Source organism: Paradesertivirga mongoliensis (assembly GCF_024436395.1).
In the GTDB taxonomy this organism is placed as follows: domain Bacteria; phylum Bacteroidota; class Bacteroidia; order Sphingobacteriales; family Sphingobacteriaceae; genus Paradesertivirga; species Paradesertivirga mongoliensis.
The window spans coordinates 634,386-692,056 of record NZ_JAFMZO010000003.1; the positions used below are offsets into that span (position 1 = coordinate 634,386).

The 57,671-nt window shown below is 42.3% G+C and carries 60 protein-coding genes and 1 pseudogene (2 of these 61 cut by a window edge); 21 read left to right on the forward strand and 40 right to left on the reverse strand.

The features are described 5' to 3' along the window. The 4 genes from J3P43_RS13995 to J3P43_RS14010 all read left to right on the forward strand — a co-directional run. Nucleotides 1-2,274, forward strand: partial view of a lamin tail domain-containing protein gene (locus tag J3P43_RS13995; protein ID WP_255903443.1) — the end only. 3,534 nt of this gene lie to the left of the window's left edge; the window shows 2,274 of its 5,808 coding nt (coding positions 3,535-5,808); the start codon falls outside the window, past its left edge; its stop codon occupies nt 2,272-2,274. Between the two features lie 76 nt (nt 2,275-2,350). Further along, a complete protein-coding gene (locus J3P43_RS14000; RefSeq protein WP_255903445.1) occupies nt 2,351-3,079 on the forward strand; it encodes a YebC/PmpR family DNA-binding transcriptional regulator in 729 nt (242 codons plus the stop codon). Nucleotides 3,080-3,117: 38 nt separating this feature from the next. After that, nucleotides 3,118-3,351 (forward strand): hypothetical protein, encoded by a 234-nt coding sequence (locus J3P43_RS14005; RefSeq protein WP_255903447.1) that lies wholly within the window; start codon nt 3,118-3,120, stop codon nt 3,349-3,351. Next, nucleotides 3,351-4,370, forward strand: coding sequence for a hypothetical protein (locus J3P43_RS14010; protein ID WP_255903449.1), 1,020 nt, complete (start codon nt 3,351-3,353; stop codon nt 4,368-4,370). Before J3P43_RS14005 ends, J3P43_RS14010 begins: the two co-directional genes overlap by 1 nt. 299 nt (nt 4,371-4,669) lie before the next feature. Here the strand turns inward: J3P43_RS14010 and ahcY are convergent, their stop codons facing one another. After that, nucleotides 4,670-5,986 carry an adenosylhomocysteinase gene (ahcY, locus tag J3P43_RS14015; RefSeq protein WP_255903451.1) on the reverse strand — a complete coding sequence of 439 codons (1,317 nt, stop codon included), beginning with the start codon at nt 5,984-5,986 and terminating at the stop codon, nt 4,670-4,672. A 169-nt stretch (nt 5,987-6,155) separates the two neighbouring features. Here ahcY and J3P43_RS14020 point away from each other — a divergent pair, with 169 nt between their 5' ends. After that, nucleotides 6,156-6,566, forward strand: coding sequence for a BrxA/BrxB family bacilliredoxin (locus J3P43_RS14020; protein ID WP_255903453.1), 411 nt, complete (start codon nt 6,156-6,158; stop codon nt 6,564-6,566). 96 nt (nt 6,567-6,662) lie between these two features. Here the strand turns inward: J3P43_RS14020 and cdaA are convergent, their stop codons facing one another. Further along, nucleotides 6,663-7,454, reverse strand: a complete 792-nt coding sequence (gene cdaA / locus J3P43_RS14025) for a diadenylate cyclase CdaA (RefSeq protein ID WP_255903455.1) — start codon at nt 7,452-7,454, stop codon at nt 6,663-6,665. A 42-nt stretch (nt 7,455-7,496) separates the two neighbouring features. Further along, nucleotides 7,497-8,393, reverse strand: coding sequence for a dihydropteroate synthase (folP, locus tag J3P43_RS14030; protein WP_255903457.1), 897 nt, complete (start codon nt 8,391-8,393; stop codon nt 7,497-7,499). 49 nt (nt 8,394-8,442) lie between these two features. Here folP and J3P43_RS14035 point away from each other — a divergent pair, with 49 nt between their 5' ends. The 4 genes from J3P43_RS14035 to J3P43_RS14050 are packed head-to-tail and all read left to right on the forward strand — an operon-like array spanning nt 8,443 to nt 11,099. After that, nucleotides 8,443-8,985: a DUF1599 domain-containing protein gene (locus J3P43_RS14035; RefSeq protein WP_255903458.1), complete on the forward strand. Its 543-nt coding sequence runs from the start codon at nt 8,443-8,445 to the stop codon at nt 8,983-8,985. Nucleotide 8,986: 1 nt separating this feature from the next. Further along, on the forward strand, nt 8,987-10,144 hold the full coding sequence (locus J3P43_RS14040) for a BT_3928 family protein (RefSeq protein ID WP_255903460.1): 1,158 nt from the start codon (nt 8,987-8,989) through the stop codon (nt 10,142-10,144). Beyond that, a complete protein-coding gene (locus J3P43_RS14045) occupies nt 10,144-10,587 on the forward strand; it encodes a DinB family protein (RefSeq protein ID WP_255903462.1) in 444 nt (147 codons plus the stop codon). Before J3P43_RS14040 ends, J3P43_RS14045 begins: the two co-directional genes overlap by 1 nt. Continuing rightward, nucleotides 10,584-11,099 (forward strand): shikimate kinase, encoded by a 516-nt coding sequence (locus J3P43_RS14050; RefSeq protein ID WP_255903464.1) that lies wholly within the window; start codon nt 10,584-10,586, stop codon nt 11,097-11,099. The genes J3P43_RS14045 and J3P43_RS14050 overlap by 4 nt, the downstream gene beginning before the upstream one ends. Here J3P43_RS14050 and J3P43_RS14055 read toward each other — a convergent pair. The 6 genes from J3P43_RS14055 to pheS all read right to left on the reverse strand — a co-directional run bounded on the left by J3P43_RS14055 (nt 11,087) and on the right by pheS (nt 15,606). Then, nucleotides 11,087-11,590, reverse strand: a complete 504-nt coding sequence (locus J3P43_RS14055; RefSeq protein ID WP_255903466.1) for a phosphoribosyltransferase family protein — start codon at nt 11,588-11,590, stop codon at nt 11,087-11,089. The two genes, J3P43_RS14050 and J3P43_RS14055, sit on opposite strands and share 13 nt — an antisense overlap. Before the next feature lie 39 nt (nt 11,591-11,629). Continuing rightward, nucleotides 11,630-12,025: a hypothetical protein gene (locus J3P43_RS14060; RefSeq protein ID WP_255903469.1), complete on the reverse strand. Its 396-nt coding sequence runs from the start codon at nt 12,023-12,025 to the stop codon at nt 11,630-11,632. Beyond that, nucleotides 12,026-13,459 carry a 23S rRNA (uracil(1939)-C(5))-methyltransferase RlmD gene (gene rlmD / locus J3P43_RS14065; RefSeq protein ID WP_255903471.1) on the reverse strand — a complete coding sequence of 478 codons (1,434 nt, stop codon included), beginning with the start codon at nt 13,457-13,459 and terminating at the stop codon, nt 12,026-12,028. A 118-nt stretch (nt 13,460-13,577) separates the two neighbouring features. Continuing rightward, nucleotides 13,578-14,153: a TetR/AcrR family transcriptional regulator gene (locus J3P43_RS14070; protein WP_255903473.1), complete on the reverse strand. Its 576-nt coding sequence runs from the start codon at nt 14,151-14,153 to the stop codon at nt 13,578-13,580. Between the two features lie 5 nt (nt 14,154-14,158). After that, nucleotides 14,159-14,572: a Rieske (2Fe-2S) protein gene (locus tag J3P43_RS14075; protein WP_255903475.1), complete on the reverse strand. Its 414-nt coding sequence runs from the start codon at nt 14,570-14,572 to the stop codon at nt 14,159-14,161. Next, entirely contained in the window at nt 14,572-15,606 is a 1,035-nt protein-coding gene (gene pheS, locus J3P43_RS14080; protein ID WP_255903477.1) for a phenylalanine--tRNA ligase subunit alpha, read from the reverse strand. The genes J3P43_RS14075 and pheS overlap by 1 nt, the downstream gene beginning before the upstream one ends. Nucleotides 15,607-15,890: 284 nt before the next feature. On the opposite strand from pheS, the gene J3P43_RS14085 reads away from it, so the two are divergent. The 3 genes from J3P43_RS14085 to J3P43_RS14095 all read left to right on the forward strand — a co-directional run bounded on the left by J3P43_RS14085 (nt 15,891) and on the right by J3P43_RS14095 (nt 20,260). Then, on the forward strand, nt 15,891-18,335 hold the full coding sequence (locus tag J3P43_RS14085) for a DUF5686 and carboxypeptidase regulatory-like domain-containing protein (RefSeq protein ID WP_255903479.1): 2,445 nt from the start codon (nt 15,891-15,893) through the stop codon (nt 18,333-18,335). Between the two features lie 142 nt (nt 18,336-18,477). Beyond that, entirely contained in the window at nt 18,478-19,470 is a 993-nt protein-coding gene (trhO, locus tag J3P43_RS14090; RefSeq protein ID WP_255903481.1) for an oxygen-dependent tRNA uridine(34) hydroxylase TrhO, read from the forward strand. Between the two features lie 43 nt (nt 19,471-19,513). Next, nucleotides 19,514-20,260 carry a pyridoxine 5'-phosphate synthase gene (locus J3P43_RS14095; protein WP_255903483.1) on the forward strand — a complete coding sequence of 249 codons (747 nt, stop codon included), beginning with the start codon at nt 19,514-19,516 and terminating at the stop codon, nt 20,258-20,260. On the opposite strand, the gene J3P43_RS14100 is transcribed toward J3P43_RS14095, so the two are convergent. Then, entirely contained in the window at nt 20,257-20,742 is a 486-nt protein-coding gene (locus tag J3P43_RS14100) for a hypothetical protein (RefSeq protein WP_255903485.1), read from the reverse strand. The genes J3P43_RS14095 and J3P43_RS14100 overlap by 4 nt on opposite strands. Before the next feature lie 107 nt (nt 20,743-20,849). Between J3P43_RS14100 and gcvP the strand changes: the two genes are divergently transcribed. After that, nucleotides 20,850-23,735 carry an aminomethyl-transferring glycine dehydrogenase gene (gcvP, locus tag J3P43_RS14105; RefSeq protein WP_255903487.1) on the forward strand — a complete coding sequence of 962 codons (2,886 nt, stop codon included), beginning with the start codon at nt 20,850-20,852 and terminating at the stop codon, nt 23,733-23,735. 105 nt (nt 23,736-23,840) lie between these two features. Here gcvP and can read toward each other — a convergent pair whose 3' ends face one another. The 3 genes from can to J3P43_RS14120 all read right to left on the reverse strand — a co-directional run bounded on the left by can (nt 23,841) and on the right by J3P43_RS14120 (nt 26,562). Beyond that, entirely contained in the window at nt 23,841-24,533 is a 693-nt protein-coding gene (can, locus tag J3P43_RS14110; RefSeq protein WP_255903489.1) for a carbonate dehydratase, read from the reverse strand. A gap of 6 nt (nt 24,534-24,539) precedes the next feature. After that, nucleotides 24,540-26,144 (reverse strand): SulP family inorganic anion transporter, encoded by a 1,605-nt coding sequence (locus J3P43_RS14115; RefSeq protein ID WP_255903491.1) that lies wholly within the window; start codon nt 26,142-26,144, stop codon nt 24,540-24,542. Between the two features lie 88 nt (nt 26,145-26,232). Further along, nucleotides 26,233-26,562, reverse strand: coding sequence for a hypothetical protein (locus J3P43_RS14120; protein ID WP_255903493.1), 330 nt, complete (start codon nt 26,560-26,562; stop codon nt 26,233-26,235). A gap of 155 nt (nt 26,563-26,717) precedes the next feature. Here J3P43_RS14120 and J3P43_RS14125 point away from each other — a divergent pair, with 155 nt between their 5' ends. The 4 genes from J3P43_RS14125 to J3P43_RS14140 all read left to right on the forward strand — a co-directional run bounded on the left by J3P43_RS14125 (nt 26,718) and on the right by J3P43_RS14140 (nt 31,738). After that, entirely contained in the window at nt 26,718-28,259 is a 1,542-nt protein-coding gene (locus J3P43_RS14125) for an acyl-CoA carboxylase subunit beta (protein WP_255903495.1), read from the forward strand. Between the two features lie 15 nt (nt 28,260-28,274). Next, a complete protein-coding gene (locus J3P43_RS14130) occupies nt 28,275-30,071 on the forward strand; it encodes an ABC transporter ATP-binding protein (protein ID WP_255903497.1) in 1,797 nt (598 codons plus the stop codon). 223 nt (nt 30,072-30,294) lie between these two features. Then, nucleotides 30,295-31,176, forward strand: a complete 882-nt coding sequence (gene sucD, locus J3P43_RS14135; RefSeq protein ID WP_255903499.1) for a succinate--CoA ligase subunit alpha — start codon at nt 30,295-30,297, stop codon at nt 31,174-31,176. 85 nt (nt 31,177-31,261) lie between these two features. Continuing rightward, the gene (locus J3P43_RS14140) at nt 31,262-31,738 is read left to right on the forward strand and encodes a hypothetical protein (RefSeq protein WP_255903501.1); all 477 of its coding nucleotides are present in this window, start codon (nt 31,262-31,264) and stop codon (nt 31,736-31,738) included. Between the two features lie 64 nt (nt 31,739-31,802). Here J3P43_RS14140 and J3P43_RS14145 read toward each other — a convergent pair whose 3' ends face one another. From J3P43_RS14145 to J3P43_RS14185, 9 genes and pseudogenes are all read right to left on the reverse strand, one after another. After that, nucleotides 31,803-32,372, reverse strand: coding sequence for a sugar O-acetyltransferase (locus J3P43_RS14145; protein WP_255903503.1), 570 nt, complete (start codon nt 32,370-32,372; stop codon nt 31,803-31,805). Between the two features lie 121 nt (nt 32,373-32,493). Continuing rightward, on the reverse strand, nt 32,494-33,258 hold the full coding sequence (map, locus tag J3P43_RS14150; RefSeq protein WP_255903505.1) for a type I methionyl aminopeptidase: 765 nt from the start codon (nt 33,256-33,258) through the stop codon (nt 32,494-32,496). Nucleotides 33,259-33,405: 147 nt separating this feature from the next. Next, on the reverse strand, nt 33,406-33,978 hold the full coding sequence (locus J3P43_RS14155) for a dihydrofolate reductase family protein (protein WP_255903507.1): 573 nt from the start codon (nt 33,976-33,978) through the stop codon (nt 33,406-33,408). A 34-nt stretch (nt 33,979-34,012) separates the two neighbouring features. Beyond that, nucleotides 34,013-34,390: pseudogene (arr, locus tag J3P43_RS19710) on the reverse strand (NAD(+)--rifampin ADP-ribosyltransferase); the annotation flags it as partial. A gap of 491 nt (nt 34,391-34,881) precedes the next feature. Next, entirely contained in the window at nt 34,882-35,523 is a 642-nt protein-coding gene (locus J3P43_RS14165) for a DNA alkylation repair protein (protein WP_255903511.1), read from the reverse strand. A gap of 18 nt (nt 35,524-35,541) precedes the next feature. After that, nucleotides 35,542-35,934, reverse strand: coding sequence for a DUF1801 domain-containing protein (locus J3P43_RS14170; RefSeq protein WP_255903513.1), 393 nt, complete (start codon nt 35,932-35,934; stop codon nt 35,542-35,544). Between the two features lie 200 nt (nt 35,935-36,134). Beyond that, a complete protein-coding gene (locus J3P43_RS14175) occupies nt 36,135-36,671 on the reverse strand; it encodes a hypothetical protein (RefSeq protein ID WP_255903515.1) in 537 nt (178 codons plus the stop codon). A gap of 161 nt (nt 36,672-36,832) precedes the next feature. Next, nucleotides 36,833-37,519, reverse strand: coding sequence for a tetratricopeptide repeat protein (locus J3P43_RS14180; RefSeq protein ID WP_255903518.1), 687 nt, complete (start codon nt 37,517-37,519; stop codon nt 36,833-36,835). 26 nt (nt 37,520-37,545) lie between these two features. Then, a complete protein-coding gene (locus J3P43_RS14185; RefSeq protein ID WP_255903520.1) occupies nt 37,546-37,674 on the reverse strand; it encodes a hypothetical protein in 129 nt (42 codons plus the stop codon). Nucleotides 37,675-38,266: 592 nt separating this feature from the next. Between J3P43_RS14185 and J3P43_RS14190 the strand changes: the two genes are divergently transcribed. Next, nucleotides 38,267-38,785, forward strand: a complete 519-nt coding sequence (locus J3P43_RS14190) for a hypothetical protein (RefSeq protein ID WP_255903522.1) — start codon at nt 38,267-38,269, stop codon at nt 38,783-38,785. A gap of 177 nt (nt 38,786-38,962) precedes the next feature. Here the strand turns inward: J3P43_RS14190 and J3P43_RS14195 are convergent, their stop codons facing one another. The 13 genes from J3P43_RS14195 to J3P43_RS14255 all read right to left on the reverse strand — a co-directional run bounded on the left by J3P43_RS14195 (nt 38,963) and on the right by J3P43_RS14255 (nt 47,247). Continuing rightward, nucleotides 38,963-39,322, reverse strand: a complete 360-nt coding sequence (locus J3P43_RS14195) for a hypothetical protein (protein WP_255903524.1) — start codon at nt 39,320-39,322, stop codon at nt 38,963-38,965. Between the two features lie 258 nt (nt 39,323-39,580). Continuing rightward, complete coding sequence (locus J3P43_RS14200; RefSeq protein ID WP_255903526.1) at nt 39,581-39,844, reverse strand: hypothetical protein; 264 nt, start codon at nt 39,842-39,844, stop codon at nt 39,581-39,583. A 179-nt stretch (nt 39,845-40,023) separates the two neighbouring features. Beyond that, nucleotides 40,024-40,329, reverse strand: a complete 306-nt coding sequence (locus J3P43_RS14205) for a hypothetical protein (protein WP_255903528.1) — start codon at nt 40,327-40,329, stop codon at nt 40,024-40,026. A 248-nt stretch (nt 40,330-40,577) separates the two neighbouring features. Continuing rightward, nucleotides 40,578-41,240, reverse strand: coding sequence for an SMI1/KNR4 family protein (locus tag J3P43_RS14210; RefSeq protein ID WP_255903530.1), 663 nt, complete (start codon nt 41,238-41,240; stop codon nt 40,578-40,580). 147 nt (nt 41,241-41,387) lie between these two features. After that, nucleotides 41,388-41,804: a DUF4279 domain-containing protein gene (locus J3P43_RS14215; RefSeq protein ID WP_255903532.1), complete on the reverse strand. Its 417-nt coding sequence runs from the start codon at nt 41,802-41,804 to the stop codon at nt 41,388-41,390. Between the two features lie 239 nt (nt 41,805-42,043). After that, nucleotides 42,044-42,619, reverse strand: a complete 576-nt coding sequence (locus J3P43_RS14220; RefSeq protein WP_255903534.1) for a hypothetical protein — start codon at nt 42,617-42,619, stop codon at nt 42,044-42,046. 159 nt (nt 42,620-42,778) lie between these two features. Beyond that, nucleotides 42,779-43,276, reverse strand: coding sequence for a hypothetical protein (locus tag J3P43_RS14225; RefSeq protein WP_255903536.1), 498 nt, complete (start codon nt 43,274-43,276; stop codon nt 42,779-42,781). 192 nt (nt 43,277-43,468) lie between these two features. Next, entirely contained in the window at nt 43,469-43,891 is a 423-nt protein-coding gene (locus J3P43_RS14230) for a hypothetical protein (protein ID WP_255903538.1), read from the reverse strand. Nucleotides 43,892-44,147: 256 nt separating this feature from the next. Further along, complete coding sequence (locus J3P43_RS14235; protein WP_255903540.1) at nt 44,148-44,600, reverse strand: carboxymuconolactone decarboxylase family protein; 453 nt, start codon at nt 44,598-44,600, stop codon at nt 44,148-44,150. Nucleotides 44,601-44,666: 66 nt separating this feature from the next. Beyond that, nucleotides 44,667-45,242, reverse strand: a complete 576-nt coding sequence (locus tag J3P43_RS14240; RefSeq protein WP_255903542.1) for a Crp/Fnr family transcriptional regulator — start codon at nt 45,240-45,242, stop codon at nt 44,667-44,669. Between the two features lie 174 nt (nt 45,243-45,416). Then, nucleotides 45,417-45,983: a hypothetical protein gene (locus J3P43_RS14245; RefSeq protein WP_255903544.1), complete on the reverse strand. Its 567-nt coding sequence runs from the start codon at nt 45,981-45,983 to the stop codon at nt 45,417-45,419. Nucleotides 45,984-46,127: 144 nt separating this feature from the next. Beyond that, nucleotides 46,128-46,664 carry a hypothetical protein gene (locus tag J3P43_RS14250; protein WP_255903546.1) on the reverse strand — a complete coding sequence of 179 codons (537 nt, stop codon included), beginning with the start codon at nt 46,662-46,664 and terminating at the stop codon, nt 46,128-46,130. A gap of 148 nt (nt 46,665-46,812) precedes the next feature. Beyond that, a complete protein-coding gene (locus tag J3P43_RS14255) occupies nt 46,813-47,247 on the reverse strand; it encodes a DUF3805 domain-containing protein (protein WP_255903548.1) in 435 nt (144 codons plus the stop codon). Between the two features lie 577 nt (nt 47,248-47,824). On the opposite strand from J3P43_RS14255, the gene J3P43_RS14260 reads away from it, so the two are divergent. Then, nucleotides 47,825-48,550 (forward strand): hypothetical protein, encoded by a 726-nt coding sequence (locus J3P43_RS14260; protein ID WP_255903550.1) that lies wholly within the window; start codon nt 47,825-47,827, stop codon nt 48,548-48,550. A 77-nt stretch (nt 48,551-48,627) separates the two neighbouring features. Here the strand turns inward: J3P43_RS14260 and J3P43_RS14265 are convergent, their stop codons facing one another. Continuing rightward, nucleotides 48,628-48,957, reverse strand: a complete 330-nt coding sequence (locus tag J3P43_RS14265) for a hypothetical protein (RefSeq protein ID WP_255903552.1) — start codon at nt 48,955-48,957, stop codon at nt 48,628-48,630. Nucleotides 48,958-49,049: 92 nt separating this feature from the next. Here J3P43_RS14265 and J3P43_RS14270 point away from each other — a divergent pair, with 92 nt between their 5' ends. Continuing rightward, nucleotides 49,050-51,539, forward strand: a complete 2,490-nt coding sequence (locus tag J3P43_RS14270) for a pectinesterase (protein WP_255903554.1) — start codon at nt 49,050-49,052, stop codon at nt 51,537-51,539. 128 nt (nt 51,540-51,667) lie between these two features. Further along, on the forward strand, nt 51,668-53,797 hold the full coding sequence (gene recQ / locus J3P43_RS14275) for a DNA helicase RecQ (protein ID WP_255903556.1): 2,130 nt from the start codon (nt 51,668-51,670) through the stop codon (nt 53,795-53,797). A 53-nt stretch (nt 53,798-53,850) separates the two neighbouring features. On the opposite strand, the gene J3P43_RS14280 is transcribed toward recQ, so the two are convergent. From J3P43_RS14280 to J3P43_RS14295, 4 genes are all read right to left on the reverse strand, one after another. Further along, complete coding sequence (locus tag J3P43_RS14280; RefSeq protein ID WP_255903558.1) at nt 53,851-54,189, reverse strand: HepT-like ribonuclease domain-containing protein; 339 nt, start codon at nt 54,187-54,189, stop codon at nt 53,851-53,853. Then, complete coding sequence (locus J3P43_RS14285) at nt 54,179-54,481, reverse strand: nucleotidyltransferase family protein (protein WP_255903560.1); 303 nt, start codon at nt 54,479-54,481, stop codon at nt 54,179-54,181. The genes J3P43_RS14280 and J3P43_RS14285 overlap by 11 nt, the downstream gene beginning before the upstream one ends. Nucleotides 54,482-54,597: 116 nt before the next feature. Continuing rightward, complete coding sequence (locus J3P43_RS14290) at nt 54,598-56,865, reverse strand: aconitate hydratase (protein ID WP_255903562.1); 2,268 nt, start codon at nt 56,863-56,865, stop codon at nt 54,598-54,600. Nucleotides 56,866-57,068: 203 nt separating this feature from the next. Then, nucleotides 57,069-57,671 carry the 3' portion of a bifunctional aconitate hydratase 2/2-methylisocitrate dehydratase gene (locus J3P43_RS14295; RefSeq protein ID WP_255903564.1) on the reverse strand. The gene runs 2,169 nt beyond the window's last position, so only the last 603 of its 2,772 coding nucleotides appear in the window; its start codon lies off the right edge, out of view; the stop codon is at nt 57,069-57,071.

Consider the following 57,671-nt stretch of genomic DNA (forward strand, 5'->3'; position numbering starts at 1 on the left):
CAGTACTTGATTCTTTGTCCCACGGCAGACACATCTCAATATAAAAACTTTGGGCAAGTGAAAGGGGTATCACCATGGCCGTCTCTGGTCAATTATGCCGATCAGCTTACACTGAAAAGCTTCACGGGGCGACTGGTTGATACGATCGCCTATTTTGATACATGGCACATAAATTCCGTTAAAAAGCAAGGGGGCTGGTCGCTTGAACGGAGCGACTATCGGTCGCTTTGCGGTGGAGGTTTTAATTGGACATCATCTCTTGATACCGATGGAGGAACTCCTGGCAGGAAAAACTCTGTAAATGTTGACCATTACGATAAACTGCCATTTAAAGTCGACAGCATTAAACAAACATCTGATCTGACCGTCGAAGTTACATTTAATAAACACGCTGATATCGCAACTTCTGAGGGAGCGTTTTTATTGACTCCTTTGCTTAATATGAAATCGCTAAGCTTCGACGCAAAGGCGACAAAGGTTATCATCACATATGCCGAGAAGTTTGCTGCCAACACAACCTATCAGCTCGCGGTAAATAATGGACTGAGGGATTGTGCAGGCAACCCCATCGCTTCTGGCACCAAACTCGCTTTTCATACCCCAAAACGCCCACCAGGGCGGCTCGATACTGCGAAGCTCTATATCACCGAAATCTTTGCAGATCCATCACCGGAAGTAAAATTACCTTTGGCTGAGTTTGTGGAGATCTTCAATCCTGGTAAGGATACCATAGATGTGGCGGACTGGACATTCCACGATTCTTCTTCGAAATCAACATTCGGAAATGCGGTGATCTTGCCTCAGCAATATGCAATTCTTTGTCCCGCTGCAGACACGCTTCAATACAGCGCTTACGGTAAAGTAATCGGCCTGGCTCCATGGCCGGCGCTCAACAATAGTTCTGAACAAATAACGATCAAAAGCTTTAAAGGAAGATCAGTAGACTCGGTTTCGTACAAAGACAGCTGGTACAAAAACGATGTAAAGAAAAATGGTGGTTGGTCGCTTGAGCTGATCGACAAGGAATCCGTTTGTACAGGAATTCAAAACTGGACGGCAAGTATTGACGCTACAGGCGGTACTCCGGGCAGGCAGAATTCAGTGTATAACTTATTCAGCACTTCAGAACAGCTTAAAGTAATGCAAGCAAGATTAAAAGACAGTGCAACTATCGTCGTCTCCTTCAACAGGCCAGCCGACAGCCTATTTCTGTCAAAGTCGCACAATTACAAGGTAAACAACGGATTGGGCCAACCTTCAGCAGTATCCCTGAACTCAGCGTTCACTGAGGTGGAGCTCGCGTTTTCTCAAGCGATTAAAAGAGGGACTTCTTATAAAGTTAGCTGCGCTGACATTACCGACTGCATGGGTAGAAAGATATCTTCTCAAAATAACTCTTCCGAATTCTTCTATCCCTATAAGATCTCCAAAGGCGATATCCTGATTAGCGAGATACTTTTTAATCCGCGTGACGGCGGAGCGGATTTTGTTGAGATTTACAACAACTCTGATAAGATTTTAGACCTGCAAGAACTGGCCGTTGCCGGGATTAAAAGCCCGGATAGCATCGTCAATAAAAAGCAAATCTCAACATCTCCCCGATTTTTTAAACCTAAAGAATACCTCGTTCTATCGACAAACCCGGATCAAATTAGAAAAGATTACCACACAGAAAATCCAGATGCTTTTTTAACGATGCCTTCCATGCCGCCTTTCAACAACGATGCGGGTGCGGTGGTGCTGGTTAGCAAAGAGGGACGTATTGACCAATTTTCTTACACCGAAAAAGTGCACCACTACCTGATAAAGGAACCTAAGGGCGTATCTTTAGAACGAACCAGCTTTAAAATTCCGACTCAGAATCCAGGAAATTTCCGGTCGGCTGCCGCCTCTGTTGGCTTCGCAACCCCAGGTTATAAAAACTCTCAATCTGTCGAGATTGCCGCAATTGGGGCGAGCGAGATCGAATTAATCTCAAAAACATTCTCACCGGATAACGACGGCTTTGAAGACGCCCTGATTATAAACTATCGCTTTAAGGATGCGGGCATGGTTGCGAACGTGAGTATTTATAATGACAGCGGCGTTCTGATAAAGAAATTATCAAGGAATACTACCCTGGCGAGCGAAGGCACATTGGTTTGGGACGGAACGACCGAAAATGAGCAAAGAGCTTCGGTGGGTATTTATATAATTTATTTTGATCTCTTTAATCTTAACGGTCAAACCAAAAAGTATAAAAAGGCCTGCGTGCTGGCATCGAAACTTAATTAGGGATTTTGAATTTATATTCGCCTAAAATCACCCTTAAATTTTTACTTTTGGCTTTTGATTTTTTACTTTTTTATTAATGGGAAGAGCATTCGAATTCCGTAAAGAAAGAAAATTTAAACGCTGGGCCAAGATGGCCGTTCAGTTTACCCGTTTGGGAAAAGAGATTGTAATGGCGGTTAAATCGGGCGGACCAAACCCCGAAACTAACTCACGCTTGCGTACCGCGATTCAAAACTCTAAGGCAGTAAATATGCCGAAAGACCGGGTTGACGCTGCTATTAAAAGAGCATCAAACAAAGACGACTCCAACTACGAAGAGCTTGTTTACGAAGGATATGCCCAACATGGCGTAGCTATTCTGATCGAAACGGCTACGGATAATACTAACCGTACTGTTGCTAACGTGCGCAGTTATTTCAATAAAACAGGAGGCACTTTAGGTAAAACAGGTTCACTGGATTTTATCTTTAACCGTAAAGCGGTTTTCAGATTTGTTCCGCCGGAAGATTTAGACTTAGAAGAACTGGAATTTGAATTAATTGATGCCGGCCTGGAGGATCTGTACATCGAAGCAGACGAAGAAGGAAATGATATTGGAGTAATTCACACGGCATTTGAGGACTTCGGTAAAATGCAAAAAGCATTGGAAGAAAAAGGATTTGAGATGAAGAGTGCGAAACTGGAGCGTATCGCGCTTTCACATACTGATGTAACCGAAGAACAAGCTGTTGATGTTTTCAAATTGATTGATAAACTGGAAGAGGACGATGATGTTCAGGCAGTCTACCATAATATGGCGGAGTAAATAAACAAATCCGTAAATTAGTACGTATCTTATTTACAATGAAAGACAAAGACCTACTAGTTGTTATTGCCGAAATGCTTAGAAAGCAGGATCAGCATACTGAAATTCTTACAAATCAGTCCAGACTTCTTGAGAAAACTCATGAAACCTTAACTGCTTTTATGGAAGTGTCTATTAAGCAATTTGATGAACAACATAAGTTTAATGAACGGTTTCTCGAATTAAATGAAAAAGTTGTTGACCGCTTAGAGAAAATTGAGAAAAAGCTTTAATGACTTTTGAAGAGTTCTTTACCAAGAAAAAGATAGACCTTGTTCAGCTTGAAAAAGTTGAACCGGCGCTTTATAGCGAGTTCAAAAAACACTTTGCTGCCATGGGCGAAAAAAGTTTCGACCATACCAAAAAATTTTGGTTCAATAAGCTTAGAAGACTTTATCATTTAACCCCACCAGACAAAGCGGTAACTCAGGTTGAAACTGCTATCGCTTCTCAGGCCGAGCCTCTCAGCTCTCCTACCATCGAACAGAAGCCGGCATTTACTCCGCGATTTAAAAGTGCTAATATTAACAAGGCTGAACCCGCTCCGGCGGAACAAGCAGAAGCAAAACCTGTTGCCAAACCAGCCTTTAAGCCGAGAAATATTCCGGCAAAACCAGTTGAACCTGCAGCAGGAGAAAAACAGGCAGAAACTATAAATACTCCACCTGCTAAAGCTCCTGAATTCAAGCCGAGAAATATCAAGCCAGCGGACGAAAGTCCAAAGGCAGCAGAACCTGGAGCGGAAGAGAATGGGCCCGAAACTCCTGGAAATTCCTTGCCGCCTAAATCCCCTGGATTCAGGCCGAGAAATATCAAGTCGGTTGCCTCAGAAAATGCAGAAGATGCTAACCGCGCGGACAGTCGGCCCGGGCAACCAGCCGTTTCAGAGACACCGATTACAAATCCGGCGAAACAGGAAGAGGCTGCCAAAGGAGGCTACAAACCCAAGTTTAAGCTGAAGAATATCCCAAGAAACCCTGCGGCGGGCGAAGAACAAACAGGGCAGCCGGTTAAGCCGGAGTTAATGCCTGAATCGTTGCCTGAAATACAGACGGATGCTCCTGTGGAATCGGAGATTGAGAGAAAGATCTCTTCTTCTACCCACGACAAAACACCCGAACAGGAGATTCAGGATAATGATCAGGATTCAAGGGGGAGTGATGATGAAATTAAAGAGGAGAAACCTAAACCTGCTTACAAGCCGAAGTTTAATTTGAAGAATATTAAGCCGCGGGATGATAAAAATCTATAAGGTTTTGGAAACCTTATAGGTTCCAAATGGAACTCGAGGCGTTTCCCCCCCACCAAGGAACTTAAACGCAGACAGCGTTCAGAACGCTGTCTGCGTTATTCAAGCGGTATTCCCCTACGAAGTGCTGCCCTGTCAACTTAAACCTGATTGAACGGAAAGCCCGAAGCGCGGAGAAACGAGGGCGAGGCGGACTTGGAGGGAAAGCAGGGCTCAACTTCCAATGAAACCGCCAGCACCTTTCACAAAAAAGCCACTCGTTATAATAAAACGAATGGCTTTCTACTGAGGCAAAAAAACTCTTAGTATCTGTAAGCTTCTGGCTTAAACGGACCTTCAACATTTACGCCGATGTAGTCAGCCTGATGTTGATCAAGTATGTCAAGTTCAACACCAATTTTAGCCAGGTGTAAACGGGCAACTTTTTCGTCTAAATGCTTAGGAAGCGTATATACTTTGTTCTCGTATTTACCAGGGTTCATCCAAAGCTCTAACTGAGCTAAAGTTTGGTTGGTAAATGAGTTAGACATTACAAATGATGGGTGACCGGTTGCGCAACCAAGGTTTACCAGACGACCTTCCGCCAATACAATGATATCTTTTCCGTCAATTGTATATTTATCTACCTGAGGTTTGATCTCAATTTTAGTATGACCATAGTTTTGGTTTAACCAGGCCATATCGATTTCATTATCAAAGTGACCGATGTTACAAACAATCGCCTTATCTTTCATTACTTTGAAGTGCTCGCCGCGAACGATATCGCAGTTACCAGTTGTAGTAACGATGATATCAGCTTCGAGAACCGCTGTAGCGAATTTCTTCACTTCATAACCTTCCATAGCTGCCTGTAATGCGCAGATAGGATCGATTTCAGTAACGATTACACGTACACCTTGTGAGCTTAGAGACTCTGCTGAACCTTTACCAACATCACCATATCCGCAAACAACAGCTACTTTACCAGCCATCATAATATCTGTAGCACGACGAATTGCGTCTACTAATGACTCACGGCAACCGTATTTATTATCGAATTTTGATTTTGTAACCGAATCGTTTACGTTGATCGCAGGTAAGTGCAATGTTCCGTTTTTCATACGCTCGTACAAACGGTGAACTCCTGTCGTAGTTTCTTCTGATAATCCTTTGATACCTGCAATAAGCTCAGGATATCTGTCGAATACCATGTTCGTTAAGTCACCACCATCATCTAAAATCATGTTTAGTGGCTGGCGGCTTTCGCCGAAGAATAATGTTTGCTCGATACACCAGTCAAACTCTTCTTCGTTCAGACCTTTCCAGGCGTAAACCTGAATACCTGCAGCAGCGATTGCAGCAGCAGCGTGATCCTGAGTTGAGAAAATGTTACAAGAAGACCAGGTAACTTCAGCACCTAAAGCAACAAGAGTTTCGATAAGTACAGCTGTTTGGATGGTCATGTGCAAACATCCTGCGATGCGTGCACCTTTTAGTGGCTGAGATGCGCCGAATTCTTCGCGAAGGGACATTAATCCCGGCATCTCTGCCTCCGCTAACTGAATTTCTTTGCGTCCCCATTCTGAAAGGGAGATGTCCTTAACTTTGTAAGGAATGTAAGTTGTCTCTACTGATGACATAGTTTGTTTTTTAAAATGAATTACAAAAGTAAGGCATTGCCTTATGAATATCAACTTCTTACGGGTAGTATCTATTCAATGTTCAGAAATTGTGACAAAGCCTTGATACGCATATTTTTACCTTTCATACGATAACATTATTTTTGCTTAATATTTAGTAATAAAAGTTATGTATCCAGAATATTTAGTTGCCCCTATGCGGGAAGATTTAACAAAAGTAGGTTTTCAGGATCTAAAAACTGCAGAAGAAGTGGAGTCTGCAATTGCCGGAGAAGGAACTGTTTTTGTAGTAGTGAACTCTGTTTGCGGTTGTGCAGCCGCTAACGCTCGCCCTGCGGCTAAAATCGCTTCTCAGCATGAGAAGCATCCTGCTAAGTTAGTTACAGTATTTGCGGGAGTGGAAAAAGAAGCAGTTGATAAAGCCAGAAGTTATATGTTGCCTTATCCTCCGTCTTCGCCGTCAATGGCATTATTTAAAGATGGTAAACTGGTTCATATTATTGAGCGTCATCAGATTGAAGGTCGCCCTGCGCAAATGATTGCTGATAATTTGATTGGCGCCTTTGAGCAATACTGCTAAGAACCAACTTAGGCAATCATAAAAAACAATAAATCCGGCCCAGCCGGATTTATTGTTTACTCCCTTTTATCTTTGTGCTTTAATCTCTTTGCCTTATTATATATCTTTATTCAGCAGCCTCTCTAAATCTGCCAGCGAGATATTCATCTTTACTCTCCCCTGTTTTGCATACGATATTTCACCGGTTTCTTCTGAAATAATCACGGCTACTGCATCGCTCATCTCCGAAATACCGATGCCTGCTCTGTGCCGTAAACCAAATTGAGGTGGCAACTTCTCATTATCCGTTAACGGTAAAATAGAACTGGCGGATTTTATGCGCCCTTCGGATATTACTACCGCTCCATCGTGCAAAGGACTATATTTTTGAAAAATGCTTTCTAACAGGCGTTTCGAGATAGCCGAATTCAGATTCTCGCCGCTATTTTGAAAGTATTGCTCATCGAAATACTTCGCAAACACGATCAAGGCGCCCGTTTTACTATTCTGCATACTCTTACAGGCCTCAATAACCGGACGAATAAAAATAAAATTTGCCTTCTCAAGTTCCTTTTTGCCGATAAAGTAATTTTTCCAGAGCTTAGTTTGCTGCAGAGACGCATTTTTACCAATCAGGAGTAAAAACCTCCGGATCTCTTGTTGAAACACAATAATCAGCGCCAGCACACCTACACTTACAAATCCACCCAATATTTCGGAGAGTAAGCGCATTTGAAGTTGAGAAACCAGCACAAAAACCAGGTAAATGATCAACAGGCCTAACAAAATATTTAAAGCAATGGTTCCGCGTAAAAGGTTGTAGATGTAATAGATAATTATCGCCACGCAGATGATATCTATCAGGTCCAGAAACCTTAGATGCAGGAAACTTATATCAAAACCCTCCATGCGCTGAAATTAATAATTTTGATTGGTTTTCCGTTCTCCCATCTATCCAAGCTTTTGAATTAGCGTTACCGCCTCTACTGCAGGCCTAACATCATGAACCCTCAAAATGTCAGCACCCTTCATTAATGCAACCGTGTTTAAAACTGTAGTTCCGTTAAGCGCGTCGCTATTATCAATATCCAGCACTTTCCAGATCATTGATTTTCGTGAGAGGCCTGCCAGCAGCGGTACACCTAACATCTTAAATAACTCCAGGCGATGCAGCAATTGATAATTATGTTCAATGGTTTTAGCAAAGCCAAAACCAGGATCAATGATATAATCTGTAATACCCATTTCTTTTAGTTGTGCCACTTTCGAAAAGCAGGCTTTCAACACCTCAGTTACAACATCTTCGTATTGAGCAAGGTGCTTCATCGTTTGGGGTGTTCCTTTCATGTGCATCAAAATATAGGGCACTTTAAGTCGGGCCACCGTCTCTATCATTTTAGGGTCTAAGTCGCCACCCGAAATATCATTTATGATGTGCGCTCCCTGCTTAACCGCTGCTTCGGCTACTTCGGCCCTAAACGTATCTACGGAAATTATCAGATGTGGATAATTTTTAGCTAAAGCGCTTATTACAGGAATCAGGCGATTCAACTCTTCAGGGGCTGAGACATCCGCGGCACCTGGGCGTGACGAATATGCGCCAACATCAATAAAGTCTGCCCCTTCCTCCATCATTGTTCCGGCGGCTGCTACTGCGGTATCAACCGAACCCATCCGGCTGCCTTTAAAAAACGAGTCGGGAGTAATATTTAAAATACCCATAACCTTTGGCCTGTTAAAGTCTATCAGCTGCCCTCTAACATTAATACTTTTCCTGATAAACTGTACAGAAGCATCCAGGTCAAAAAGCTTACTATTCTGATGAAAATCTGTATTTTTATCCGCCATTAAAGGCAAAATACAGCTTTATTAATCTTACAATCAAATAAATTATACTTTGATAAACAATACAGCAGAAGAATACGATGCAGTGATCAGAGTCTGCCGCGCTCTTTTTATAAAGAAAACAAAGGATTACGGAACAGCCTGGCGCATTCTTCGACCGAGTTCAATTACCGACCAGATCTTTATCAAGGCTCAGCGGATTCGCACACTCGAAGAAAAGAAAATTTCGAAGGTTGGCGAGGATATTATATCCGAGTATATCGGCATTATTAACTATTGTATTATTGCGATGATGCAACTTGAACTGGATCAAAACGCGCCGGCGGAACTTCCTTTGGACCTGGTAGAAATTGAATTTGATAAAAAAGTCAACGAAACGAAGGAACTGATGTTTGCCAAAAACCATGATTATGGCGAAGCGTGGAGAGACATGAGGATAAGTTCGTTAACCGATTTAATCCTGATGAAAATCTTTAGGGTGAAACAGATCGAAGACAATGCCGGCCAAACACTTGCGTCCGAAGGTGTAAAAGCCAATTATCAGGATATGTTAAACTATTCAGTATTCGCACTTATAAAACTCGATCTCAAATAAAATGAAAAAGGTTCTTGTAAATTTTTCAAGGTTTTTTGTTGGGATCCTCTTTATATTCTCAGGATTAATTAAAGCAAACGATCCGCTCGGCTTTGGTTACAAGCTTCAGGAATATTTCGAAGTATTTCACATCTCATTTCTACACGATTTTGCTGCTGGCTTTGCTATCCTGATCTGTGCAGTCGAAATTATACTCGGAGCTGCACTCCTGCTCGGTATCAGAGCCAGACAGGTAAGTGTTGGCCTGCTGATCCTGATCATCTTTTTCACCTTCCTTACTTTCTACTCGGCCGCATTCGATGTGGTGCGAAGCTGTGGTTGCTTTGGTGATGCCATCCCCCTTACACCATGGCAATCATTCGGCAAGGATTTAATTCTGCTGGTTTTTATCATCATAATTTATCTTAACCGCGACCAAATACAGCCCGTATTCAGCTCCGAAAAGGCACAGAGCCGGTCGCTTTGGATAGTCAGTATCCTCGCCTTCGGTTTCGGACTTTACACTTATAATTATCTTCCGGTCAAAGATTTTCTGCCCTATCATATAGGTGCAAATCTTCCCGAGAACATGAAAATCCCCGAGGGTGCACCTGCCGATGTTTATGAGATAAACTACACTCTCAAAAACAAAAAGACAGGCGAAAACAAAAAAATGACCGATAAAGAATATCTCAAAACCGAGATATGGAAAGACAGTAACTGGGAAATAACCGGCGACCCGGAAAGCAAGCTCATCAAAAAAGGTTATGAACCCAAAATAAAAGACCTGAAGATAAGCGATGCAATGGGCACCGATTATACGGCCGAGATCATCGAGAATCCTTATTATAACCTTGTAGTGGTAGCTCACGATCTCAACAAGGCAAATAAAAAAGCTTTGGGTGATTTAAATGCCCTGGCGATTACCAGTGTCGAAAATTACAACATCCGGACGGTGTTGCTTACAACCACTTCTCCTTCAAACACGGAAGCGTTTCAGAAGCAAAACAAGCTGGCGATCGAAACATTTTTTGCCGATGGCGTTCCGTTGAAAAGTATGGTTAGAGCGAACCCCGGCTTACTGCTTTTAAAAGATGGTGAGGTGATCAACAAATGGCATTATCGTAATTTGCCTTCTTATAAACATCTCGAAGAGACCTATTTCAAAAAAAACAATTGATGATTGCAGATTTTATTCGCTATACCGAGGTAGCCGACGGGATCATTATTAAAATTTTTCTGGAGGCGAAAAGGAGCCTTCCCGAGGCTGAAACATTGTTTAGCCACGTTCTAAACGCACAGCATATTTGGGCAAGCCGAATCAATGGTCTAAAACCAAGCTTTCTGACATGGGATCTCCAGCCGGTTTCTGTTTTTGAAGAAATGCATGTCAGCAACATTGCTCAGCTTAAAGAAATTTTAGCGAAGGATGACCTTGGACGAACGGTATCTTATACTACACAGGCAGGCGACAGTCTTGTAAATACAGTCGGAGACATCATTTTGCACGCGGCAAACCATTCTATTTATCATAGAGCACAAGTAGTATCGCTGTTTAAACAAAACAACATAAAACCGCCGGTAACTGATCTAATTGCACTGAAGCGGCAGGGACTATTATGAGAATCTTTCTGATAGGATTTATGGGAAGTGGTAAAACCACTTTGGGGAGAAGACTAGCCACAAAACTGGCGTATCCTTTTATTGATATGGACAAGGAAATAGAATCCCACATCAATATGTCTATTGCCGAATATTTTAAGGAATACGGAGAAGAAGCCTTTCGAAAGATTGAAAATGAAGTCCTGAAAACAAGTACATATCCTGAAAGCGCCATAATTGCCACAGGCGGTGGCGCTCCTTGTTTCTACGATAATCTGGACTGGATGAACAAAAATGGCTTAACCGTTTACCTCTCATTATCGCCAAAGGCGCTTGCGAAACGGCTCGTCAATGCAACAGACGAACGACCCGTATTAAAGAACCTAAAAGGTGATGAACTGGAGTGCTTTATTACAGAAAAACTAAAATTAAGAGAAGCGTTTTACACTCAGGCAAAATTAACCATTAAAGGAGCAGATCAAACTCCTGAAAGGTTCTCGGCTATATTGAAAGAAGGGAACTATCTCAAATAAACGGCATCTTCATCACCATCAAGAATAACGTCTACGTGTTCTTTGATGATGGTGGCCAGGTCTAATCCTGTAAAGTCGGCTGAAATTGGGAATTTACGGTGGCTGCGGTTCACCAAAACTGCCGTACGAAGCTTTTTCAGGGGGGTATTTAAAAACACTCCAAGTCCGTAAGCCAGGGTTCTGCCACTATTCAACACATCGTCAGCCAATATCACCACCTTATTTGTACAATTCTCAACAGGTATATCAGTATCGGCTTTAAGGTGTGAGCTGTCTTTATCTAACGAAATTTTCATCAGGGTAACTTTGATCCCAGATACACGCTGAAGTTCTTTTTGCAAACGCTTTGCCAATGTATAACCCGAGTCGATGATCCCCGCGATGATCAACTCTGACTCTTCCAGGTTATCTTCCCATATCTGGTAAGACATGCGGGTGATCTTTTGACGGATTTGTTTCTTATCCAGAATCAGAATTTTCTTATCGGGCATCTTTAAAATATTAGGACTCCAAAATAGCTATAATTAGCTTTAAATGTATGGATAAAAGACAAAGTTAGCTCCCTCGGGCACGATTACAAACAAGCACATATATTCATTGGGGTTCTTATACTGCTTGATAAAGCGCTCTTTTTTCTCTGTATGAATAATTCCTTTCTGCACAAATTCTTCCAGCATAGACGCCTGGATGGACCACTGTGTATTTAAGTCGTTTTTATCCAGAATCAGCTCTCCAAGTGATACCTCGTGCTGATGAGCCACGAAGATGGGATATTCTGATAAGCCTTCATTCAAAATCTCTGTGGCTATCTCCTGAATAGATTCGCTGTAAAGCTTTAAATCCGCTTCGAGGCTTTTTAATGGGCTTTCTTTCTGAGGAGTCGCCCCCTCTCCATCGGGTTGGTTGATTAGATCGCTGATTTCCATTTATAATGAATGCTTTAATTCCAATAAAACAACATTTTCAACGTGTTGTGTGTGCGGGAACATATCTACCGGGCGAATTCTCGTAACTTCATATTTCTCTCCCAGCAATGCTATATCACGAGCCTGCGTTGCTGCATTGCAACTTACGTAAACCACTTTAGGAGCTTCAATTTCTAAGATCCGGGCCACAACATCGGCATGCATACCTGCACGTGGCGGGTCGGTAATGATCACATCCGGCTTACCGTGTTCGAGTACAAACTCGGGAGTAAGAACATCCTTCATATCCCCCGCAAAGAATTTCGTATTGGATATATTGTTGATCCCCGAGTTGATAACCGCATCTTCGATCGCTGTGGGCACATATTCTACACCGACAACTTCTTTTACATGCCTGGCAATAAAGTTTGCTATCGTCCCCGCGCCCGTGTATAAATCGTATACCAATTCATTACCTTTAAAGCCGGCAAATTCGCGGGTGATGAGATAAAGCTGATGTGCCTGTAAAGAATTCGTTTGATAAAATGATTTCGGGCCAATTTTAAATCTAAGATCCTCCGCACCTGCCACATCACCCATTTGCTCAAATATAAAATCGCGACCTGAAAAGAGATGTATGTCCTGGTCAAAAATAGTATCGTTCCGCTTTTGATTTAGGATGTATAATAGAGAGGTTATCTGCGGAAAGCTGGCCTGTACATGTGTCATCGTTTTTTGCACTTCTTCGTCGGAAGCATAAGCAAAAACTACAATTACCATCAATTCTCCCGTAGTTGATGTACGGATGATCAGATTTCTAAGCGCCCCTTCGTGATTGCGCAGATCATAAAAACTGATATTTTCGCTCAAGGCGAAATCTCTGATCGAATTTCTGATTTCGTTTGATGGAGACGATTGCAGATAGCAAACCTCAATGTTCAGGATTTTGTCAAACCGGAGAGGAACGTGAAATCCGAGTGCATTCATATCCTGGTTTTCAAGACCGACCATGTCTCCGTCGGTTAGCCAGCGCTTATTCGAAAATGTGAACTCCAGCTTATTGCGGTAATAACGCGTTTCATAGGAGGCGAGAATAGGTTCTGCGATCGAAACATCCACCTTTCCCATCCGCTCTAAAGCGTCTAAAACACTTTTCTGTTTAAACTGAAGCTGCGACTCATAAGTCATATGCTGCCATTTGCAACCGCCACAAACGCCAAAATGCGGACAAAATGGTTCAGTTCTGTATTCTGAGGGCTTCAACAGCCGGGATACTTTTGCTTCGGCGAAGTTTTTCTTTTTCCTGAAAAGTTCTACGTCTACCAAATCCCCGGGAACCGCTTTTTCGATAAAAAGCACCAGCTCGTCAACTTTACCAACACCCTTCCCTCCTTCTGCAGTATCTGTTACCAGGATGTTTTCGATGTATTTCTTGTCTGCGGGGATTTTTTTCATGCGCGGGCAAAATTAAATAAATTTTGACTGGAAATTTTAAGATTGTCTAAAAGGAATACGGGCCTCTGCGCTAAGCGGAAGTGAGGTTGGCGGGCGGAACATTTTGAACTTAACGAGCCTAAATAGCTGCTTTAACCAGGTAAGGAAGGATTTCTTTTTGAAAACTCACAAAATTCTTCCGCACGTCAGAGTCGCTCACCGATGTGAAAGCAAACGAAAATACAATGGCTTTGCTCGATTTGATTAAAAACCGTAACCGATCGGCATAGTTAGTATCGCCTTTAAATAAATGCGTTTCTCGGTATGATTGGATCAGAAACACTTCCAGATCATCAGATAACAACTTCAAAAACCCCTGTGCATTAGTCGATTCACGGATAAAATCCCATCCGATAAATTCATTACATATGGTGTACGACAATCGGCTGGTCTTCAATATCAGATTACTTAAATAAACCTCCTTATTGGTTTCTTCAGAAGCATTTTCAATGATCTCGTTTACACTGATGCGGATATAATCCATCAAAATGGAATGTAAAAGCACTTCCTTACTGTCGAAGTATTTATATATGGTGGCCTTAGCTATTTTCGCTCTTTTGGCTATTTCGTTGACACTGGTTTTATGATAGCCGTATTTTCTGAATAGTTCCTGAGCGGCCTTAACAATACTTTCCTTTATCTTATCAATTTCCATTCCGACTAATTAATAATATAAATTGTATTGTTCTGGATGGATACATTATACTTTTTCAAAGGAATCTCTGCTGGCGGCCCCTGAGGCATTCCATCCTCCAAAGAAAAGATTGCCTTGCTGCACGGATCCGTCGCAGTTAGCCCATGGTCATCCACTACAACTGCGCATTTTTTTTCCGGGTCCACCGTGCTGCAGCGATCAAATGCCATATACGCATCGCCAAAAGCACTTCTATGGATAATTATTCCCGCAACGCCGTAGCCGTTTACCACCACCGAACCACCCGGGGTATTCAGAGGATGCATCGAGGGATTGTCCAGACGGATATGAAAGTTTACCGGAACATCCGGAATACCCGAACGGTCTTTTCCGCATGAAATTAATAATGAGGCCAATACGATCAGAAAAATATTCTTCATCAGGTTAATTCAGACTGAAACTGTTTAAGAAAACGAACATCGTTTTCAGAGAATAAACGTAAATCTCGTATCTGATATTTCAGATTAGTAATACGTTCAATTCCCATGCCGAACGCAAATCCGGTGAATTTTGTTCCATCGATGCCACAGTTTTCCAAAACGTTCGGGTCTACCATTCCGCAACCTAAAATTTCTACCCAGCCACTTTGCTTACACATCTGGCACCCGCTGCCCTTACAAATACTGCAGGAAATATCCATTTCGGCAGATGGTTCTGTAAAGGGGAAATACGAAGGCCTGAAACGCACCTTGGTTCCTTCGCCAAACAATTCCTGAACAAAATAAAATAAGGTTTGCTTCAGATCGGCAAACGACACATTTTCATCTACATACAATCCTTCAACCTGATGGAAGAAGCAATGCGCACGGGCAGAGATGGCTTCATTGCGATAAACCCGACCTGGCATTAAAGCCCTGAAAGGCGGCTTACCGTTCTCCATCATTCTAACTTGAACAGAAGAGGTATGGGTACGCAAAGCGATGTCACCATTTTCAGCGTCTTTTTTTATGAAAAATGTATCCTGCATATCCCTGGCAGGATGCTCTGGGGGGAAATTTAATGCAGAAAAGTTATGCCAGTCGTCTTCAATCTCAGGTCCCTCGGCCACAGAAAAGCCTAGTTTCTTAAAAATTTCGACAATCTCTTTCCTGACCAGCGACAGAGGATGACGGGATCCTATTTCAATGCCTTCACCGGGAAGTGTCGCATCGATCTGCGTTTCAGCCCCCGATGCTTGCGACTCCAGGCTTTCTTTAAAAGACTGATAAGTTTGCTCAGCAAGAACCTTAAATTCGTTCAGCACTTTTCCAAGAGTTCTCTTCTCTTCCGGAGAAACCGATTTAAACTCGTCAAATATATCTTTGATAATACCCTTTGAGCCCAGAAACTTTATTCTGAATGTCTCTAACTCATCGGCATTTGTGGGGGAAAAGGATTTTATTTCAGCTGTATATAAATTGATTTTTTCCTGCATTACTTAATCAATATCAAATTATCGGGTCTTATAATTCGCAAATCTACGCATAAACTTACAAAGCTTTCGAAATCTTCTATTTCATTATGCAACGGTACGCGGACACCAACGAGGCCGGAGATTTTCCGCGTTGTATTGCAACATTCAAACTCTAAGAAGGCATTCTAAAACCAGAAGGCTGAAATGTCGTATATGTTATATATACTTGTTATTATTAAATTCGTTATATTAAGTATAAAAACAACCCAATCCTGTAGGGTGCTTTGTACTGATGTTTTGCTCTGATGTTTAAGAAAGCGTTATTAATTCTCTTCCTTCTTATTTCCAAAGGTTTTTCACAGGAACTCATTGAGATCAGCGGGAAAATTATTGACACGCAGGGCCATCCTATCGCCTTCACATCGGTTTTCATTAAAGATCTTATCACCAGCACCATGGCTAACCAGAATGGTGAATACAAAATCAATCTGCCCAAAGGCCGTCAAACCATTATTTTCAGATTTGTGGGTTATAAACAGGAACAAATTGCCTTCGATGTGAAGGCGGGGACCAAAGTAAATGCGGTACTCGAAAAAGAAAGTTTTACACTCGAAGAAGTCGTAATTGCCGGTCGTCAGAAAGAAGATCCTGCTAATAAATTTATCAGGAAGGTAATAGCTCATAGAAAAGCGCTCCGATCCACGCCTTCATACTCTTGCGACGTGTACACCAAAGGGGTTCAAAAACTGGTTGGGGCGCCTAAAAAGATACTGGGACAAGACGTTGCGCAGGCCCTTAACCTCGACTCTAACCGCCATGGAATATTATACCAGTCGGAAACAAAGTCGAAGTTCTATTATAAATATCCCGATGTAAAAGAAATCATGGAGGCTTCTAAAGTGGCCGGCGACAGAGAAGGATTTAGCTTTAACAGGGCGCTCGACCTGCAAATCAACCTGTACGATAATTTATTACAATGGGGGCCCTTAGGCAATCAAAGCTATGTATCTCCGGTCGCAGACAACGCTTTCGATTATTACCGATACCAGCTGGAAGGCACCAGCATACAAAACGAGCATATTATTCACAAAATAAAAATCATTCCCAAAAACCGCTTCGACCCGGTTTTTAGCGGGCACATTTATCTTGTTGATGGCGATTGGCGACTATACAGTGTAAATCTGATGATTACGGAAGAAGCCCGGATAAATTTCGTCGACACGCTAAAAATCAGTCAGAATTTTATCGAAGTTGGAAAAACCTTCTGGCTTCCGTCTGATATCACCTTCAACTTTAAGGGCAAGGTATTGGGCTTCAAATTTGCCGGCTATTTTACGGGTCTGTACAGTAACTACCATGTCAATCCCGAGTTTCCGGATAACTTTTTCAAGGATGAGATCATGAGAATTCCGGCCGATGCTAATACCCGCGACAACGAATATTGGGTTAAGAATCGGCCGGTACCGTTAACCTTCGAAGAAGACATCAATTATCGACTGAAAGACACTGCTGCTGCACAAGCCGAATCGCAGCATGTGCTTGACTCGTTACAAAAAGAGCGCAATAAATTCAAGCCGCTCAAATTTCTTTTTAGCGGTTATACGCTTCACAACTATGGAAACAAAAGCTTCTGGCATTTTAACTCCCTGAACAGAACCGTATTTTACAATACAGTTGAGGGCTGGGCCGTAGATTTTAAACCTCATTACAGAAAACAATTCTCGCTGCGCAGATCGATCGATGTGAGGCCAAGTTTTAGATATGGTTTCAGCAGTAATACGCTAAATGCCAACATTCAGGTAAATTACCTGAGCGATACGCTGCACCACGAAAGCTTCAGCCTTAACATGGGAAGCGATTTTTTGGATCTGAATAACAAGGGTACAATTAATCTTTTTTACAACACCTTAACCACATTATTCGACGGAAAAAACTTCCTTAAACTCTATAAAGCAAACTTCTTTGCCCTTAGCGCACAACGCGAAATATCTGACGGCCTATTAATTACCGGCGGAACCGAAATTTCAAGAAGGTTTCCGCTCAGAAATGCATCCTATAAACCCATATTCGACAACGCAGCAAAGATCTTAACATCCAATAACCCGCTCGATCCGCAAAGGGATATAAACTTGTTCCCTGTCAACAATGCTTTTAGTATCGACGCGAAGCTGTCTTATACCTATGGTCAGCGTTATACCACCCGTCCAGATGGGAAAATCTATGAAAATGCCAGATATCCAACCATCAAATTAAACTACAGAAAAGGAATCCCAAAAGTATTTAACTCTGCGGTCGATTACGACTTTATAGCGCTAGACCTGTATCAGGACAAAGTGAAGACCGGGCTTTTTGGTTACAGCTCCTTCTACTTTTCGGCGGGACAATTTATAAACACAAAATCGTTGTTTTACCCCGATATCAAGCACTTTACCGGTAATCAGACAGCGATTTACAACCCCATATTCCCAAACTTCCACTTCCTGGATTATTATGCGTATGCAACCAATTCCAAATATTTTGAAGGGCATTATGAGCATAATTTTTTAGGCCTGTTTTTAAAAAAAATTCCGCTTATCAGAAAATTAAAACTGGAAGAGATTGTGGGAGGCGCCATACTTTCACAACCATACAATTCCTACCGGGAAGTTTATTTCGGACTACAACGGCTCATCGTTCGTGCAGATTACGGTTTCGCATGGACACAAAACGGGCAGCGATACCGGGCCTTCCGGCTTTTTTATGGGTTTTAAGCTCTACCCCGGCCCGCAAGTTATTGGCTTCTGCTAATTTCAGGTAAATATTTGCCTGATCGCTCCACATCATTTTCTATTACATACAATAAGCTTATCTTTGCAGCACATTTAACGCTGTTTGCAACAGTATCAGTGCATTATGAATAGATACCACACCTTACTTTACTATTGTTATACTACAATAGAGAATGCAGAGCAATTTGCCGCAGATCACCTTAAATTTTGTAAATCCCTGGGCCTTGTGGGCCGGATCATTGTTGCCGAAGAAGGATTAAACGGCACCGTATCAGGAACTGTGGATGCATGTAAAACCTATATGGAAAGCATTCATAGCGACCCAAGGTTTGCGGCAACAGAATTTAAAATCGATGAAGTTGAAGAACCTTCCTTCATCAAAATGCACTGCCGCTACAAATCGGAAATTGTTCATTCGGGCCTTCGCGATCCAAACATTATCGACCCGAAAAAGAAAACCGGCATCCACCTCGAGCCAAAAGATTTCATGGAAATGAAAGATAGGGATGATGTAGTGGTACTTGATGTGCGTTCCAACTACGAACATTCTCTGGGGAAATTTAAAAATGCGGTTACACTTGACATTGAAAACTTTCGTGATTTTCCTGCGAAAATTAACGAGCTGGCTCAATACAAAGACAAAAAAATACTCACCTATTGTACCGGAGGCATAAAATGTGAAAAAGCATCGGCATTGCTACTGCACGAAGGGTTCCAGGAAGTATATCAGCTGCATGGGGGCATTATAAAGTATGGAAAAGAAGCCGGCGGAAAAGACTTTGAAGGAAAGTGTTATGTATTTGACAACAGGGTAGCCGTCGACGTGAATTCTGTAAACCCGGTAGTTATTTCGAGATGTTATAATTGTGAAAAGATAACTGCGAAGATGATTAACTGCGCAAATCCCGAGTGTAATGAACATTTCACTCAATGCGATGACTGCGGATGGCAACGGGATGGTTGCTGCTCCGACAGCTGTAAAGAACATCCGCGAAAGCGACCTTATGACGGCACAGGCTATTATGTAAAAGTTCCGCAGCAGGTGAATTTGAATAAAAAAGGGAGAACCGACTTTTTAAACGACTTAAAAGAAACAGGGAATCTGCAACTGAGCTAATAGGATATCGCTCTTCCAACTTAACACCGGTAATTCTTTTTGTATGACAAGGCTTTCTGTTAATATCAATAAAATTGCGACACTTCGAAATTCCAGGGGTGGGAACAACCCCAACCTGGTCGAGACAGCACTTGATTGCGAACGCTTTGGGGCCCAGGGAATTACTGTCCACCCTCGCCCGGATGAGAGACATATCAGATACCAGGATGTATTTGATTTAAAATCAGCAATACAATCCGAATTTAACATAGAAGGCAACTGCCAGGAACAGAAGTTCGTTGATCTGGTACTGGCCAATAAACCAGCTCAGGTAACACTGGTACCCGACGCCCTAAATCAAATCACGTCCAATCACGGCTGGGACACCATAAAACATCAGCAATATTTACGGGATATCATCCCTTTGTTTAAAGAAGCAGGGATACGAGTCTCAATTTTTGTGGATCCCGATCCAAAAATGGTAGAAGCGGCGGCGAAAACCGGTACAGACAGGATAGAATTATACACCGAAGGATATGCACATGCTTATCATAAAAATCGGGAAACAGCAATTGCGCCATATGTTCAAGCAGCCAGAATAGCTGCAGAAACTGGTCTGGGCTTAAATGCCGGCCATGATCTGGACCTGCACAACTTAAAATATTTTGCGGTTAACGTTCCAAATCTTCTGGAAGTAAGCATTGGTCACGCCCTGATATGCGATGCTCTCTATTATGGACTGGAGCATACCATAAAGCTCTATTTAAGACAACTTGAGGACGCTGGTTTAGAGCGTGACTTTAGCAGTTAGAATTTTTTTCCAAAACCGATTCCGGGGTAGCCCATAAAGCCGTGCTGGTTTTTTATAGCAACAATATTCAGCCGCCAGATGAAGTTTTTTGACGTATAAGTTCTCAAGCCAATACCCGGAATATAATTCAGGCTTTGATGCCCAGGCTCTGTTCCTTCTGTATAATCTATAATCCCGACCCTGAAATCCGCTTTCGTATAGGTAACACCGAACCCGACATCAAGAAAGGTATGATCTTTAATCAGTCTGACCAGATAATTAACGCCTACCGGGATAGTTAAAAAGGTGCCGGTTCCGTACGTGCCCACACCTGCCCGAAAGCCCAGCCCCGGCTTATTAGTCAGTTGCCGGCCATAATTCAAAGATGCAAGCAATCCGTTGCCTCCAAGTTCAAGAAATACCTCATTTTTTTTGAAAGCATCCTGGCCGAATACGTTAGTGTTCAAAGCAATCCCTAAAAATAAAGCGAGTACTTTTCTCATCAGGCTTAAATGTCAATCAAATATAGTTTTTTCCACATTCATTTCCTCCCCTTCGGCAAAAGGCCTTTTTTCCTTACCTTTGCCGCACCCACAATTCTTTCAATTTCATGAGTTTAAATATCGATTTCCAGGAAAAATTTGAGTCACGTCACATCGCTCCAAGCAGTACAGAAGCAGACGCTATGCTCCAGACCATTGGCGCCGCATCGCTTGACGAATTAATTGACCAAACCATTCCTAAGCAGATTCGCTTAAAGCAAGCGCTCAATCTTCCCGCAGCTAAAAGTGAAATCGATTATCTATCCGGATTGAAAGATACCGCATCCAAAAACAAGGTATTTAAGTCGTACATCGGACAAGGATATTACGACACCATCACACCACCGGTAATTTTAAGAAACATCTTCGAAAATCCGGGATGGTATACACAATATACGCCTTACCAGGCCGAAATCTCTCAGGGGCGTTTGCAAGCTCTGCTCAACTTCCAGACCATGGTTATTGACTTAACAGGAATGGAAATTGCCAACGCATCTTTACTTGATGAAGGCACAGCGGCTGCTGAAGCGATGTTCATGCAATTCAGTCTGCGCAGGAACCAGGCTGCGAAAACCTTTTTTGTATCAGAGGATCTTTTTCCTCAAACCATAGATATTTTAAAAACACGTTCTGCTCCTTACGGGATAGAACTAAAAATTGGCAATCATCAGGCCGCAGAACTAACCGACGATCTGTTTGGAGCTATTGTTCAATATCCTGCAGCCAGCGGAACTGTTTATAATTATACCGATTTTGCTAATAAAGCCCATGAAAAAAGCATTAAGCTGACGGTAGTGGCAGATATTCTAAGTCTGACTTACTTAACTCCTCCGGGCGAATGGGGCGCTGATATTGTTGTTGGAACCACACAAAGATTTGGCGTTCCGATGGGATTTGGCGGGCCTCACGCAGCGTATTTCGCCACTAAGGAAGAATACAAACGCAGTATGCCCGGCCGTATCATTGGCGTAAGTATCGATTCGGCAGGTAATTATGCTTTACGGATGGCGCTTCAAACACGCGAGCAGCATATCCGCAGAGATAAAGCTACTTCCAATATCTGTACTGCACAGGCCTTACTCGCCATTATGGCTGGAATGTACGCCGCATACCATGGCAAAGATGGCCTTAAAGCCATTGCCGAACGCGTACATGGCTTAACGGTCCTCCTTGCTGATTCGCTTGAATATCTGGGATATCAACAGGCGAATAAATCATTCTTTGATACCATAAGGGTGAATGCCGGCGATCTTGCCAATCCTATACATGGAGAAGCTCTCAATAATGAGATGAATTTTCATTACTCGGGCTCCGAGATCACCATCTCGCTTGACGAGACCAGCAACCTTCAGGACGTTCTGAACATTGTAAGAGTATTTGCCAAAGTAAAAGCAAAGAACCTTAATGATATAAATATTGAGTCGCTGAAAACTAAACTTGAAGCCAGGGTTTCACCCGAACTACAACGGACATCAGAATTTTTGACTCACCCGGTATTTAATACACACCACTCTGAGCATGAAATGCTCAGGTATATCAAATCTCTTGAAAGCAAAGATTTGTCCCTTTGCAACTCGATGATTCCTCTGGGATCATGCACCATGAAACTGAATGCCACTACCGAAATGATTCCGGTTACCTGGCCGGAGTTTAGCAAGATGCATCCTTTTGCACCGCTGGACCAAACCGGAGGGTATATGCAGATTTTTGATGAGCTAAATAAATGGCTCAGTGAAATTACAGGATTCGCCGCGATGAGTCTTCAGCCAAATTCTGGCGCCCAGGGCGAGTACGCCGGATTAATGGTCATCCGCGCTTATCATCAAAGCAGAGGCGAAGGAAAACGTAATATCGCATTAATACCAGCATCCGCACACGGAACTAACCCCGCTTCTGCCGCTATGGCCGGTATGAAAGTGGTGGTGGTAAAATGCGATATTAACGGAAATATTGATGTGGCTGATCTGCGCTTCAGAGCGGAGGAGCATAAGGACGATCTGTCTTGCCTGATGGTAACTTACCCATCCACTCATGGTGTATTTGAAGAATCTATTATCGAAGTATGTAACATCATTCATGAAAATGGGGGACAAGTGTACATGGACGGTGCCAATATGAATGCCCAGGTGGGATTAACCAGTCCGGCCAATATAGGTGCCGACGTTTGCCACCTCAACCTTCACAAAACGTTCTGTATACCGCATGGCGGCGGCGGTCCGGGTATGGGCCCGATTGGCGTGGCGAAACATCTGGTACCATTTTTACCTGGACATCCGGTTGTAGATATTAATAACTCACAGTCCATTCATGCGGTGTCTGCAGCACCGTGGGGTTCAGCGTCGATTCTTATTATTTCCCATGCATACATCGCGATGATGGGCGCCGAAGGGCTAACCAATGCAACAAAATATGCCATCCTGAATGCAAATTATATTAAAGCAAGGCTAGAGAACGATTACCCCGTTTTGTATGCCGGAAGTAATGGACGTTGCGCTCATGAAATGATTCTGGATTGCCGGGCATTCAAAAACTTTGGAATAGAGGTTACAGATATAGCAAAGAGACTTATGGATTATGGCTTCCATGCTCCTACCGTTTCTTTCCCCGTTCCGGGAACCTTAATGATTGAGCCTACCGAATCTGAGCCAAAACACGAGCTTGACCGTTTCTGTGACGCAATGATTGCTATTCGTACCGAGATTGCCGAAGTAGAAAGAGGAACTATTGACAAGCAAAATAATCCCTTAAAAAATGCCCCGCATACTGCTGCGATAATCTCAGGGACAGAATGGAAAAAGCCTTATTCGAGACAAGTCGCGGCATTTCCGCTCCCTTACGTCGCAGAACACAAGTTCTGGCCTTCTGTAGGGAGAGTAAACGATACGCATGGCGACAGAACACTTATTTGTTCCTGCCCTCCGCTTGAAGCCTACGCAGAAGATGTACTTGCATAAAAAATAACCCCGCGAGCGTTTGGCTTACAGGGTTATTTTTAAATTTCTGAACTATCTTCTTCAGTCTTTCAATCAAAGCCGGATTGCCGGCTTCAATTAATCGTATTAATCAAAAGCGAAAACCTTTTCAAGGTTATCTGTATTGCTGCAGCTGATGTTTAAATCTTTAACATAGCCGCTGCGGATATCGATTACCCAACCATGGATTTGAAGGTCGGTACGTTCTTTCCACGCGTTCTGGACGATATTTGTTTTACAAACGTTGTATACCTGCTCGGTAACGTTTAGCTCCACCAAACGGTCCACCCGAAGCTTTTCGTCCGAAATGGAGTCAAGTTCATCCGAGTGCAAACGATATACATCCTTAATATGTCTCAGCCAATTGTCAATAATTCCGACTTGCTTGTTTCCCATGGCTGCCGCTACGCCACCACAACCGTAATGGCCGGCTACGATAACATGCTTTACTTTTAATACGTTTACCGCATAGTCCAGCACGCTAAGCATATTCATATCGGTATGAACACAAACATTCGCAATGTTTCGATGAACAAATATTTCACCTGGCTTGGTTCCCGTTAGCTGGTTGGCAGGAACACGACTGTCTGAACAACCTATCCATAAAACTTCTGGATTCTGCCCTTCGGCAAGTCTTTTGAAATAGTCCGGATCGTTGCTTACTATCCCTTCAACGAAGTTTTTATTTCCCTGGAGTAATGAGTCGTAACTTTTAGAATCCTTTGCGCTGGCATCTCCAGCAGGAAGGCCTGCAGAGATATCTTTATTGTTGGATGCCATGTTTGGTTAAACGTTTTCTGGTTTATAAATCAGTTCCTTAAGTTTTGGAATATCATACTTGTCTTTGATATTCACCAGCTCTACAATTATAGCTTTGGTATAGGCATTATGTTTAAAGTTGTGGATCACCTCCAGGACATCCGGATCTATATAGCGACAATTACTACCATCAATCCTTACATTGGTTTCATGCGGCAGGTGTGCCAGAGTGTACTGAATCGCCGCCTTATTTAAAAAGGATACCTCTTCGGCCAGATTAATGTCAATTACTTTCTTATCTCCGTGAGAGCCAATCCGATAAAAATAAGGATTCCTCAGATTGTTTCTCAGAATAAAGTAAATAGACACCACCATACCGAGTGCAACACCCTTTAAGAGGTCGGTAAAAACCACCGCCAAAACGGTAACCACAAAGGGAACAAACTGACTGTATCCGCTTCTCCACATTTTGGCAAAGAGGCCAATTTTAGCTAATTTATAACCTGTCATTAAAAGTATCGCCGCAAGGCACGACAGCGGAATAAGGTTAATAACCGTTGGAATTGCAAGCAGGGCCAGCAAGAGCCACATACCATGAAAGATAGCGCTCATTTTTGTGCGCGCGCCAGAATTAACATTTGCAGACGACCGTACGATTACCGCAGTCATGGGCAGTCCGCCTAATAATCCGCTGGTCATGTTTCCTACCCCTTGGGCAACAAGCTCGCGATTAGTTGGAGAAACACGTTTAAGCGGATCTATTTTATCAACCGCTTCTACGCTTAACAAGGTTTCCAAACTAGCTACTATTGCGATGGTTATAGCGACAACCCATACATCCTGGTTACCTATCTGTGAAAAATCCGGAAATACAAAGAGACCGGTAAACTCTGTGAGCGAGCTTACTACGGGTATTTTCACCAGATGCTCGTCCTTAATAGCAAATTGTGTTCCTTCAAACAGCTGGCTCAGAACAACTCCGATCACCACAACCACCAGGGCGGCAGGGACAACACTAAGTTTCTTCACTTTAGGCCAGTAAATAAGAACTACAAGCGATAAGGCGCTTACAATAACAGCCCCATAACTTACCTTACTTAATGCAGCTGCTAGTGTGGAAAATGTGTTACCACCACCATGCAATTGCTGGAAGCTCTCGTCGCCCTCAAAATCGGTATCATAACCCAAGGCATGTGGGATCTGCTTTAGAATCAGAATAATCCCTATCGCAGCGAGCATTCCTTCGATTACTGATGAAGGAAAATAGTTCGCGATGGTGCCCGCCTTAATAAATCCCAAAATTACTTGCATTACTCCGGCAAGCAATATGGCCAAAAGAAATGTGGGATAAGCTCCCAATTGAGTAATTGCTCCGAAAACAATCACGGTTAAACCCGCCGCCGGGCCACTTACACTTAATTGCGAGCCACTAAAAGACGCAACAACAATTCCACCTATAATTCCGGTTAACACACCTGCAAACAGGGGTGCACCCGAAGCTAATGCAATACCAAGACAAAGAGGTAAAGCAACCAAAAAAACAACTATACTAGCCGGTAAATCCTTTTTCAGGTTTTGCGGCGAGAAAAAATTTTTGACACCGGATGTCGCAGGGGCATAATTCGCTGCCATAAACTTGTGCGTTTAATAAATAATAAGAAAATAAGATTAAAGTCCCGGGGCACCCGGGTATACGTAAATTAAATAAGAACAGAAGTCCTTAGCAGTTTGGAGGGGGGGTGGGTACAGCTGGATAAAAAGCTCTGATATGCTTGTCGTGGTCAACAGTTATCATTTCGGTTAACACAAGCAGAGCTGAATGTAAAGGGATAAGACCAAAGTTTCCCAATGTGAAAAACTCCTTTACTGAGGTCTCTTTTACATCACTGGATTTTGCATGATTCTCAATTTCGAGCTGCATAATAACTGCGTTCACCGTCTTCTTATCGAAGTGCGACACAATTAAGGGTGCTGCAGACAAAGCCATCTTCACGAAGAAGACGCCCAGAAAAAGAATGCTGTACCATCTGATAGATCTCTCTTTTTTCATAAAGTCCGGATGCAAAAGTATTATAATTGAAACGATTTTCGGACTTTAACATTTTTTTTACACAAAAATTAAATTTAAAAGCCCCGTCGCGTGTTCAATCTTTGCAAGGAAAACACATCCCGAAATTATTCTGTACTTTGCTTTTTTAACAGACCGTGAAAAATAAAATAACTCAACTGCAGCATAAGCGCGAGCAGGCTTTTAAAGGCGGTGGCGAACACCGGATAGAAAGCCAGCACAAAAAAGGCAAACTAACCGCGCGTGAACGCCTTCATTTTCTATTGGATGAAGGTTCCTTCGAAGAAATAGGAATGCTGGTAACTCATCGTTCCACAGATTTCGGAATGGAGAAAGAGAAGTACCCGGGCGATGGTGTAATTACCGGCTACGGCAATATTAATGGGCGCCTTGTTTATGTTTTCTCTCAGGATTTCACCGTCTTTGGTGGCTCGCTGTCCGAAACTCATGCCGAAAAAATATGTAAGATCATGGATCTTGCGCTGAAAAACGGAGCTCCTGTAATTGGCCTGAACGACTCGGGCGGAGCAAGGATCCAGGAAGGGGTGGTATCTCTGGGCGGTTACGCAGACATTTTTTACCGCAACACGCTGGCATCTGGTGTGGTACCCCAGATTTCGGCCATTATGGGCCCATGCGCCGGCGGGGCCGTTTATTCGCCTGCCATTACCGACTTTATCTTAATGGTAGAACATACGTCATATATGTTCGTCACCGGTCCGAACGTTGTCAAAACGGTTACCCATGAAGAAGTTACCTCCGAAGAATTAGGGGGAGCTTCTGCACATTCTATAAAATCAGGAGTAACCCATTTTGCCTGCGAAAATGAGATTGAGGCCATCGATAATATCAAGAAGCTTCTAAGTTATATGCCGCAAAATTGCGAAGACGTGGCGCCAAACCTTGAATATGAAGCCCGAAATGAGACCATTCCCGAGTTGAATTCCATTCTTCCCGAAAACGCCAATCAGCCTTACGATATCCGCGATGTCATTAACAAGGTAGCCGACGAAGATTCATTCTTTGAGGTTCATAAAAACTTTGCCGAAAATATCGTTGTTGGCTTCGCCCGCATCGCAGGGAGAAGTATTGGCATCGTTGCTAATCAGCCCGCATTTCTCGCTGGTGTACTCGACATAAAAGCCTCTACCAAGGCGGCACGTTTTGTAAGGTTTTGCGACTGCTTTAATATTCCGCTTCTGGTGTTTGAAGATGTACCTGGCTTTCTGCCGGGCACCGATCAGGAGTGGAACGGAATTATAGTAAACGGGGCAAAATTGCTTTATGCGTTCTGCGAAGCCACCGTCCCACGGATTACTGTTATCACGCGCAAAGCCTATGGTGGTGCCTACGATGTAATGAATTCCAAACACATCGGCTCAGATATGAACTATGCATGGCCTTCGGCCGAAATTGCCGTAATGGGCGCCAAAGGTGCTGCCGAAATTATCTTCAAGAAAGAAATCGCGTCAGCCACAGATCATAATGCCAAATGGCTTGAGAAAGAAAAGGAATATTCGGATATTTTTGCCAACCCTTACCGGGCGGCAGAACGGGGGTTTATCGACGAGGTAATTGAACCTGCCGAAACACGTATAAAACTGATCAAAGCGTTTAACATGCTTCAAAACAAAGTAGTTAATCAGCCCAGAAAAAAACACGGCAATATCCCACTCTGATAATGCCCTTAAGATATGGCAAAAGTTGCAGGAAAAGCGTACGATATAAATTTATTAAAACGGGTCTTTGAGTATGTGAAGCCCTATAAGAAGATTTTCACATGGTCTGTTGCACTTACCATTATTCTTGCCATTTTGGCTCCGCTGCGTCCTTTACTTATCCAATACACGCTCGACAAACACATCTTTACAGACAACTACGAAGGCTTGTTAAACATCACTTTGTTGATGCTTGGATTACTTATCCTTCAAACTATCGCTCAATATTACCACACCTATATTACAAATACTCTTGGCCAATCTACTGTCCGAGATCTTAGAATAGCAGTATTTAACCACATTACCAAGCTCAAACTCCGTTACTTTGATCGCACACCCATTGGTCAGCTCATTACCCGAACCGTATCCGACCTTGAAACAATTTCCGAGATATTTTCAGAAGGACTTATTGTAATAATCGGCGATATACTGCAGCTCTTAATTATTCTCGGAATAATGCTTTTTATTGATTGGGAACTCACCCTGGTTGTACTGGCACCAATGCCGCTTCTAATCCTGGCAAGTTATGTATTTAAAGAAGCCATAAAATCAGCTTTTCAGGATGTTCGAACGCAGGTAGGAAACCTTAACACCTTTTTGCAGGAACATATTTCCGGCATGAGCATCATAAAATACTTTGCACGCGAGAATCAGGAGATGCGTAAATTCAAGCAAATCAATGCCAGGCACCGCGACGCAAATATCCGCTCGAACTGGTATTACTCCATTTTCTTTCCTGTAGTGGAGATAATATCAGCACTATCAATAGGCCTGCTGGTTTGGTATGGATCGAAGCAAATCATACTTCACGAGATTACACCGGGTACCATAGTGCTGTTCATTATGTTCGTCAACATGATGTTCAGGCCTATCCGCGAGCTTGCCGATAAATTTAACACCCTCCAAATGGGAATGGTAGGCGCAGAGCGGGTTTTCAGTGTTCTGGATCATACCGACATCGAAGAAGACACCGGTCATTTAATCCCGGACAATATTAAAGGTGAAATTTCCTTTGAAAAAGTATGGTTTACCTATCAGCCTGATCAGGAAAGTGAAGAAGAACCACACTGGATTTTGAAAGACATCAGCTTTTCAATTAAGCCAGGCGAAACGCTTGCCCTGGTGGGTGCAACCGGTGCCGGAAAATCGTCAGTCATTAATATCCTTAACCGCTTCTACCAGATCAGCAAAGGAAGCGTAAAAATCGACGGAACAGATATCCGCGACTATAAACTCGACTTTTTAAGAACCCAGATTGCCACGGTTATTCAGGATGTTTTTCTCTTTTCGGATACTGTAGATAAAAACATCAGCCTCAACAATCCCGCTATAAGTCGCGAACAATTGATTGCCGCAGCAAAAGATGCCGGCGCTCACGACTTCATAGAGCGTCTGCCCGGTGGCTACGATTACGATGTGATGGAACGAGGGGCAACGCTATCATCCGGACAGGCGCAGTTAATTTCTTTTATCAGGGCACTGGTTTACAATCCAAAAATCCTGGTATTAGACGAGGCAACATCCTCGGTAGACACCGAAACCGAACATCTTATACAGCAAACGATCGAAAAGTTGATGAAAGGACGTACCTCGATTGTAATTGCACACCGACTGTCGACTATACAAAACGCCGATAAGATCATTGTTCTCGATCACGGCGAAATTAAGGAGGCAGGCTCCCATCAGGAACTTCTTAAATTGAACGGCTACTACAAGCGCCTTTACGATCTGCAGTTCAACTCAACAGGCATCGAAAAGAGCGCAGTAGTATAGCGAAGGGGTAATCCGGCAAGTGTGTAGTCGCCCCCTCTTTAAAATCTACGAAGCGCCGGGCAGAGCCTAAAAACAAAAATTCCTGATAAAAACGTGCAAACTCTCAAATCACAATAGCATTAGCAGCTGTTTTTCAACCAAAAACCTTCAAAATTCTCAATTTCTCAAATTTATTTGCCGAAAATTTTCTCTAAGTTTGCAAAACTTTAGAAAAAACGTCAAAATGAGTGTATTAGTAAATAAAGATTCAAAAGTTATCGTTCAGGGCTTTACAGGCAACGAGGGCACGTATCACGCATCACAAATGATTGAATACGGAACCCAGGTAGTAGGCGGGGTTACCCCAGGAAAAGGCGGTCAGTCGCACCTCGACAGACCCGTATTTAACACTGTAAAAGAAGCTGTAGATAAAACCGGCGCCGACGTTTCTATTATTTTCGTACCTCCCGCTTTCGCAGCAGATGCCATTATGGAAGCCGCTGAAGCCGGAATAAAAGTGATCGTTTGTATTACCGAAGGTATCCCAACCAAGGACATGATCCTGGTAAAAGAATATATCAGCGATAGAGATTGCCGTCTGATTGGCCCTAACTGTCCGGGCATTATTACCGCCGATGAGTCAAAAATTGGTATCATGCCTGGGTTCATCTTCAAAAAAGGTTCAGTAGGTGTAGTTTCTAAATCAGGAACCTTAACATACGAGGCAGTTGATCAGGTAGTTAAAGCTGGTTTAGGTATCACTACAGCAATCGGTATCGGTGGCGACCCAATCATCGGAACTCCAACGGTAGAAGCGGTTAAACTTTTAATGAACGATCCGGAAACTAAAGGTATCATCATGATCGGTGAAATCGGCGGAGGAATGGAAGCAGAAGCTGCTTACTGGATTAAAGAAAATGGAACAAAACCTGTTGTAGGATTTATCGCCGGCCAAACCGCGCCTCCGGGACGCCGTATGGGTCACGCAGGAGCTATCGTTGGCGGTGCAGATGATACCGCAGCCGCTAAAATGAGAATTATGGCCGAATGCGGAATTCGCGTAGTAGAGTCTCCAGCAGAAATTGGCGCAGCCATGGCAGAAGAATTAAGCAAAGTATCGGCTTAATACTCTCCTAAAATATATTAGAATCCTGGCCTTCGCGCCGGGATTTTTTATTTTCGAGAGAATTTGGAACGCAAGTTTCGGCTTTGTGGTAAATTACAGTCCCGTGCTGCGCTCATACGGCTCAGGATGTCTGCGTTTCACTATTATAATTAGCACCGAACGGGTAGGTTTCGTGGCAACAGATTATCTTTGTACCTACCAAATAACAAATTACCAGAACATGACTGCCGAGTTCTTCAAAATCATCGCAATCTATCTGCTAACGCTAGTTACATTGTCTGGCCTTACCAAATTTGCTCTTTCGTTTTGGAAAAAGCATATATCTTTCGGCTATACCCTAAAGCGGCTGGTTGTAGCCGCTCTGGCAGGAAACGTGCTATCTTTTATCCTTTTTGAAGCAACTAAAGAATCAGGCTATTATTGGGGTGAAATTCCAACAAAGCTGTATATTATTCAGGCATTGGTGCTTTTCCTACCAATTGTCTTTATACTGATAGCACTCATGGTCAGCATAAAGAAACAACTATTTAACGCTAGCCGACAACCTGTAGAGGCACCTTAAATTTGCCGACTATTTGATATCGCTTTTAGCTTGTTAGCGCCTCGAACAACAAGCGTTCGAAAGCCTATTTCTCCCCTGGTCGAATCGGTCTGATCACTCTGCAGGGATTACCCGCCGCAACAACATCCGCAGGAATATCTTTAGTCACCACACTCCCTGCCCCTATTACACTGCGATCGCCAATACTAACGCCGGGACAAATTATGCTACCACCCCCTATCCACACATCTTCACCAATTACAATAGGTTTTGCATACTCACGTCCCGAACTTCTTTCGACATGGTCGATTGGATGCGTCGCAGTATACACCTGTACATTGGGTGCAAACATAGTACGGCTTCCGATGGTAACCGGCGCCACATCAAGCACAACGCAGTTGAAGTTGAAAAACACCCGTTCGCCAACTTTCATATTATAGCCATAGTCACAATAAAAAGGTGGCTGCAACCACAAATCCCGACTGGCCTGAGGCAGAAGCTCTCCCATTATCCTGCTCCGCGTTTCCGGGTCGTCTTCAGGAGTTTCATTCAGTGCCTTTATGAGCAGTCGGGTTCGTACTCTATCTTCTACCAATACTCTATCAAGCGGATCATACATCTCACCCGCAATCATTTTCTCTTTTTCTGTTCTCATATGTTGAATTAGATAAGTACGTTGATCCAATCTGCAACTTAGTAGCAGTGTCTTATGACGGGAATGTTTTTCGTAATTTTTAGTTCTGACGCTCTGGTTATGAATATCTGTTCAGGTTGCTTCAGTTCCAAATCCCATTCATCTCCGTTAATATCATCGGAACCCCATCCGTAACCACAATAGCATGCTCATGCTGCGCCATAAAACCGCCTTTATTTCCAACCATCGTCCAGCCGTCTTTCAGTGTTTCGGCATAGGTTGATGTGGTTGATATAAACGTTTCGATAGCTACAACAGAATTCTTCTTAAACCTTGTCTGATTAAAACGATCTCTGTAATTCGCTATTTCGCTCGGTTCTTCGTGGAGACTTCGACCAACTCCGTGCCCGGTAAGGTTTTTGATCACTTTGTAACCATGCTTCTTTGCTTCTGTCTCTATCAGATGGCCGATGTCTGCAATACGAACCCCGCCTTTTATATTGTAGATGGCCTTATATAAGATTTGCTTTGAAGCGTCTATCAATTTTTGATGCTGATTAACGTCTTCTCCAATAACAAATGAGCCTCCGTTATCAGACCAGAAACCATGCAGCTCGGCCGATACGTCGATATTCACTAAATCACCTTCCTTCAGGATCCGCTTATCAGACGGAATGCCGTGGCAAAACTCATTATTCACGCTAATGCAAGTCCAGCCCGGAAAGTTGTAGGTTAACAACGGCGCTGATTTCGCTCCAAAATCTGAAAGTATAGCAGCTCCGTAATCGTCTAATTGTTTCGTGGTGATACCGGGTTGGGCATAGTTTCTCATTGCCTTTAAGGCTTCAGCCACAGCTTCACTCGCTTTTTGCATCCCGATTAATTCGGCTTCTGTTGTTATTGACATAGTTTTGATTGTTTGTCGATATGCCCGCGTGTTGTCAGACATTCCCCCTAATTTTTTAGAGGTTCTTTAAGTGACCACTAAAGTAAAAGAAAACTGCCAGATAATCTCCATTTGGCAATTCATGGGCAGCTTAGCTTGATAGCAGAATTAAGGCTGTTCCTGGCTGGTTGTTCGGCTTGCCGGCTCATAATAAAGGGCGATCGTACCAGAGCCAAAGGTCTTTGTTTTTAAGAGTTTCAGAATAATCTTATCGCTTATATTTTTAAACAAGGTCAAACCTTCTCCTAAGATAACGGGATGAACACAGAGTTGGTATTCATCAATCAAGCCGAGCTGCGTTAGGGCTACAATTAAACTCGGACTGCCTACCAGGATATCTCCGCCCGCTTGCTGTTTAAGTTCCGAAACTTCTTTCTCAAGACTTTGATTTGCCAGCCTGGCGCTTTTCCAATCGAGCTTTTTCAGCGTGCGCGAAAAAACAACTTTAGGAATTTGATCCATGATGACAGCAAATTCATCCGTGGACTTGTAACCGGTTGGCTCTTCCACCACAGTTCTCCAATACTCCATAAGCTGGTAGGTTATTCTTCCATAAAGTATTGTATCAGCGCTTTTCAATAGATCAGCAAAATGCTGATGTAGCTCTTCATCTGCAATCCCTGCCGTATGGTCGCAAAACCCGTCAAGGGTCATGTTCATGGCTGCAATTATTTTCCTCATACTTACTTATAATTTAAGCTGTGCCTCCGCGAATTTAATTAATAATATCGCCTGTGTTGTTGGCCAGCTTCTCACGCCATTTCTGAATTTCCTCAGGTGTTTGCCGCAGCCAGTCTGTTATTTCGTCAACAATTTTTAGTGGTTCCAAAGAACGATACGAGCGTGTGGGGTTGCCCGGAAACTTCTTATCTGTTACATTCGGATCGTTTTCAAAACTCCCCGTCGGTTCAACCATATACACACGTTCAGGTCCCTCGCCTTTTGCCAACGCGGCAGCAAGTCCGGCCCCGTTAACCAGAGCTGTACAATAAATATGATTCATTTTGAGGTCTGGCTTGTAATTAGAGCTTCCGCCCGGGTTTAGCAGATCACCAATCTGCAAATCTGCTCTCGTTCCATGATAAAAGGGACCTTTGTCGGAAGGTTTATCCTTAAAAGAAGCTGCTAATCTATAATTCTTCTTTGCGTTGACAAGGTCGCCCAACTCTTCATAGCATTGGGCAATATTTAGATAAAGTCCGGGGAAAGCGCTCTTAACCGCATCATTATTTATTTCTAACGCAATTTGCAAAGCCGTTTCCAGCCATTTCAACTTGTCGGAAACCGTTGGTTGATGCCGGGCAAGATAATGCGCAGCAAGAAACTTCTCAAAGGGGTTGGTAGCTTCGTTCCAGGCTTGAAGAAATAGCTTACCGGCTTCCCCGGGCTTACCCTTTTCTTCCATGCCCATACCTTGAAGGCAGAGTTGAACGATAGCATTGCTTGGGTTGAATTCCATTTGTATGGATGATTTGCCTGTTAATTATTTGATATCGATTTAGTGTTAGACGGTATAAAAGTGAAGTGTCTCCTATACAACTACACTTTACTGGTGTGAGAAGCAGATTGATTTTTCACCCTTAATCATAAATTTCGTTTATTACTTTCCATCTCAATGAACTCCGGCAAATAATTGGGAGTACATCCTTTCGACACCATCTCGCCTTTATAAAGACCAGTTTTTTCCCCGAGATCTATACACCGATTTCGATATTGTTTTTCATAAACTCCAACCCAGCCTGCGGCAAAATTCATTGCCCATTGAACTTCTGGTTCTTCATTGGCAATGTTAAATTCTATTTTCGTTAACAAATCTGCAGTGTTAGCAGGAGGCGTTTGTCCTACCCACCTTAATCGGGCCTGGTAATACCAGAATACCCGCCGTTGAAGAGCAGAAGGACTATCTTCCCACGACTCAATCAGCGCAACTGTCTTTTTGTCTTTGGTGAGTTGGTTGGCCATCAACCAGTCTATTAGTTGGCTGCGCTCGTTAAATGGATGAGCTTGCATATCCTTATCAAGTTTGTTAATCAAATCTTGTGAAAGAAGCTTATTGTCCATAATTAATATCGCTAATTGCCTGGGCAAAAATCCCCCGGTTGACCATAGCTCCATAGCCAGCTCGTGATCCTTTTTGATTTCCTTAGCAATTTTGCGTAAGTCCCCTAGCTTAGTTTTAGCACCGATTTGAGCCAGAAGGCTTTCTGCTTTTGAAGAGAGTTTCATAACAATCTTTGGGTTCGTTTATTCCAGTCTTTCTAGTCGGCCTTTTCGTTTTATTATGTTTTTGTAATCCCATTGTACAATTCGGGACTTCTTCAACCACCTTTGTATATCGCTTGCTTTTATCTCTGAGATGCTATTATAAAATATAGACGCGTCCTTAAATTTTTTACCTTTCACGTTTAATTCTGCCTCGTCAAAGTCTGCGCCACTCCAAAACATTAATCGAATTCCAGCTTTTTGTTTACTATAGCCTACAATTGGATTTCCATTTAAGAACCAGACAGGATGCTTGTGCCAAATTTTGCATTCAGCCTCAGTTAATTCGGCACTGATCATAGCAGCAATTTTGTCGCAAATCTCTTTATCCACTTGATTTTGTTGTGAATTATAAGATTTAATATCTTCTTCCATACTTTATAGATTAATATTCTTTGGAATTCTTGACTAAAATTCTGACTAACGTTAGTAATCGTTTTATTAGGAAAGAAGCACTTGGCTGCATTTTCTCCTCTCCTGTGCATTTGACTCCCAGCACAAAGCTTTTAAATGTAGAAAGTTTCGAGAATAACTTCACCCGCCATTTTGCAATGGACTATGTAGCAGATGTATTTCTATGTCGTCTCAACTTTCCGATAAATAAGAATTCTTCCTGTCCTTATTAAATACTCAATTTCAATCAAATCAGTCTTGAACCATTTATAGAATTCAGATTTATCTAAAAATATTTTCTCACGTACATTTTTAGGCCGGCTTTCTAGTTCCAATTCAAACTTTTCGTCACCCCTCCAAAATTTTCTTTCAACGCGGGTCCGGTATCTGCATTTCTGGCCATGATTAATATCGCGCATTAGCTGGACTATTCCAAAGTAATAAACTAGACAAATCATAAGGCTATTTAGAAAACAGTATAGAACAATTGCAGATTCGTAACTCATTTTTTCAATAAGGGTCCTACCGGTCATTCTCGCTGGGAAATATGGCATAACAGGTATTAAGGTTAAAAATACTACCGCAACCCAAAAAAAATTCCTTCTAGCTTTTGGAACAACAGTTGATGTCAAGAAGTCGTAGTCCGCCTTCGATAAGCTGAACACCTCTATTTCTGAATTAGGTTTTAATTTGATCTTGTCAAGTTTTGAATTCGGCATGTTGGCATTCAGGTAGTAATATATTTTCTAACGGTTTGTATTTGTATTGTGCGGGATTAAACGCACGTCATTTTGTGCCAGAACTAAAATACCCTTAAAAAGCATATTACTTGGTACTACCACATCCGCCCGCATGATTCAAATACTTTGTTATGTGGCGTTTATCTTTTGCAACTTCGTGTTAAAGCTTCTGTATATTCTTTTGTTATCGGTCGACCGCCGAGTTCTTTACATTCGTTATAATATTTCCACGCATTATCGCAGTCCTTTTTTACAAAGTAACATGCAGACATCTTAAAAAGTGTATTTTGATTTTTCGAATCAATAGAGTAAGATTTTTTAAAGTGGTTTATAGCCAAATTAAAATCTTTATCGCTATTACTTTTCATAAACCTTGTCATATAGACAGTAGCTTTGTCTGTCAGAATGTTTGAACTGTTAGGATTTAACTTTAATCCTTCGTCGTACTGGTACATTCCACTTTCAAAATCTCCGAATGAAAAATAAATGGCACCGAAACCCCAAAACACATTTTCATTTGTTGGGTCGAGAAGCCAAGCTTGATTAAACCTATACATAGCTGTTTTTAGGTCTTGCTTATATAAATAATCAAAGCCGAGTTTAACTAGGAGTTCCGAGGCTTTACGGTTAGTTCCAGCTTGTTTTAAATAAGTCTGTATTAGCTCTTGGTCGGATGCTTTTTGCTCTTTAGTCTTTATCGCATTTCCATATTTTGGCAAAAGGCGTATTTCAGTTTTTGCTTCTTCTTTCCAGCCCGAATATGTTATTTGTTGCCCAAATGCAAGTGTCGTAATAAAGAGAAGAATGAATGTAATATTGTATTTCATAGTCGATTAGTCGTTTTTTTTAACTGTTAAGGCTTGTTGCAGTTGCGGATTAATCGCACGTCACTTTCAAGCCGCACTAATGTAGTAGAAAGCAGCGAAATACCATAAACTACTTCACCCGCAATTGCAACAGAGCCTGTGTTATACGCTACCATTTTTATTTTCAATTCTCCGTCTTATTAAATGGTCAATTAGAATAAAGCTAATTCCAGTCAAGATGGAAGCTAGAGCGAAAGAATATGGGCTTTGGCGCAAAAGTCCTGTATACAGAAACACGCTTAAAATTATCAAGTTAAGCCCAAATGCCACGACAGATGGAAGAACGTTAATTGATCTAGTAAAAGCAAGACAGAATACTAAGAGATAAAGAACTGAAGTAACAGTGAATCGCATAAAAAAGTAATATAGAGCTCCTTCCATGTTCACGTTACTCGTCACATGAAGCAGCGATAGACAATAGCCTAAAATTGCCTCGAAAAAACTTTGTCCTATGCAATACGCAAAACCCAATGTTGATGCTCGTGATATTCTGCTTATCATGTTTTATGGTTGCGCATAACGGGTTAAGGTTTATATTGTGCCCGATTACAGCACTTCCGTGTCGGGTACCCCTAAAGTAGCTAAAAAGCAGAATAATTCGAAAACCGCTTCAACAGGCATAATTTAAACCTAGCTACCTGGTAGATGTTGTTATTTCAAGTATCAGATTAGTTATCCAGAATTTTTACCGGTTCAATATGGAATTGAGTGGAAACAAACATCAATGAAATAAAAAACATGAAATCGCCTCTCTTTTCCCTAGCCCTTTTTTGCGTTATATCGCTGTCTAGCTTCAATAAGGATATTTTGAAAAATTTCTTGACAATAGGCAATAACAAATTTTCGCTTAACTCCGCCATCATAGCTAATGAGTCATATGGGATAAAACCAAAGTTTGAAGTAGATTTAATTAATCAATATGAAGACTTAACTAAAGCCAAAACCTATGTTTATTTCTCACTAACAAGTAATAACACTTCAAATCTCTCTAATGGTGTTTATCAGTTTTCCTCAGCTAATCTTAATCAACGTCTTCCATTTCAATTCAACGGTTCTGTTAAAGTTAACAATCATGTAGTAGAAATTGCTGAAGGAACTATTTCAATAGAAAATCGGAGTGGAGATTTAGATATTCAATTTATTTTGAAGTTACAAAATGGAGATATAGCAAAGGGAATATATCGAGGTAAAGCTTTAGAAGTTAATAGAAGTAGAAGCTACAAATAGTGTCAGCTGTAGCTTACTAGGTCCTTTACATTTACAGGTAACGTTTAAGGGCTTTGCGAAGGAAGATGGCGGATAGAAAGCACTTCGTGGTCACCTGGCACAAAACTTAATTAAATGTAAAAAAACTTCAGGATAAACATCACCGGCCATTTTTGCAATAGGCTGTGTTAGCAGAAGTTAATCTTTTTTTCGAAAGTAATACCCAATGTCGCGTTCAATACTAATTCGAGGTTTCCCCCAAAAAAAGCGTCGGTAAATACTGGTCTCGAAACCAGCCTTTCCAAATTCACAGCTATAGTTCAATTGTAGTCTTGAGCCATCCAATTTGTAAACTCCCTTTCCCCAAGTGTCGCTTTCAAAGTCGCCGTTTTCCTTCAAAATCAATTTGTCACCCTTACTTGGTCCTTCGGCAACAATCCACGGAAAGTCATAAACATAGGTTCCAATAATCATGTCGGTCGTATAAAAGTTGTCGTAGGCGAAAGAAAGAACAATAAATGTCGCTGCTGAAATGGCTAGTACGGTTCGACGGTTCATTTAATTTCTGCTAACGGTTAAGGGTTAGGTTGTGTCGATTAAATGGCAGTCACCTGTCACCCAGCACTAAAGTAATTAAAAAGAAGAAAAGCAACGAGATTCAGGTCGCCCGGGCATATTTTAAATCCTGTGTTACCTGCTGGCATTTTGTTCAGTCAATAAGTATCAAAGGCGGTCTTTATCCTGTCCCGATAAATTGTCTCAGTAGTCCGGTAGCCAGCTTCCACATAGTTCCCTCTCGAAGTTATCTTTGAGTCATCATATAACTTTATAGGAGTTTTCTCCTTTGTTTCTGAATATAAGGTCGGCAGAATCTGAATTTGAAAAATTCTTTATTTCAATACTTCCACCTTCCTCTATAAGGGTAAGATTCTTAATATTTTGTCCAGATAGGTTTTTCACATGGACTCGTACATATCCTTTTGGAATTGGCTCAGAAGTAAGAAATATTGTTGTGATAAAGTATCCTGCAGAAAGTCCGAGAACACCTCCAATCATGAGACCTAGAATTATTTTGTTCATTAATCGTCTAAGTTGTTATTCAGGTTTCGTATGCTTGCCGCTAACGGCTAAGGCTTTGCGAAGATGGCGGATAGAAAGCACTTCACTATCGTCCACCACAAAGCTTAGTTAAATGTAGAGAATTTCCGAGATAAACGTCACCCGTCATTTTTGCGAAGGTGATGTTAGGGGCAGGTAATTTATAGTCCTGCAGGCTGCTCTTTAGCCTGTCTGCTCCCCGATAAAACAAATATGTTAACAGCTATTACAATAAAAGGCGTAATTAAAAATGTCGGCTCCCATTTATTAACCGTCATAAACATTAACTGCGAAAGAACTGAGATGAAACTATAAAGAATCACACCCCATTTTTGCATTTTCCACATTCCAACAATGGAAGGAATGCCTATTATCAAGCCGAAAAGAAAGACGGCATCGTACCATATGAAATTTTTAGTCAATGCAGTGGCGTTCGCAACAATGGCTAAAATTAAGAATATTGACAAAAGAACACAGGTTACGGTAAGTATTAAAGGTCGTTGGGTACGCATCTTCTAGTCATTTTAGTCGTAGGTTAGTGAGTTTCCGTTATCAGCTAGTCAAAGTTCTTTACTTACCCACAACGGTTAGGGCTTTGCGAAAATGGCGGATTATAAAGCACTTCATTGTCACCCTGCACAAAGCTTAGTTAAAAGTAGGAAATTTTCGAGAACAACCTCACCCGCCATTTTTGCAAATGACGTGTTACCAGCCGTTATTTTTCTAGCAAGTGTGCATAACGGTCTACTTTGTCCCCATGCATGACCATTATGTCTTGTTCGAAATCGAAGAATGGTTCGAGTTGCCAGTCTTCACTACCCGCAAAGCCTATTCTAGAATGAAAGTCCAGAAAGCTCCATAAATCGTTGCCCAGAATTTTCCCGTGCATTTCGTCTCCTTCGTGTGAAAAATATACTACCTCTGAAGGATTATTTCCAACTACAATAACGTCTCCATTTGCAACATCAATAATTGGCAGTTTATCTTGCCAGAGTTTTTCGGTATTTATAATAGCTTCCGTGTCATTGTATTCCGGGTCTAACGAGGCTTTTACCCATTCCTGAAAATTGGCAAGTTGGTCTGGTAGGGAATTCAAATTCCAGTAGATGTCACCTGAAAAGTTTTGTCTAAATTCTTCGGACAGCGTTTCATCAAATTGGTAGCTAAATTCTAAATGTCGGGAAAACAGAAACAGCTTTTTTAAGTCATCAGGTAATACTTTACCTATCTGCTTTTCAATAGCATCTATTTCTGAGAGGGTTGCAGGCCGGTCGATAAAGGGCGCGATAGTTATAGTCCAGTTTTTTCGCTCGGCAATTGCAACTAACCAGTCTATTTTTTCTAGTACTTGTTTATATACGTCGGCTTCTGACATCATAATGGCTGGTAACGTTTGGCAGATTTGCGATGGGCGGGATTTTTACCACTGAACTTTATGCGGAGCACAAAACTTTCGGCTACCACGAATGTGTCTGCGGAGCACGAAACCCCGCCTATTGCAAATGTGCTGTTAGCAACTGTGTTTTCAATCATCATCTCTTTCAAATGCGTCTTTAGAATAAATTGCCATTTCAATGCCCAAAGATAATTTACCAGCAATTACTATTAACTCCTTTGGTAAGTGGTCATTTTGATTTACAATGTCGCCTTCAAGTCTGGAATAAATGGGGAAGTCAAGATATGCTGTCGTAATGTTGTGGGTTTTAAAAAGTTGCTCTATGTCGTCATAGTGTTTCGTCAAAAAGAGAATAGTGTCTTCAATTTGTCCATCTAAATCTTCCCAGTCTTTGTCAGAAACGTCAAATGAAATTTTATAGTCAGTTGTAATACGGCTTTTTCCTTGTATGTCACCTTTGTCGTAACAACTATACACAGGAACTTTGGTCATTTTTTCAAATGATTTAAATGAATCGGTGTCGCTATATACTTTTAAAACACACATATTTTATTTGTTGTTTAGTCTTTGGTTCGGTCATCATAACATAGCTGGTAACGGTAGGCGAATGTCTGGTGGCGACTTGTCGGGTTTTTTAAACTTGCCTACAACGTTTACGGCTTGTTGCTGTTGCGGTATTAATTGCATGTCACTTTCAGCCCTGCACTAATGTAATAGAAAGCAGCGAAACAACATACACCACGTCAACCGCAATTGCAACAAGCCTGGGTTAGCAGCTGGCTATTTTAGTCCGTAGTTATGATTATAAGTCCATTAGTCGCATTTTCACCGTATATGCTTTCGGCAACAGGTCGATCAATAATATTTATACCTATAATTTTATTTAGTTTGATGTTTTGAATCAAGTTGTATGCCTCTTTATGAAAAACTTGTTCTCCATTAACTATTAAAACGGGCTCGCCAATTTTGGGGTCTATGTCAGCCGTTGTAATTATTGGTGGCTGTCGATATTTCTTTTTTGCTTCTCCCAAATATTCTTTAATTAACTTTTTTGATTGAGTTCCTTTTGTTTGAAGAATAACAACGCCTGTTAATGGCTTACAAAGAATCACGTTGCCGACTGTGGTTCTGTCAATGTAATTAATACCAGTTAAATCCTGAGTCTGATACTTTGAAAAATGAAAAAACAATGAGTCTATTGGAATAACATGCCCATTTAAAACATAAACAACTTCGTCGTCAATCTGTGCCCCTGGAAACGTCGCTGAAATCCAAGTGTCAACATAACTTTTCGTTAAAGTTTGAGCACTCGAGACTTCGATAAGCAAGACGGTCAGAAGGGTCAGTATGAGACGTTTCATATTTTTTTGCTTGCTGCTAACGGTTAGGGGTTTAAGTTGTGCCCGATTAAATGGCGGTCACCCGTCACCCAGCACTAAAGTAGTTAAAAAGCAGAAAAGGAACGAGATTCACGTCGCCCGGGCATAATTTAAACCCTATGTTAGCAGCTGATGTTCTTATCAGATAGATTCACCATTAGGTTTGATTTCGTGTCGTTTGTCAATTAGCTTACTGGTTGACTCTGGGGCTGGCGTTAAATATCGGTGGATTCCGACAGTCAAGATGAATATGCTTAATAACCAAAGCCAATAGCCTGAGTTTTTGTGCAGGATAATTGCCTGCCTGCCGTTTCCCGAAGTCAAAATATTTTGCCAGAATACGAAAGACAAGGCAATTCCTAATGCAATCTTCGAAATCAATTTAGCTTTATCTTTCTTTTGGAAAAAGAGAATTATCGACCAGAGTGAAATCGGATTTGCTAGCCAAATAATCCACTCTAATAACCCTCCTCCAAGGATTGCTATTGAGCCCATTAGAAATAAGTCCAACCCTTGAGATTTACCGATACCATTATAGTCGTTATATGTGATTGCGGTCTGAAATAAAGAAAATCCCAGCAGTGCTAAACTTATAAATACGATTAGTGTAGTTGGGTTAAATATTTGATTTAGTTTCATTGTACAGAGGCGTATGTGTCCGTTTGCTAGGTTTTTTACATTTTGCTGCTAACGTGTAAGGGTTTATGTTGTGCCCGATTAAAAGGCCTTCACCTGTCACCCAGCACTAAGGTAGTTAAAAAGTAGAAAAGGAACGAGATTCGCGTCGCCCGGGCATAATTTAAACCCTGTGTTACCTGCCGTATTTCTTTATTAGACTGAAAAGCCAATATATAACATCCAACTAGCTGTCCCTGCAATTAACAGATAAAGTCGTTGGTCATATTTTCTCTTGAAATTGTTTTCGCGTAGCTCAAACAAAGAAAGTCCAGCATGCCATTTGCCAAGAAAAATCAGAGGTGCGGTAAAGAATATTTCAATCATTTCGACCTTTTTATAACCTTCCTGTTCATTTCTCTCGAGGCGTTTTTGCTCTCTTTTCTCTTCCAGCTCAACCAGCCTTTGCCATTTGTCTAACAGTTTCTCTTCTTCCTCTTTAGTCACTCCTCGAAGCTCAAGTTCTATGGTCGCTTGGTCAATTGCTTCTTGCTGCCAATAGTCAGTAGAACTATACTTAATTCCTATAAGCGCTTCAGTCGGTCGTGAGTTTATTGGTGGGCGGAAGTTTGTCGTCATTTAATACGGCAGGTAACGTTTTAGGTATTGCCGAAGGCGGGGAGTTTTAGCACCGAACTTCAATAGATATACTACAGTTCAAATATTACAAAAGAATTCAATAGAATTACGTCAGCCCCGCTTTTGGCAATACCTTGTTACCTGCATTCTTTTATTGTTCACGCCTAACATCATTCACTTTTTCGGTGTACCATACAATTACTTATCAAATATTTTCACATACTAATGTTAAGCAAATCCAAATTACATACTAGTCCTATGCAAGACTTTGTCCTATCGGTAAGTGGGTGCTTAATACGACCCTGTTCCAGAGGTTGATGGTAATTATGGCAGTTATAATATCTGCAATTTGAGTTTCGCTAAAAAACTGTAATGCGGTTGAGTAGGTATCATCTGACAACCCATTTTGATAAATTAATGTTATCTCTTCCGTTATCGCTAACACTACTTTTTCTTCTTCCGTAAAAATATCTTCAGCCTCTCTCCAAGCATTCAGTAAAAAGATTCGTTGGTTTGTTTCACCATTTTTAATTGCGTCTTGAGTGTGAATGTTGATACAATAGGCACAACCATTAATTTGTGAAGCTCGGATCTTTATAAGTTCTTTGGATGTTTTAGATATGGAAGCCTTTGAAAGATACATTTCTAAACCAACCATCGCTTTTAGTGCATTTGGTGCAACTTCCTTAAAGTTAAATCGTTTTTGCATTTTATTTATTGTTTAATTGTTTAATGCAAAATTGGAGGATAAGGAAATTAAAAGACTTAAACTGGTTTAAGAAAGAAGCCTTTTTCGTATTTCGCTTAAATACTCGGGCGTAAATCCGAGATATGAAGCGATTAAGTATTGCGGGACACGTTTTACAAATTCGGGATGATTTCTTACAGCTTGGAAATAAAATTCTTCTTTTGAAAATGAAAAAAGAAATTTGATACGTTTTTGAGCTGCTGCATAAGCCCGTTGGTAAACAAAACGGAAATAGCGTTCCATCACAGGAAATTCTTTTAATAATTTTTCCTGTTTATCTTGAGTGATATAAAACACAATAGATTTTTCTACAGCCTGAATATAAAATTCCGTAGGAACTTGGTTTTCGTAGGCAAAGTTATCCGTAAGCCACCAAGTTTCAATGGCAAATTCAGTGGTTTGTTCAGTGCCTTTTTCGTTGATGTAAAACTTTCGCAGCAGGCCACTCAAAACAAAAAAATGATACCTGCAAATTTGTCCCTCCTCTAATAGGTTTTCTTTTTTTGCGACCTCTTTCGTGTCAAAGAATTTTTTAATTTCTTCAAATTCGTCGTCAGAAACTTTTGCGAATTTAGTTATATGTTTTTTGAAAATTTCGGACATCTTTGATTTACACAATTTGGGTTTAAGATTGCAGGTAACGGTTAAGGCTTGTTGCAGTTGCGGAATTAATAGCAGGTCAGCCGCAAGCCAGCACTAATGTAATAGAAAGCAGTGAAACAACATATACCACGTCAGCCGCAATTGCAACAGAGCCTGTGTTAGCAGCCGTATATTTTAGTCCAAATATCCGTCATATTCAACCTTGCTAAGCCTGTTGTCCTTAAAAACAAAATTAAAAGATGAAAATCCCTCTGAATCTTCGACTGTAATTGTATCACTTAATGGAGCTTTTAAATTCAAGGTTTCTAAAAGTTTCGGCTGCGATATTCCTATTTGTACTCCATTCTTAAAACGGAAAGAGGTTCCTGAAACATGGAAGTTGTACAATATATATTTGTCGGTCGCTTTGTAAATTCTAAATTCAGCAGCTTTGTTTTTGTACAGATATATAGTGTCGATGACCCGTGGGTCATGTGTGTTAATTTCTGGTGTTTTTACAATTTCAAAATCAAGAAGAGGAATTTTATTTATGTCTGTTCCAAGGCCCGGAAAATCCAATAAGTCTTTTAGTAAATTGTCCTTTTCAATTGAAGTCCTATTAGAAACAGAACTTACATTTTGTACTGAATCCACTAGTACAGGTTCCTCATGAAGTGAGTCACTGGAAACGACTTTTTTCTCTGGCTCTCCTCTACATGCGGTGCAGAGATATATGATTATCAGTATTGGGAGTCGGCTCATTGTATGGCTGCTAACGTTAAGTGTTTATATTGTGCCCGATTAAGAGCACTTCCGTTTCGAACTGCACTAATGTAAGTAGAAAGCAGAGAACTTCGAGAACCAGGTCAGCCGGGCATAATTTAAACATGGTGTTAGGCGTAGATTTTATTTTGCCCGTTGATTCTCGTCTTTAGATTCCTTCTTTACATCCTTAATTTTTCGTCCTTCTAAAACTTTCCATTCGGGGGAGTCAAGTAGACTAGTTATTCGGTCTTGCTCCTCGGAGCGGTCAATAGTCCGGATTGCAAATGGTAACGTTTCTTGGTATAACTTTCCTTTTAATTGTTCTGGATTACTCATTGCGACTTGGAAGCCAACGATGGGTAAGTCAAGCCTTCTTTCTCGAAGATAAAAACGGAATCTTCCATGCACGCCCAAAGTCACAAGTTTAGGTACAAAAGTTAAATAAAGAGAGTCATTAGCTAGTTTATAAGTTCCTCCGGTTACTTTATTCGCTTTTTTCGTGTACCTGATTATACAGAACTGGTTCTGTTCTAAAAGAAACAGCTCTGCTTTTACGTAACTGGTATCCTCTACCGACTTAAATTCGAACATTTTTTCTTGCAAGTCTTGAGCCATTGCTTCAGACCATGTAAAAAGGAAAGAGATTGAAAAGAGAATGATTTTAAAGGTGTCGGTCATCTTTTAAATTTACGCCTAACGGTTAAGGGTTTGAGTTGTGCCCGATAATAGCACTTCACTGTCGCCCAGTACTAAAGTAGTTAAAAAGCAGAAAAGGACGGGCTCACGTCGCCCGGGCATAATTTAAACCCTGTGTTAGGTGCCGCACTTATTTTATCCGAATGCTTGCAACTACTTGTCGTATCACATTCAACTCCACTTCATTCTCCTTAGATAATTCCTGCTCTTTATCAATTGTAAAAGTGCAGGTAAATAGAGTGTTCTCTTTGCCTGTAATCCAGTAGTAAATGATGCAATCGTCGTCTCTAGTGCCGCTTTTATAGAACGCACATTCATATTCCCCGAGGTCCATCTTAATCGCTTGTTCATTTTCTCTAATTTCATCTTCTATGTAACGGGAGGCATTGTTTTTCTGACTTCCTGGTTTTTCTTGCAAAACCATAGGAGTTATCCGAAGATTCCCTGTCCAAGATGTCGTGTTGAAAAAAGCATACGAACCTTCTTCTTCGTATTGCTCCCAATTTGATGGAAGTGTCCAACTGTATTCTTCGCTAGGTGTCGTAAAAAGCTTATAGTCGGTCATTTAGTCGTTGTCCTATGAAAGTGGTCGGTTTTCTTAGTGTTGCACCTAACTAGTATATATACGCAACAAACTTACCATAATACACCCAAATTTGGGTGGCTAACGGAACTTTTTATAGCGTTATTACCTTCGAATATAAATATTATAAATCATCAAAACCACTCCCCCTGCCGGTGTCTCACCCACAACCCGCGTCGTCGTCTGGGCCCTGGTTCGCCCAACGCCGCCCTCCTCCTTTACAACCAGGATGCAGCAAGGTTAGCAAATTTTTCGCCCGTGCACTATTTCCCCCAAACCACCCACACCCCACCTTTAACGAAAAATATTTTCGCCGCTCTCTTGCATCTTTCGAAAAATTCATCTTAATTTATCATAACATTTAACATCAACCTAAGAAGTTTTCATCTTCTACCGATCAGTGAATCAGCCCCGAAAGCCTCTTAACGAGTTTTAGAAAAGGACCTGTCCTTAAAATTTTTATTGGAAAAGATTTGTGCTGTATGTATGGTTTTGCCTTGCAAAGCCTCTACTATGGAATTTTTTAATCAATAATTATATAACCCTAATTCTTAACAACATGGCAAAATCAGAAGGCGGTCACGCCAAAAATGTCGCAAATTTCGAAGACCTGCTCACCCGGGTCAGAAGCCTCGGTCCCGGCTACAGTCCCAGTAAAGCCGGATTAACCCTCCCCAATCTTGAGCTTCAGCACCAGGCAGCTAATGCTGCACTTAAATCTCTTGCAGCCGAGTTGCCACTGTATCAACAGGCGGTAGATGCCAAGCAGGCAGCTTTTGCACCGCTGTCGAAACTCGTTACCCGGGCGTTAAATATGTTCAGAGCCTCGGTAGATTATAAGCCCGAGGTAGACAGCGCCGAAAGTCTGGTTAAAAAAATGCGCGGAGGAAATTCGGCAAGCCCTGCCTTAGCAGAAGGAGCCGAACCTGTAAGAAAGATCTCAACCTCACAGCGATCGGCCGACATGCAACTGGCCCACTTCGCATCCTTTATCGAAATTCTGTCGGCACACAGTGCATATCAGCCTGCCGAAGCCGGGCTCAGTGTTGCAGGGCTGCTTGCCCTTCACAACGATCTGGCGCAGAAAGCTCAAGCCGTAACGGAGGCACAGGTAAGGGTTGAAACTGCCCGGCTCAATCGCGACAATGCACTTTACGCACCCGGCACTGGTTTAATCGACTTAGGCCTGGGAGTAAAAACATATGTAAAAGCCGCTTTTACTCCCGGCTCAACAAATTACAATCCAATTTTAAGTCTGGAGTTCAGACGACCCAAGAACTTATAGTTGAAGACAACTTAAAAAAGCTAAGACAAAACAGGGTTCCCGCTTCAGGAGCCCTGCTTTAAAGAGCCGCAATTCCTTCACAAAACAGCCGCAATTCCTTCACAAACAGCCGCAATTCCTCCACAAGCAGCCGCAATTCCTCCACAAGCAGCCGCAATCCCTTCACAAGCACCCGCAATTCCTTCACAAGCATCCGCAATTCCTTCACAAGCATCCGCAATCTCTTCACAAGCATCCGCAATCTCTTCACAAGCACCCGCAATCTCTTCACAAGCATCCGCAATCTCTTCACAAGCACCCGCAATCTCTTCACAAGCAGCCGCAATTTCTTCACAAGCAGCCGCAATTTCTTCACAAGCAGCCGCAATTTCTTCACAAGTACCTGAACTTGTGGCGTGGCCTTTCAACCCAAACCCATCCTTAAATTGTCAGGCCCTCCCATCTTCTACTACATTTTCTTAGATTTGAGAAAGCTCCACAGCCTACAAAACCAATCTAAATGAAATTAAATCTCTTTCTCTGCATTCTGCTTTTTGCAGCCGGTGTAAATAAATCAATTGCGAATAACGCAGCGGCCACTACCCTATCAAACTCTAAACCCATCACCGAAATAAAATTCAGGGGAAAAACCATTAAGCTCTCCGAAAAAGCCATTTATATCAATGCGAAACTCCATCAGCAAAACATGGGGAAGTACTCCTTCAAAACCTTACAAGACGCGGTTAAATTTGCCAAAAGCGGCACCGAACTCCATCCAACAGTTCTGTATTTAGAACCTGATGTATACTGGACCGACGATCCAAAGGCCGAAAACAAAGAGAATAAGTTAATCGGCCTCGCCATTCCGCAGGCAAACATCACCATGATCGGCTTATCCGAGAACGCCGAGCATACCATCATTGCCGGCAATCGCGGACAAATGGCCGGAGCCATTGGCAACTGGAATACCCTGGGCGTAGGCGACGGGTTTAAAGCCTATAACATCACGTTCGGCAATTACTGCAACGTCGACCTCGTTTACCCCTTAGACCCCTCAAAGAATCATCCTAAACGTCAAAAAACCATTACCCAGGCTCAGGTGCTCACCACAGCCTATCGTGGCGACATGGACAAATGGATTTTTGACAATTGCCGCTTCATTAGCTTTCTCAACACCTTTGCAGCAGGCCGTGAACCTCACCGGGCTTATTATACCAAATGCTTTTTTCAATGTACAGACGATGCCATCGGCTCCGGCGATATCAGCGTCTTCGACCGGGTAAACTTTAAATTCTATTCTAACCATCCTTCATGGGGTGGCTCAAGTATTCTGCAGGCATATTTGGGTTGCAATTTTGAAACCGTGTTGCGTGATCCCGGTGCCAACTCAACACTCTTTTTTGCGAAAAACAACAACATCTTCGCGGTGATCGACTGTCAGTTTAACGGTAATGCAACAAAGCTCGAATGGACTGACCATCCTTCTGACAATGCCCGCCACGTTGTACACAACAACACCTTAAACAAACAAAACACCACCATCAGCACGGGCAAACCAGAACTATCGGTGAAACTCAACAGCAAATCTCTTCAGGCGTTTAAAGTGGCTAATGAATATAATGTGTATAATCTGCTGCGCGGAGATGACGATTGGGATCCTGCCAAACAGAAAACAAGGCTTGCTGCCTACAGCGATTTACCATATCGTTTACAGCTTAAAGCTGATAAAATAAAGCTGAACCCCGAAGAGAAGGCTTCCGTTTCTTACCTTATATATCCCGAAAGAGTCAGACACAACACTCCGGTAACCTGGTCGGTAAGCAACCCGAAGGTTTTATCGCTCGAAAAGACGGAAGATGGCAGTATCCGGATTACCGGACATAATAATACCGATCAAACCCTAAAAGCATCCCTTAAAGCCGAAACAAGCTCGGGCATCGAAGCTCTCATCCATTTTGAAATAGCCGGAACCCCTTTGCCGCCACCAGCGTTTTCTCAACCGCCCATGCTGGGTCAACCTAAGCAGGGAAGTATAACTCTGGTGTATTCACTTGATCTTAAAGCTAAAGTCGACGACTCACAGATCGACTGGTACCGGGCATACCTGGCCAACGGCAGCGATTCTGTTAAAGTAGGAATTTCACGCCCGGGTAGCCCCTTAAAAACCTTCAACCTTAGCAGCGGAGATATCGGTTACTATGTATTAGCCCGAATAAAGCCTAAACATACAACCAGCCTGGCCGGGCAGCCGGTTTGGCTCAGCAGCCGCAAGATTAAATCGAGCGATGTCTCCACACATAACATCCACACCAATTTCAAAAGTCTGCCTACCCGGCGAAACTCCGTAATAAAAGATGGCTTCTGGACGCTCGACACCCATCGCCCGGCAGATCTGAGTGCAGAATTTGAATGGGAGCCCGGCCAGGGCGATGCCTGGACCTATGGCACCGGCACAGCAGGCGCCACCGGCCGCTATGGAATCTTGACAGTGCAGCGCGGAGCACGGTTGTTATATGCCCAACAAGCGAGGTATGGAGATATGTCGATAACCGTCGAATTAAGTCCGCAGAAAGCTGCCGGACAAGGTTTTGGAAGTGCAACCGGACAATACCTGGATATTTACACCAAATTTGATCCACACACCCTTACGGGATATGGTTTGAGAATAGAACGCACACCCCTTCATGGTGAAGGCGTTCAGTTCACACTCTATAAATTCATTAATGGTGCCGGAACCCCGATCACCAAATCCGAACAGTCATCAGCCTTCCTGCCCGGATGTAAAGTGGTGTTAAACCTGAACGGAAAGGTTCTCAGCGCAAAAGTATCCACCACCAGCCCGCAACAGCAAAGCCAAAAAGATGCTGGCCTGAAACATGAAGTTAACCTGTCGGCAACTATTAGCGAGAATTCCTTTGGTGGCTTCGGCATCCAAACAACCGGTAGCACTTCAGAAGGAAACAAGATCATGCTCGAGCGTATCTCAATTGTTTATCCGGGATATGACTGATGGTGTTTAAGCTTTAATTTAACGCAGACAGCGTTCAGAAACGCTGTCTGCGTTAGTTGCAGGTTTGATTAACATTGAAAGAATATAGCCACTCAATATTTTAGTATTTTTGAGCAAACCTTACTACAATGCCATCATCTGCCAGCCAAATTTTAAAAAAATACTTTGGGTACGATTCCTTTCGGGATAAACAGGAGGAAATCATCCGGCAGGTAGTATCTGGCCGGGATGTATTGGTGTTGATGCCTACCGGCGGAGGAAAGTCTGTATGCTACCAGATTCCCGCTCTGATGCTGGATGGTGTTTGTATCGTAATTTCTCCGCTGATATCTTTAATGAAAGACCAGGTGGATGCCTTAAAAGCAAACGGCATAGCAGCGGCGTTTTTAAATAGCTCGCAATCACCGGAAGAACAGCAGGCGATTTTGGAGGCCTGCTATAAGAATGAGATAGGCCTTCTGTACGTGTCGCCGGAAAAGCTGGTTTCAGACCTGCAGATGATTACTCAAATGGCGCGGCCTTCGATGTTTGCCATCGACGAAGCCCACTGTATTTCTTCCTGGGGTCATGATTTCCGGCCAGAATACACCCAGTTAGGCATGCTCAGAAAGAAATTCAGCCATGTACCTTTCATTGCATTAACTGCTACGGCAGATAAAGTAACCCGCAAAGACATACTTAAACAGCTCAAATTAAACTCCCCGGGTGTATTCATCTCTTCGTTCGACAGAAAGAATTTAAGTCTTGATGTACGTACGGGGGTAAAAACGAAAGAAAAACTTCAGGAAATAGCCGCTTTCATTGATAAACGCGAAGACCAAAGCGGTATCATATATTGCCTGAGCCGTAACAACTGCCAGGATGTAGCCGAAGCCTTAAAAAACTATGGCATCAATGCAGGTTATTATCACGCCGGAATGAATGGCGATGCCAGGGCAAAAGTTCAGGAAGACTTCATAAATGATAAACTTCAGGTGGTTTGCGCAACTATTGCATTCGGGATGGGAATCGACAAGTCGAACGTCAGATGGGTGATTCACTATAATCTTCCCAAAAACATGGAGGGATACTATCAGGAAATCGGGCGGGCCGGTCGCGACGGACTTCCCTCCGAAACTATTCTGTATTATAACTACGCCGACCTCACCATGCTGAATAAGTTTGCTGCTCAAAGCGCCCAGTCGGAAATTAACTTAGAAAAGCTAAAACGCATTCAGCACTATGCCGAGGCTGATTTTTGTCGCCGTAAAATTCTGCTAAACTACTTTTCCGAAAGTCTGGATGATAACTGCGGTAATTGTGATGTGTGTAAAAATCCGCGTAAGCATTTTGACGGAACGGTTCTGGTGCAAAAAGCATTGTCGGCTATTTATCGGATGGGTGAAAAAGAGGGAGCAAACATGGTTATTGATGTGCTACGAGGATCGCGTAAAGCGGAAATACTGCAAGCCGGTTACGACACTTTAAAAACCCATGGAGCCGGTGCAGAAATTGGAGCAATCGACTGGCAGCGGTACCTGATGCAAATGCTGAATCTGGGAATTATTGAAATGGCATACGATGAAGGTTTTGCTTTGAAGATTACCCCATCTGGCCAGGACGTTCTTTTCGGCAGAAAAACCGTGGAGCTAACAGTGCTTCAACCTTTGGTGAAAGTTGAGAAGCAAATACCGCAAAAACGAACAGCGCGTTCGGTTAAACCCGACGAAGAGCTATTTAGTCGCTTAAAGCAGATTCGCCTGCGTTTTGCAGCACAGGAAGACGTACCGGCCTATATCATTTTTAGTGATGCGGTGTTGCAGGAAATGGTAAAGGAAAAGCCCTTGACACAGGAAGAGATGCTCCTTATCTCGGGAGTGGGCGAACATAAGATGTATAAATATGGTCAGGCCTTTCTGGATACCATTAGCAGTTTCCTGGACGGAAGCAATTCCAAAAAACCCAAGGCCGATACCTATCAGGATACTCTTGAACTATTGAAAGCGGGGATGAGTCCGGCACAGGTGTCAGAAAAAAGGGGCCTTCATGAAACCACTATTTATTCGCATATCGCTCACCTGTACATCAATAAAAAAATAGGTAGTATCACATCCTTAGTCTCCGACGATGAGGTAAGAATTGTACAGCGGGCTATTGAAGTTATTGGAGAAACAAAAGCTTTAAAACCTGTATTTGATCATTTGCAGGAACAAGTACCGTATCATAAAATCCGTTTGGCAATGGCGGTACTGGAGCGAAGAAAGATGGTGGTGGATTGATGTTGAATACTGTCTGCGTTATGCTAAACCAATTCTGCTATAAACACTCCTACTTACTCCCCTAACATTTTCTCCACTTCTTCTTGTAATAATGGTAAATGTCGGATGACAATTCCCCAAATAATTTCATCAGAAACAGAGTCATACCCATGGATAATTCTATTTCTCACATCTACCAGTTTTCGGGAATTGGAAATTGTGAAAGAATTATCTTTTTTTAAGATGCGGTTCATTGCTTCACCGATGATTTCAATATTTCTCTCCACAGCTCGCTTAGTCCGCAAGTCGCTTTTGTAATGATTAAAATCTTTTGGAATATCAATAAAGAAACTTTCTATTTCACTTATTGCATTTAGCATGTCGTAAAGCCAGGCTTTAACATCAACGTCCATAAATCAATTGTCTTTGCTGATTCACAGTATTTCTAAAATATGGATTTTTTATTGCTTTGTCTTCTAACAGGTCAATGGGTCGCTTTAACATATCTTCCAACGCAAATTTCAGATCAAAATAATTGTCGGCATAATCGAGTACATCAAGCGGTTCAAAATCGACAATTAAGTCGATATCACTCTCGGCATTGAATCTATCTGTTAGAACTGATCCAAAGACGTACAGGCTCTTAACCTTGTGAGTTTCACACAACTCGGATATATGGGAAGTATGTCGTTCAATTGGATTCATGATGCAAGTTACAAAAAGTAACATTGACACGGCGGTTCTCAAGTCTTTTTTAAGCTCCTAACAAAACAAAACCCCAACCATTACTGATTGAGGTTTGATATTCGTAAACAGCCAACTTAAGCCTGCTGCTTCAATCTGATAATGTTCAACGCGGCACCAGCCTTAAACCATTCGATCTGCTGCTCATTATAAGTATGATTAACATGGAAAGAATCTTTGCCGCCATCGGCGTGATGTAACACTACTTTGAGCTGCTTACCCGGAGCGAAGCTCGTTAATCCTTCTACATCAATCACATCATCTTCCAGAATCTTGTCATAATCTGCAGGGTTCGCAAAGGTGATCCCCAGCATACCTTGTTTTTTTAGATTCGTTTCGTGGATACGGGCAAATGATTTTACCAGGATCACTCTCACGCCTAAATGACGGGGCTCCATTGCCGCATGCTCGCGTGACGAACCTTCACCGTAGTTCTCGTCGCCGACAACCACCGTTCCAATTCCGGCAGCTTTGTAAGCTCGCTGCGTTGCCGGCACCGGTCCGTATACACCTGTTAACTGGTTCTTAACTAAATCCGTTTTGTCGTTAAAGTAGTTAACAGCGCCAATCAGCATGTTATTCGAAATATTATCCAGGTGGCCACGAAACTTTAACCACGGACCAGCCATAGAAATATGGTCGGTTGTACATTTACCTCTTGCTTTGATCAACAAACGCAATCCATGAAGGTCTGTTCCTTCCCAGACCGGGAATGGTTCTAATAATTGCAGACGGCTTGATTGAGGATTCACAATTACACTAACATTACTTCCATCCTCAGCCGGAGCCTGGTAACCTGCATCTTCAACGGCATAACCTTTAATCGGCATTTCTAATCCCTGAGGTTCGTCTAATCTCACCTGTTCGCCGTTCTCATTGGTAAGAGTATCGGTTAGCGGGTTGAAAGTGAGATCACCTGCAATAGCCATGGCCGTTACAATTTCTGGAGATGCTACGAATGAATGGGTATTGGGATTACCATCATTACGTTTCGCGAAATTCCTGTTAAAGGACGTGATGATCGAGTTTTTACGGGTAGGATCATCTGTATGGCGAGCCCATTGCCCGATACACGGACCGCAAGCGTTAGCCAATACTACACCCCCAATTTTTTCAAACGTATCTAAATACCCGTCGCGTTCAACAGTGTAACGAACTAGCTCAGAACCCGGAGTTACGGTGTATTCTGATTTCGTTTTTAAATTTTTATCTACTGCCTGTTGTGCAAGAGAAGCTGCACGGGTAATATCTTCGTAAGATGAGTTAGTACATGAACCGATTAATCCTACTTCTAACTTAGCCGGCCAGTCGTGAGACCTAACCGCCTCTGCAAATTTAGATATCGGCCATGCCAGATCTGGCGTAAACGGACCGTTAATATGTGGTTCAAGCTCCGATAAATTAATTTCAATCACCTGATCAAAATACTGCTCAGGATTAGCGTAAACCTCGTCATCACCGGTTAAATATTGTTTTACCTGGTTTGCAAGATCAGCGATATCGCCTCTTTCAGTACCTCTTAAATATACTTCAGCTTTTTCATCGTATCCGAAGATAGAGGTAGTGGCGCCAATCTCTGCACCCATGTTACAGATGGTAGCTTTACCCGTCGCAGAAAGCGAACGGGCGCCTTCCCCGAAGTATTCAACAATTGCACCGGTACCACCTTTTACGGTAAGAATACCGGCCACTTTAAGAATGATATCTTTTGCGGCCGTCCAGCCTGACAATCTACCCGTTAATTTAACGCCGATTAACTTAGGAAATTTAAGCTCCCAGGCAAAGCCAGCCATCACATCGCAGGCATCGGCACCACCAACACCAATGGCGATCATACCCAACCCACCCGCGTTCGGTGTGTGAGAGTCGGTACCAATCATCATCCCGCCAGGGAATGCATAGTTTTCTAATACCACCTGGTGAATGATACCTGCACCAGGTTTCCAGAAACCAATACCATATTTATTAGATACCGATGCAAGGAAGTCGTATACCTCTTTATTGGTATCATTAGCGATCTGTAAATCTTCAGTAGCGCCAACTTTAGCCTGAATCAGGTGATCGCAATGCACCGTCGAAGGAACCGCCACTTGCGGCCGGCCGGCCTGCATAAACTGCAATAATGCCATTTGCGCAGTTGCGTCCTGCATCGCCACCCGATCGGGAGCAAAATCAACGTAGGAAGCACCTCTCTGATACGCTTGTGTAGCATTTCCTTCCCAAAGGTGAGAATAAAGGATCTTTTCAGTTAAAGTAAGTGGTTTACCTACTGCTTTTTTAGCTGCCTCTACTCTATCGCCGAAACGAGAATAAACAGCTTTAATCATTTCCAAATCAAAAGCCATAATCTTTGAATATAAATTAAACTAACAGTTGAACATACTAAAAAGTTGCAAGTAGAAAATAGAAACAGTTAAAAAAATGACATTATTACGCAATAACTAAAGAGGTGGGACGGGGTATCTAGCAAAAAGCCATCCTGCAAAAACAGGATGGCTTTCAAATCTCTAGAGACGATCATTCAGTGTCTCGGCCGAAACAACTGAAATTAATTCATCAGCATTTTATGCGGAGGTGCAAACTTCGTAAGATTGATGCCTTCTACAGCTGCCTTATACTCCTCTATCGTAGGTGTTCTACCCAGAATGGTAGACAGCACTACAACAGGCGTAGACGAAAGCAGCGACTCTCCCTTTTTACCTTCAGCATCTTCCACAACCCTTCCCTGGAAAAGACGGGTTGATGTCGCCATAACGGTATCGCCTTTAGCGGCCTTCTCCTGGTTACCCATACAAAGATTACATCCCGGGCGCTCCAGATACAACATTTTCTCGTATTGTGTACGTGCCGCAGCCTTAGGAGCATTATCGTCGAATTCGAAACCTGCGTATTTCTGTAAAACATCCCAGTCGCCTTCGGCTTTAAGCTCATCTACAATATTATAAGTAGGAGGAGCTACTACAAGCGGAGCCTGGAATTCAACCTTACCTTTTTGCTGTTCGATGTTTTTAAGCATCTGAGCAAGGATCTTCATATCTCCCTTGTGAACCATGCAGGAACCGATAAACCCAAGGTCTACTTTTTTATCTCCGCCATAGAATGACAGCGGTCTGATAGTATCGTGAGTATATCGTTTAGAAACATCAGCGTT

Coding starts and splice junctions, on each gene's coding strand:
- J3P43_RS14000 (WP_255903445.1), top strand. CDS start 2,351: ATGGGAAGAGCATTCGAATTCCGTAAAGAAAGAAAATTTAAACGCTGG.
- J3P43_RS14005 (WP_255903447.1), top strand. CDS start 3,118: ATGAAAGACAAAGACCTACTAGTTGTTATTGCCGAAATGCTTAGAAAG.
- J3P43_RS14010 (WP_255903449.1), top strand. CDS start 3,351: ATGACTTTTGAAGAGTTCTTTACCAAGAAAAAGATAGACCTTGTTCAG.
- ahcY (WP_255903451.1), bottom strand. CDS start 5,986: ATGTCATCAGTAGAGACAACTTACATTCCTTACAAAGTTAAGGACATC.
- J3P43_RS14020 (WP_255903453.1), top strand. CDS start 6,156: ATGTATCCAGAATATTTAGTTGCCCCTATGCGGGAAGATTTAACAAAA.
- cdaA (WP_255903455.1), bottom strand. CDS start 7,454: ATGGAGGGTTTTGATATAAGTTTCCTGCATCTAAGGTTTCTGGACCTG.
- folP (WP_255903457.1), bottom strand. CDS start 8,393: ATGGCGGATAAAAATACAGATTTTCATCAGAATAGTAAGCTTTTTGAC.
- J3P43_RS14040 (WP_255903460.1), top strand. CDS start 8,987: ATGAAAAAGGTTCTTGTAAATTTTTCAAGGTTTTTTGTTGGGATCCTC.
- J3P43_RS14045 (WP_255903462.1), top strand. CDS start 10,144: ATGATTGCAGATTTTATTCGCTATACCGAGGTAGCCGACGGGATCATT.
- J3P43_RS14050 (WP_255903464.1), top strand. CDS start 10,584: ATGAGAATCTTTCTGATAGGATTTATGGGAAGTGGTAAAACCACTTTG.
- J3P43_RS14055 (WP_255903466.1), bottom strand. CDS start 11,590: ATGCCCGATAAGAAAATTCTGATTCTGGATAAGAAACAAATCCGTCAA.
- J3P43_RS14060 (WP_255903469.1), bottom strand. CDS start 12,025: ATGGAAATCAGCGATCTAATCAACCAACCCGATGGAGAGGGGGCGACT.
- rlmD (WP_255903471.1), bottom strand. CDS start 13,459: ATGAAAAAAATCCCCGCAGACAAGAAATACATCGAAAACATCCTGGTA.
- J3P43_RS14070 (WP_255903473.1), bottom strand. CDS start 14,153: ATGGAAATTGATAAGATAAAGGAAAGTATTGTTAAGGCCGCTCAGGAA.
- J3P43_RS14075 (WP_255903475.1), bottom strand. CDS start 14,572: ATGAAGAATATTTTTCTGATCGTATTGGCCTCATTATTAATTTCATGC.
- pheS (WP_255903477.1), bottom strand. CDS start 15,606: ATGCAGGAAAAAATCAATTTATATACAGCTGAAATAAAATCCTTTTCC.
- J3P43_RS14085 (WP_255903479.1), top strand. CDS start 15,891: ATGTTTAAGAAAGCGTTATTAATTCTCTTCCTTCTTATTTCCAAAGGT.
- trhO (WP_255903481.1), top strand. CDS start 18,478: ATGAATAGATACCACACCTTACTTTACTATTGTTATACTACAATAGAG.
- J3P43_RS14095 (WP_255903483.1), top strand. CDS start 19,514: ATGACAAGGCTTTCTGTTAATATCAATAAAATTGCGACACTTCGAAAT.
- J3P43_RS14100 (WP_255903485.1), bottom strand. CDS start 20,742: ATGAGAAAAGTACTCGCTTTATTTTTAGGGATTGCTTTGAACACTAAC.
- gcvP (WP_255903487.1), top strand. CDS start 20,850: ATGAGTTTAAATATCGATTTCCAGGAAAAATTTGAGTCACGTCACATC.
- can (WP_255903489.1), bottom strand. CDS start 24,533: ATGGCATCCAACAATAAAGATATCTCTGCAGGCCTTCCTGCTGGAGAT.
- J3P43_RS14115 (WP_255903491.1), bottom strand. CDS start 26,144: ATGGCAGCGAATTATGCCCCTGCGACATCCGGTGTCAAAAATTTTTTC.
- J3P43_RS14120 (WP_255903493.1), bottom strand. CDS start 26,562: ATGAAAAAAGAGAGATCTATCAGATGGTACAGCATTCTTTTTCTGGGC.
- J3P43_RS14130 (WP_255903497.1), top strand. CDS start 28,275: ATGGCAAAAGTTGCAGGAAAAGCGTACGATATAAATTTATTAAAACGG.
- sucD (WP_255903499.1), top strand. CDS start 30,295: ATGAGTGTATTAGTAAATAAAGATTCAAAAGTTATCGTTCAGGGCTTT.
- J3P43_RS14145 (WP_255903503.1), bottom strand. CDS start 32,372: ATGAGAACAGAAAAAGAGAAAATGATTGCGGGTGAGATGTATGATCCG.
- map (WP_255903505.1), bottom strand. CDS start 33,258: ATGTCAATAACAACAGAAGCCGAATTAATCGGGATGCAAAAAGCGAGT.
- J3P43_RS14155 (WP_255903507.1), bottom strand. CDS start 33,978: ATGAGGAAAATAATTGCAGCCATGAACATGACCCTTGACGGGTTTTGC.
- J3P43_RS14165 (WP_255903511.1), bottom strand. CDS start 35,523: ATGAAACTCTCTTCAAAAGCAGAAAGCCTTCTGGCTCAAATCGGTGCT.
- J3P43_RS14170 (WP_255903513.1), bottom strand. CDS start 35,934: ATGGAAGAAGATATTAAATCTTATAATTCACAACAAAATCAAGTGGAT.
- J3P43_RS14175 (WP_255903515.1), bottom strand. CDS start 36,671: ATGCCGAATTCAAAACTTGACAAGATCAAATTAAAACCTAATTCAGAA.
- J3P43_RS14180 (WP_255903518.1), bottom strand. CDS start 37,519: ATGAAATACAATATTACATTCATTCTTCTCTTTATTACGACACTTGCA.
- J3P43_RS14185 (WP_255903520.1), bottom strand. CDS start 37,674: ATGGTAGCGTATAACACAGGCTCTGTTGCAATTGCGGGTGAAGTAGTT.
- J3P43_RS14195 (WP_255903524.1), bottom strand. CDS start 39,322: ATGAACCGTCGAACCGTACTAGCCATTTCAGCAGCGACATTTATTGTT.
- J3P43_RS14200 (WP_255903526.1), bottom strand. CDS start 39,844: ATGAACAAAATAATTCTAGGTCTCATGATTGGAGGTGTTCTCGGACTT.
- J3P43_RS14210 (WP_255903530.1), bottom strand. CDS start 41,240: ATGATGTCAGAAGCCGACGTATATAAACAAGTACTAGAAAAAATAGAC.
- J3P43_RS14215 (WP_255903532.1), bottom strand. CDS start 41,804: ATGTGTGTTTTAAAAGTATATAGCGACACCGATTCATTTAAATCATTT.
- J3P43_RS14220 (WP_255903534.1), bottom strand. CDS start 42,619: ATGAAACGTCTCATACTGACCCTTCTGACCGTCTTGCTTATCGAAGTC.
- J3P43_RS14225 (WP_255903536.1), bottom strand. CDS start 43,276: ATGAAACTAAATCAAATATTTAACCCAACTACACTAATCGTATTTATA.
- J3P43_RS14230 (WP_255903538.1), bottom strand. CDS start 43,891: ATGACGACAAACTTCCGCCCACCAATAAACTCACGACCGACTGAAGCG.
- J3P43_RS14235 (WP_255903540.1), bottom strand. CDS start 44,600: ATGCAAAAACGATTTAACTTTAAGGAAGTTGCACCAAATGCACTAAAA.
- J3P43_RS14240 (WP_255903542.1), bottom strand. CDS start 45,242: ATGTCCGAAATTTTCAAAAAACATATAACTAAATTCGCAAAAGTTTCT.
- J3P43_RS14245 (WP_255903544.1), bottom strand. CDS start 45,983: ATGAGCCGACTCCCAATACTGATAATCATATATCTCTGCACCGCATGT.
- J3P43_RS14250 (WP_255903546.1), bottom strand. CDS start 46,664: ATGACCGACACCTTTAAAATCATTCTCTTTTCAATCTCTTTCCTTTTT.
- J3P43_RS14255 (WP_255903548.1), bottom strand. CDS start 47,247: ATGACCGACTATAAGCTTTTTACGACACCTAGCGAAGAATACAGTTGG.
- J3P43_RS14260 (WP_255903550.1), top strand. CDS start 47,825: ATGGCAAAATCAGAAGGCGGTCACGCCAAAAATGTCGCAAATTTCGAA.
- J3P43_RS14270 (WP_255903554.1), top strand. CDS start 49,050: ATGAAATTAAATCTCTTTCTCTGCATTCTGCTTTTTGCAGCCGGTGTA.
- recQ (WP_255903556.1), top strand. CDS start 51,668: ATGCCATCATCTGCCAGCCAAATTTTAAAAAAATACTTTGGGTACGAT.
- J3P43_RS14280 (WP_255903558.1), bottom strand. CDS start 54,189: ATGGACGTTGATGTTAAAGCCTGGCTTTACGACATGCTAAATGCAATA.
- J3P43_RS14285 (WP_255903560.1), bottom strand. CDS start 54,481: ATGAATCCAATTGAACGACATACTTCCCATATATCCGAGTTGTGTGAA.
- J3P43_RS14290 (WP_255903562.1), bottom strand. CDS start 56,865: ATGGCTTTTGATTTGGAAATGATTAAAGCTGTTTATTCTCGTTTCGGC.